Annotated in this window: 43 protein-coding genes (1 of these 43 running past the window's edge); 17 read left to right on the forward strand and 26 right to left on the reverse strand. The window is 63.8% G+C overall.

Annotation, left to right across the window (positions count from 1 at the left end):
- The first annotated feature begins 96 nt into the window (after positions 1-96).
- The gene (locus MU516_RS03395) at positions 97-510 is read left to right on the forward strand and encodes a winged helix DNA-binding protein (RefSeq protein WP_260276244.1); all 414 of its coding nucleotides are present in this window, start codon (positions 97-99) and stop codon (positions 508-510) included.
- Positions 511-601: 91 nt separating this feature from the next.
- Here MU516_RS03395 and MU516_RS03400 read toward each other — a convergent pair whose 3' ends face one another.
- The 9 genes from MU516_RS03400 to MU516_RS03440 form a co-directional block, all read right to left on the reverse strand.
- Positions 602-1,030 (reverse strand): VOC family protein, encoded by a 429-nt coding sequence (locus MU516_RS03400; RefSeq protein WP_260276245.1) that lies wholly within the window; start codon positions 1,028-1,030, stop codon positions 602-604.
- Between the two features lie 122 nt (positions 1,031-1,152).
- Positions 1,153-2,181 (reverse strand): DUF2927 domain-containing protein, encoded by a 1,029-nt coding sequence (locus tag MU516_RS03405; RefSeq protein ID WP_260275795.1) that lies wholly within the window; start codon positions 2,179-2,181, stop codon positions 1,153-1,155.
- Positions 2,178-3,362 carry a toxic anion resistance protein gene (locus tag MU516_RS03410; RefSeq protein ID WP_260275796.1) on the reverse strand — a complete coding sequence of 395 codons (1,185 nt, stop codon included), beginning with the start codon at positions 3,360-3,362 and terminating at the stop codon, positions 2,178-2,180. The genes MU516_RS03405 and MU516_RS03410 overlap by 4 nt, the downstream gene beginning before the upstream one ends.
- A gap of 166 nt (positions 3,363-3,528) precedes the next feature.
- Positions 3,529-5,715, reverse strand: a complete 2,187-nt coding sequence (locus MU516_RS03415) for a 3-hydroxyacyl-CoA dehydrogenase NAD-binding domain-containing protein (RefSeq protein ID WP_260275797.1) — start codon at positions 5,713-5,715, stop codon at positions 3,529-3,531.
- Positions 5,716-5,726: 11 nt separating this feature from the next.
- Positions 5,727-6,938, reverse strand: a complete 1,212-nt coding sequence (locus MU516_RS03420) for an acetyl-CoA C-acetyltransferase (protein ID WP_260275798.1) — start codon at positions 6,936-6,938, stop codon at positions 5,727-5,729.
- Positions 6,935-7,576, reverse strand: a complete 642-nt coding sequence (locus MU516_RS03425; RefSeq protein WP_260275799.1) for a glutathione S-transferase family protein — start codon at positions 7,574-7,576, stop codon at positions 6,935-6,937. Before MU516_RS03425 ends, MU516_RS03420 begins: the two co-directional genes overlap by 4 nt.
- 272 nt (positions 7,577-7,848) lie before the next feature.
- Positions 7,849-9,624 (reverse strand): acyl-CoA dehydrogenase C-terminal domain-containing protein, encoded by a 1,776-nt coding sequence (locus MU516_RS03430; protein WP_260275800.1) that lies wholly within the window; start codon positions 9,622-9,624, stop codon positions 7,849-7,851.
- Between the two features lie 4 nt (positions 9,625-9,628).
- Complete coding sequence (locus MU516_RS03435) at positions 9,629-10,030, reverse strand: MerR family transcriptional regulator (RefSeq protein WP_260275801.1); 402 nt, start codon at positions 10,028-10,030, stop codon at positions 9,629-9,631.
- A 115-nt stretch (positions 10,031-10,145) separates the two neighbouring features.
- Entirely contained in the window at positions 10,146-10,526 is a 381-nt protein-coding gene (locus tag MU516_RS03440; protein ID WP_260275802.1) for a MerR family transcriptional regulator, read from the reverse strand.
- 151 nt (positions 10,527-10,677) lie between these two features.
- Here MU516_RS03440 and MU516_RS03445 point away from each other — a divergent pair, with 151 nt between their 5' ends.
- The 3 genes from MU516_RS03445 to MU516_RS03455 are packed head-to-tail and all read left to right on the forward strand — an operon-like array spanning position 10,678 to position 12,963.
- Positions 10,678-11,118, forward strand: a complete 441-nt coding sequence (locus tag MU516_RS03445) for a PaaI family thioesterase (RefSeq protein WP_260275803.1) — start codon at positions 10,678-10,680, stop codon at positions 11,116-11,118.
- Positions 11,119-11,123: 5 nt separating this feature from the next.
- Positions 11,124-11,621 (forward strand): PaaI family thioesterase, encoded by a 498-nt coding sequence (locus tag MU516_RS03450; RefSeq protein ID WP_209056386.1) that lies wholly within the window; start codon positions 11,124-11,126, stop codon positions 11,619-11,621.
- Between the two features lie 10 nt (positions 11,622-11,631).
- Positions 11,632-12,963 (forward strand): MATE family efflux transporter, encoded by a 1,332-nt coding sequence (locus MU516_RS03455; RefSeq protein WP_260275804.1) that lies wholly within the window; start codon positions 11,632-11,634, stop codon positions 12,961-12,963.
- Here MU516_RS03455 and MU516_RS03460 read toward each other — a convergent pair.
- The 12 genes from MU516_RS03460 to gatB form a co-directional block, all read right to left on the reverse strand.
- Positions 12,960-13,466 carry a GNAT family N-acetyltransferase gene (locus MU516_RS03460; protein ID WP_260275805.1) on the reverse strand — a complete coding sequence of 169 codons (507 nt, stop codon included), beginning with the start codon at positions 13,464-13,466 and terminating at the stop codon, positions 12,960-12,962. The genes MU516_RS03455 and MU516_RS03460 overlap by 4 nt on opposite strands.
- 210 nt (positions 13,467-13,676) lie before the next feature.
- A complete protein-coding gene (gene nadC, locus MU516_RS03465) occupies positions 13,677-14,531 on the reverse strand; it encodes a carboxylating nicotinate-nucleotide diphosphorylase (RefSeq protein WP_260275806.1) in 855 nt (284 codons plus the stop codon).
- On the reverse strand, positions 14,528-16,087 hold the full coding sequence (locus MU516_RS03470; protein ID WP_260275807.1) for an L-aspartate oxidase: 1,560 nt from the start codon (positions 16,085-16,087) through the stop codon (positions 14,528-14,530). Before MU516_RS03470 ends, nadC begins: the two co-directional genes overlap by 4 nt.
- A gap of 13 nt (positions 16,088-16,100) precedes the next feature.
- Positions 16,101-17,153 carry a quinolinate synthase NadA gene (gene nadA, locus MU516_RS03475; RefSeq protein ID WP_260275808.1) on the reverse strand — a complete coding sequence of 351 codons (1,053 nt, stop codon included), beginning with the start codon at positions 17,151-17,153 and terminating at the stop codon, positions 16,101-16,103.
- 132 nt (positions 17,154-17,285) lie between these two features.
- Entirely contained in the window at positions 17,286-18,395 is a 1,110-nt protein-coding gene (opgC, locus tag MU516_RS03480) for an OpgC domain-containing protein (RefSeq protein WP_260275809.1), read from the reverse strand.
- A 30-nt stretch (positions 18,396-18,425) separates the two neighbouring features.
- Complete coding sequence (gene mdoH / locus MU516_RS03485; RefSeq protein WP_260275810.1) at positions 18,426-20,516, reverse strand: glucans biosynthesis glucosyltransferase MdoH; 2,091 nt, start codon at positions 20,514-20,516, stop codon at positions 18,426-18,428.
- Complete coding sequence (locus MU516_RS03490) at positions 20,513-22,081, reverse strand: OpgD/OpgG family glucan biosynthesis protein (protein ID WP_260275811.1); 1,569 nt, start codon at positions 22,079-22,081, stop codon at positions 20,513-20,515. Before MU516_RS03490 ends, mdoH begins: the two co-directional genes overlap by 4 nt.
- Before the next feature lie 144 nt (positions 22,082-22,225).
- Positions 22,226-24,472, reverse strand: coding sequence for a phosphoenolpyruvate--protein phosphotransferase (gene ptsP, locus MU516_RS03495; protein WP_260275812.1), 2,247 nt, complete (start codon positions 24,470-24,472; stop codon positions 22,226-22,228).
- A 66-nt stretch (positions 24,473-24,538) separates the two neighbouring features.
- Complete coding sequence (locus MU516_RS03500) at positions 24,539-25,795, reverse strand: aspartate kinase (RefSeq protein ID WP_260275813.1); 1,257 nt, start codon at positions 25,793-25,795, stop codon at positions 24,539-24,541.
- 118 nt (positions 25,796-25,913) lie between these two features.
- Entirely contained in the window at positions 25,914-26,339 is a 426-nt protein-coding gene (locus MU516_RS03505; RefSeq protein ID WP_260275814.1) for a DUF1178 family protein, read from the reverse strand.
- A 38-nt stretch (positions 26,340-26,377) separates the two neighbouring features.
- Entirely contained in the window at positions 26,378-27,580 is a 1,203-nt protein-coding gene (locus MU516_RS03510; RefSeq protein ID WP_260275815.1) for a 3-deoxy-D-manno-octulosonic acid transferase, read from the reverse strand.
- A gap of 15 nt (positions 27,581-27,595) precedes the next feature.
- Positions 27,596-29,110, reverse strand: a complete 1,515-nt coding sequence (gatB, locus tag MU516_RS03515) for an Asp-tRNA(Asn)/Glu-tRNA(Gln) amidotransferase subunit GatB (RefSeq protein ID WP_260275816.1) — start codon at positions 29,108-29,110, stop codon at positions 27,596-27,598.
- 318 nt (positions 29,111-29,428) lie between these two features.
- On the opposite strand from gatB, the gene MU516_RS03520 reads away from it, so the two are divergent.
- On the forward strand, positions 29,429-30,058 hold the full coding sequence (locus MU516_RS03520) for a transglycosylase SLT domain-containing protein (RefSeq protein ID WP_260275817.1): 630 nt from the start codon (positions 29,429-29,431) through the stop codon (positions 30,056-30,058).
- 425 nt (positions 30,059-30,483) lie between these two features.
- A complete protein-coding gene (locus MU516_RS03525) occupies positions 30,484-31,161 on the forward strand; it encodes a sugar transferase (protein WP_260276246.1) in 678 nt (225 codons plus the stop codon).
- Positions 31,162-31,343: 182 nt separating this feature from the next.
- On the opposite strand, the gene MU516_RS03530 is transcribed toward MU516_RS03525, so the two are convergent.
- Both MU516_RS03530 and MU516_RS03535 read right to left on the reverse strand, forming a co-directional pair.
- Positions 31,344-32,573, reverse strand: a complete 1,230-nt coding sequence (locus tag MU516_RS03530; protein WP_260275818.1) for a GumC family protein — start codon at positions 32,571-32,573, stop codon at positions 31,344-31,346.
- The gene (locus MU516_RS03535) at positions 32,573-33,397 is read right to left on the reverse strand and encodes a P-loop NTPase family protein (RefSeq protein WP_260275819.1); all 825 of its coding nucleotides are present in this window, start codon (positions 33,395-33,397) and stop codon (positions 32,573-32,575) included. The genes MU516_RS03530 and MU516_RS03535 overlap by 1 nt, the downstream gene beginning before the upstream one ends.
- A gap of 197 nt (positions 33,398-33,594) precedes the next feature.
- Here MU516_RS03535 and MU516_RS03540 point away from each other — a divergent pair, with 197 nt between their 5' ends.
- Entirely contained in the window at positions 33,595-34,599 is a 1,005-nt protein-coding gene (locus tag MU516_RS03540) for a glycosyltransferase family 2 protein (RefSeq protein WP_260275820.1), read from the forward strand.
- Between the two features lie 3 nt (positions 34,600-34,602).
- Here the strand turns inward: MU516_RS03540 and MU516_RS03545 are convergent, their stop codons facing one another.
- Positions 34,603-35,358, reverse strand: a complete 756-nt coding sequence (locus MU516_RS03545) for a WecB/TagA/CpsF family glycosyltransferase (protein ID WP_260275821.1) — start codon at positions 35,356-35,358, stop codon at positions 34,603-34,605.
- 164 nt (positions 35,359-35,522) lie between these two features.
- Between MU516_RS03545 and MU516_RS03550 the strand changes: the two genes are divergently transcribed.
- The 10 genes from MU516_RS03550 (at position 35,523) to MU516_RS03595 (ending at position 56,957) form a co-directional block, all read left to right on the forward strand.
- Entirely contained in the window at positions 35,523-36,968 is a 1,446-nt protein-coding gene (locus MU516_RS03550; RefSeq protein WP_260275822.1) for a hypothetical protein, read from the forward strand.
- A gap of 356 nt (positions 36,969-37,324) precedes the next feature.
- Positions 37,325-43,723, forward strand: a complete 6,399-nt coding sequence (locus MU516_RS03555; RefSeq protein WP_260275823.1) for a type I polyketide synthase — start codon at positions 37,325-37,327, stop codon at positions 43,721-43,723.
- Between the two features lie 3 nt (positions 43,724-43,726).
- Positions 43,727-44,725 carry a glycosyltransferase family 2 protein gene (locus tag MU516_RS03560; protein WP_260275824.1) on the forward strand — a complete coding sequence of 333 codons (999 nt, stop codon included), beginning with the start codon at positions 43,727-43,729 and terminating at the stop codon, positions 44,723-44,725.
- Positions 44,722-49,287: a MupA/Atu3671 family FMN-dependent luciferase-like monooxygenase gene (locus MU516_RS03565; protein WP_260275825.1), complete on the forward strand. Its 4,566-nt coding sequence runs from the start codon at positions 44,722-44,724 to the stop codon at positions 49,285-49,287. The genes MU516_RS03560 and MU516_RS03565 overlap by 4 nt, the downstream gene beginning before the upstream one ends.
- A gap of 3 nt (positions 49,288-49,290) precedes the next feature.
- Positions 49,291-49,950: a 4'-phosphopantetheinyl transferase family protein gene (locus tag MU516_RS03570; protein WP_260275826.1), complete on the forward strand. Its 660-nt coding sequence runs from the start codon at positions 49,291-49,293 to the stop codon at positions 49,948-49,950.
- A 24-nt stretch (positions 49,951-49,974) separates the two neighbouring features.
- Positions 49,975-50,949 carry a hypothetical protein gene (locus MU516_RS03575; RefSeq protein WP_260275827.1) on the forward strand — a complete coding sequence of 325 codons (975 nt, stop codon included), beginning with the start codon at positions 49,975-49,977 and terminating at the stop codon, positions 50,947-50,949.
- On the forward strand, positions 50,946-53,471 hold the full coding sequence (locus MU516_RS03580) for a hypothetical protein (protein WP_260275828.1): 2,526 nt from the start codon (positions 50,946-50,948) through the stop codon (positions 53,469-53,471). Before MU516_RS03575 ends, MU516_RS03580 begins: the two co-directional genes overlap by 4 nt.
- Positions 53,468-54,313: a glycosyltransferase family 2 protein gene (locus MU516_RS03585; RefSeq protein WP_260275829.1), complete on the forward strand. Its 846-nt coding sequence runs from the start codon at positions 53,468-53,470 to the stop codon at positions 54,311-54,313. The genes MU516_RS03580 and MU516_RS03585 overlap by 4 nt, the downstream gene beginning before the upstream one ends.
- A 95-nt stretch (positions 54,314-54,408) precedes the next feature.
- On the forward strand, positions 54,409-55,620 hold the full coding sequence (locus MU516_RS03590) for a glycosyltransferase family 4 protein (protein WP_260275830.1): 1,212 nt from the start codon (positions 54,409-54,411) through the stop codon (positions 55,618-55,620).
- Positions 55,617-56,957, forward strand: coding sequence for an oligosaccharide flippase family protein (locus tag MU516_RS03595; RefSeq protein ID WP_260275831.1), 1,341 nt, complete (start codon positions 55,617-55,619; stop codon positions 56,955-56,957). The genes MU516_RS03590 and MU516_RS03595 overlap by 4 nt, the downstream gene beginning before the upstream one ends.
- Before the next feature lie 33 nt (positions 56,958-56,990).
- On the opposite strand, the gene MU516_RS03600 is transcribed toward MU516_RS03595, so the two are convergent.
- Both MU516_RS03600 and MU516_RS03605 read right to left on the reverse strand, forming a co-directional pair.
- The gene (locus MU516_RS03600; protein ID WP_260275832.1) at positions 56,991-57,317 is read right to left on the reverse strand and encodes a DUF1330 domain-containing protein; all 327 of its coding nucleotides are present in this window, start codon (positions 57,315-57,317) and stop codon (positions 56,991-56,993) included.
- Positions 57,318-57,463: 146 nt separating this feature from the next.
- Positions 57,464-57,671, reverse strand: partial view of a Hint domain-containing protein gene (locus MU516_RS03605; protein ID WP_260275833.1) — the 3' end only. 941 nt of this gene lie beyond the right edge of the window; 208 of the gene's 1,149 nt are visible here — the last part of the coding sequence; its start codon lies off the right edge, out of view; its stop codon occupies positions 57,464-57,466.

Below are 57,671 nucleotides of genomic sequence, written 5' to 3' on the forward strand. Positions count from 1 at the left end.
CCACAATTTGAACGCGGCAACGCCACAAAACCCGCGATCAGCGAGATCGAGGACAGCACCGAAGCCTATCTGGAATCGCTGCAGTTGCTGGAGCGTATGCATCGGCTGATGCTGGATTTGGTGAAGGACGAATTCGAACGCCTCGGACGAAACGACCTGACACCCGTTCAGGCACTGATCCTGTACAATCTTGGCGAATCCGAAGTGTCGGCGGGCGAACTGAGATCGCGTGGAATGTATCAGGGGTCAAATGTCAGCTATAACCTGAAGAAGTTGGTCACGATGGGATATGTCCATCACGAACGCTGCGACATGGATCGCCGCTCGGTTCGTGTCAGGCTGACCGATGAAGGGCTCGACGTGCGGCTGCTGGTGCATGGTCTCTTCCTGCGCCATGCCGAGGGGCTGGCGATGTCGGGCGTGTTGGACGATCCGCCCCTGGAACAGGTCAACCTGCAGAACCGCCGGATCGAACGTTTCTGGTCCGAACAGATCCGCTATATCTATTAGGCGGTACAGTTCTCGGCCACACGCGGGACATGGCGTTGTGAGGGCGCCGTGCCCCGCGAATGCCGCAGCCGTTCCCGACTGCGACCAAGTCTTACCAGTGGCCGGTGTTTTCCATGCTGGCCCAAGGTTCTTGCGGTGGCAGGCTCTCACCTTCTTGCAGCAGCTCGATCGAGATATTGTCGGGGCTGCGAACGAATGCCATGTGCCCGTCGCGCGGCGGGCGGTTGATCGTGACGCCGGCGTCGTGAAGCTTTTGACACATCTCGTAGATGTTTTCGACACGATAGGCGAGATGCCCGAAATGGCGGCTGTCCGAGGGCAGGCCTTCATCGCCGTCCCAGTTATAGGTCAGTTCGACGGGGCATTCATGCTGATCCGGTGGCGCCATGAACACCAGGCTGAACCGCCCCTTGTCGTTGTCGATGCGGCGGGTCTCTTCAAGCCCCAGCAGGCGAAAGAATTCCATCGTCTTTTCCAGATCCTTGACCCGGACCATGGTGTGCAGATAGCGGATGCTCACGTCGATCTCCTTGTTGATGTCGGCGCGCGGCGAGGGCCGCCCGATCCTTGCGATCAGTTCTGGCACGATGCCAGCCGCCTGACAAACGGATCGCCGAGGTCGAAGGTTCCTGTCTCTGCAGGTCAGGGTGTTCCGACAAGCTCTTGCGCGATCCTGCGGATGATCGGCGCGGCCTCTGCCTCAGTCATTCCGGGGCGCAGGCGCGGATCGTAAAGGATCCGCAGCAGCAACTCGTCATGTCGGGTCAGCAGGGCGAACTCCTCGTCATCGTTGAAGATCGAGGGGCGTGCGTCAGGGCTGTCATTGGCCAGACCCATGCCCTGTGCCAGTTCCTCGTGGATGCAGGAACTGCGCAACAATGGCGGCAGTTCGGCACGGATCAGCGCGACCGCGCGCACATAGACGGCGCCGTCGCCGCGAGAGTACGCGAAGACCGAACAGAAATTGCGCGGATCCAGATCGCGCAACGCCGCCGCGTCGCGTGCCGGCAGGTCGGGCATCAGCCGCAGCAGCATCGGCATGACGGCAGCGCGCTCATCCTCGTTCAAGACCAGAACCAGGAAATTGCCCTTGCTTTGGACGGTTTCGACGGGGTGTCCGCTGGCACCCCGCAGCCGTGTGGCGAACGAGGCGATCTCGGCGCGATACAGGCGTCGCGCAGCGGTATCGGCGGTATCGCCGAATTCGACCTGCATCCTGACAGGAACCTGCCAACGGCGCAGCGGGGCGCTGTGTGCGTTCTGGACCAGCTGGTCACCATCACGGCTGTATTCGTCGCGAAGAGCGATCTCGATGAAGTCGCGGGCCAGCCGGTCAGCGTCAATCGGTGCGTCCATGGGAACCCGGTCACGGCGCAGCCGGCCGGCGGCACGAAGCCGCGCCTCGATCTCCTGGTATTCGGCCTGCCTCTGGTCGCTGGCCCGGCTGACATTGGCTTGTGCGCTTGCCGCGGTGGCGTTCAGGGCGCGATTTCTTTCGGCGCGGGCCTTGCGCAGTTCCGCCTGGCTGGGGCCCTGGGATTCGGGCTGTGGCAGCGCCGGGCGCGGCACGGGCGGCACTCCCGCGACATCGGGCGTCGAATTGCACGCGGCCAGAAGCAGCATCAGTCCGGCGCCCAGCCATGCCGGGCGATAAGGCGCCGCCAAGCTCATGGTTTGCCGATCCGCTCCGACGGGGCGGCCTGCCGGCGCGCGGTGGCCGAGGCCAGCGCATCGCGCAACTCGCTTTCCATCTTGGTCAGGTCTTCTTCGGCGGCGGCCCGGCGCGCGCGACCTTCATCGGCGATACGCAGACTGTCCTCGATCGTCGCGATCAGTTCGGCATTGGCGGTTTTGACTGCGTCGATGTCGAAGACGCCGCGTTCGGTCTCGGTCCGGATCTGGGCATTGGCCTGACGGAGATTTTCCGCATTCCGGGTCAGCAGGTCGTTTGTCAGGTCGCCGGCTTCCTTGACGGCGCGTGCGGCCTCGGCGCTGCGCTGGATGGTGACGGCCTGCGCAAGCTGAGTTTCCCAAAGCGGGACGGTATTGACCAGGGTCGAGTTGATCTTGGTGACCAGCGACTTGTCGTTCTCCTGGACCAGACGGATCGAAGGCAGCGACTGCATTGTCACCTGCCGAGTCAGTTTCAGGTCGTGCACACGCCGTTCCAGATCGTCGCGGGCCGCGCGCAGATCGCGCAGTTCCTGCGCCTGCATCACCTGATCTGGCTCGCCTGCCGAGTGGACCGCCGCTTCGGTGGCGGGGATCACCTCGCTGTCCAGTTCATGCAGCTTCGCCTCGCCCGCCGCGATGTAAAGGGCAAGTTCGTCATAGAACCCAAGCGTCCGGTCATACAGCATGTCCAGCGCCTTGATGTCCTTCAGCAGGCGCTGTTCATGCGTTTCAAGATCTGACGTCACGCGATCTATCTGGGTCTGGACCTTCTCGTAGTTGGCGACGAACTTGGCGAAGGGCGCGGACCGCCCAAGCAGTTTCTCCCACCAGCTTCTTCCGCGGCGCATGTCCAGTTCCGAACTGGAAAATCCCCGGATCGTCGTCACGATCTCGCGCAGGCTTTCCCCGGCGGGACCGACATCCTTGCTTTTGACATCAGCCAGCATCTTCTGGCTGATCTCCTGCAACTCCGACTGAGCGCGGGTGCCGAAGCGAACGATCGAGCCGGTGTCGCCGATGTCGATCTCGGCCATGCGGCGCCGGATCTCGTCACTGGTTGGGGCATCGGCCTTATCCAGCGTGACCGGATCCTGACCTGGCTCGGGTAGCACGACCGAGGTCACGTCCTCGATATCCTTCAACGTGGCTTCGGCGCGGCGGCGGGTATCTTCGGTCATGGACGCAGTCCTTTTGCTAAGCATCTGTCGGCGAAGGCCGGACGCATGTTGCGCTGCAGCATATGCTGATTTCGGGACGGATCAACGGTCGAGGGGGACGAAACCTCGCCCCCCTTGCAACCTCGCCACAGCCCGTCACCCTGTCGCCAGAGCAGGGGCCGGTCGATCACGCGGCGCGCGCGCCGGACCCGAACCTTCCGTAGAAGCTGTCCCCGCTGTCGGCCATGTCGCGCAACAGCCTGGGCGCTGCGAAGCGGTTTCCATGGCGTTCGGTCAGTCCGTCGCAGATTTCGACCGCACGGGCGGCGCCCAGCATGTCCAGCCAGCCGAAGGGTCCACCCGACCAGGGCGCAAAGCCCCAGCCCAGGATCGCCCCGACATCGCCTTCGCGGATGTCTTCCAGCACGCCGGATTCCAGTGCGCGCACGGCCTCCAGCGTCTGGGCGAACATCAGCCGGTGCTGCACCTCGGTCAGATCAGGCTGGTCGTCCGCGTGCGGATAGCGGGTCTCCAGCTCGCTCCACAGACCCTGACGCTTGCCCTTCTCGTCATAGTCGTAGAAGCCGGCATTCGCCTTGCGGCCCATGCGGCCTGCATCGGCCATGGCAAAGATCACCTCATCGACGGCATCGTCAGGATAGGCGTCGCCCATCGCGGCGCGGGTTGCCTTGGCGATCTTCACACCCAGGTCGATGCTGGTCTCATCGACCAGTTGCAGCGGCCCCAGCGGCATTCCCATCATCTTTGCGGCGTTTTCGATCAGGGTCGGGTTCACGCCCTCGCCGACCATGCGGATGCCTTCGTTGATATAGGGGATGATGCAGCGGTTGGCGTAGAAGAACCGTTCATCATTGACCACGATCGGCGTCTTGCGGATCTGGCGCACGAAATCCAGCGCCTTGGCGACGGCGCGGGGACCAGTCGCCTTGCCCTTGATGATCTCGACCAGCAGCATCTTGTCCACCGGGCTGAAGAAATGGATGCCGATGAACTGTTCCGGGCGGCTGCTGGCACCTGCCAGATCAGTGATCGGCAGAGTCGATGTGTTGGTGGCGAAGATCGCATCCTCGGGGATCACGGCCTCGGCCTTCTTCGTGACCTCGGCCTTGACGGACGGATCCTCGAACACGGCCTCGACGATCAGGTCGCAGCCTTTCAGGACGTCGTAATCCGTCGTTGCGGTGATCCGGGCCAGCACCTCGGCCTTCTTTTCCTCGGTCGATTTCTTGCGGCTGATCGCCTTGTCCAGCAGGCCTTCCGAATAGGATTTGCCCTTTTCGGCGCTGTCCTGCTTTGCATCGATCAGCACGACCTCGATGCCTGCCATCGCGCTGACATAGGCGATGCCCGCGCCCATCATGCCCGCGCCAAGGATGCCGACCTTCCTGACGGTCTGGTCGGGCGCTTCAGGGCGGTTCGCGCCTTTTTCCAGCGCCTCCTTGTTGATGAACAGGCTGCGGATCATCGCGCTGCTGCTGGGGTTCATCATCACATTGGTGAACCAGCGCGCCTCGATCTTCAGCGCCTGGTCAAAGGGCACCAAGGCCCCCTCATAGACAGCCGAAAGCAGCGCCTTGGCCGCCGGATAGACGCCCATGGTCTTGCCATGCACCATCGCGGATGCACCAACGAAAGTCATGAAGCCTGCGGGATGGAACGGCTCGCCCCCCGGCATCTTGTAGCCCTTGGCATCCCAGGGCTTGACGATGTCGGCGTCCGATGCGTTCAGCACCCACTCCTTGGCGGCGGCGACCGGATCGTCCGCCACCTCGTCGATCAGCCCGGCGGCCTTTGCCTTCTTCGGGTCCGACAGCTTGCCTTCCAGCAGGAAGGGGGCCGCTGCCATCGCGCCCAGCTTGCGGGTCAGGCGGGTCGTGCCGCCGGCGCCAGGAAAGATGCCGACCATGATTTCGGGCAGGCCGATCTTGGCCTTGGCGTTGTCGGCCGCAAAGATGCGATGTGTTGCCAGCGGCAGTTCCAGCCCGATGCCAAGCGCGGTGCCGGGCAGGGCGGCCGCGATGGGCTTGCCGCCTTTCTTGGTCTTGGGGTCCATGCCTGCCAGTTCGATCTTGCGCAGCAGGTGATGCAGGCTCATCACGCCGTCAAAGACGCCCTGCGCGCCTCCATTGTCACGCATCCCGGCGATGACATTCAGGTCCATCCCGGCGGCGAAATCCTTCTTGGCCGACGTGATGACGATGCCCTTGACCGCGTCATCGGCCAGCGCGTCGTCGATCAGTTCGCTGAGGGTGTTCGCGCCCTCCATCGACAGAACGTTCATGGATTTTCCCTGAACGTCCCAGGTGATGATCGCGGCGCCGTCGGCGCCTTTTTCCATCGTGAAATCGGTCATGGTCTGATCCCTCACACGCGTTCGATGATGGTGGCCGCGCCCATGCCGGACGCGATGCACAGGGTCGCCAGACCCACATTCTTGTCCTGGCGCTCCAGCTCATCCAGCAGGGTGCCGATGATGATCGCGCCGGTCGCGCCAAGCGGGTGGCCCATGGCGATGGCACCGCCATTGACGTTCACCCTGGCCGGATCGACCTGGAAAGCCTGCATGAAACGCAGCACGACCGAGGCAAACGCCTCGTTCACCTCGAACAGGTCGATATCGCCGATGGACATGCCGCTGTCCTTCAGGATCTTCTCGGTCACGGGGACCGGACCGGTCAGCATGATCGTGGGATCGGTGCCGATCTTGGCGGTGGCGCGGATGCGGGCACGCGGTTTCAGTCCGTGGGCCTTGCCGAATTCCTCGTTACCGATCAGCACGGCCGCCGCACCGTCCACGATGCCCGACGAATTCCCGGCGTGGTGGATATGTTCGATATGGTCCAGATGCGGATATTTCAGCATCGCCACTTTGTCGAAACCGGGCATCATTTCGCCCATTTCCTTGAAGGCGGGCTTCAGCTTGGCAAGGTCGTCGATCGTGGTGCCGGGGCGCATGTATTCGTCACGGTCGAGGATGGTCAGACCGTTCTGATCCAGAACCGGGACGATCGACTGGTCAAACCGGCCTTCCTGCCATGCCTGCGCGGCGCGGCGCTGGCTTTCCAGCGCCAGTGCGTCGGCCTGATCGCGATCAAAGCCGTATTCGGTCGCGATGATGTCGGCGCTGATGCCCTGCGGTACGAAGTAGGACTTCATCGCAAGACTGGGATCGACCGCGATGGCCGCCCCGTCGCTGCCCATTGCAACGCGGCCCATCATCTCGACGCCGCCGGCGATATAGGCCTGACCCGCGCCGCCCCGGATCTGGTTCGCGGCCAGGTTCACGGCCTCCATGCCGCTGGCGCAGAAGCGATTGATCGACAGGCCGGGGATGCGTTCGTCCAGATCCGAGGCCAGCACCGCGCTGCGGGCAAGGCAGCCGCCCTGTTCCTTGACCTGGGTAACGTTGCCCCAGATCACGTCCTCGACCGCATGGCCCTCCAGCCCGTTGCGTTCCTTCACGGCGTTCAGCAGGCGCGCGGACAGCGCCAGCGAGGTGACCTCGTGCAGGCTGCCATCGGGGCGGCCCTTGCCGCGCGGCGTGCGGGCGGCGTCATAGATGAATGCGTCGGTCATATGTCCTCCTTGGGCGCCCGGTCGGATGGATTGCCGGGCATCAGGTCATAGGGGTGTTTCCAGCCGGGCAGGGCGGCGATTCCGTCCAGCCAGCGGTCGATATGGTGCCATTCCTTGCGGTCGAAGCCGAAGGGTTCGGGGTAATACAGATAGCCGCAGCAGGCGAAGTCGGCGATTGTCGGTGCATCGTCGGCGATCCAGTCGCGCCCGGCCAGATGATCGTCCAGGATCTTGTAGGCCGATTTCACCCGGCCCTGCAGATAGTCGATGCCGCCCTGTGGACGCTTTTCCGGCGGCAGGAAGTTCATCAGAAAGCGCAGCGGTCCCGCCTGCGCGGACAGCTTGTGGTTGTCGAACATCAGCCAGCGCAGCGTTTCGTTCCGATCGCGACCAAGGAATTTCCCGGTCCGCTCGGCGATGTGCAACTGGATCACGGCGGATTGGCTCAGCGTCAGATCACCCTCGCGGAAGACCGGCACTTCGCCCATTTCGTTCAGCGCCCGAAACGCGGCACCGCGCGCCTCGCCATTGAAGAAATCGACATAGACGGGCGACCAGTCGTAGCCCGCCAACTGCATCGTCAGCGCCGCCTTGTAGGCATTGCCGGATTCGCCAAAACACCAGAGTTGAGCGGTCATATCTCCTCCTTGCCGCGGGGGGCTTTGCGCCCGCCGCACCCCTCGCGGGGTATTTCCGCAAAGAAGAAGATGGGGGTTAGCCTTTCTTCAACCTTGCATTGCTGGAACGGCTTCCGCGGTACAGGCTGAGTAGCCAGTGGCCGCCAAGGGAGAAGTCGTCCCGGTTCCGGGGCCGTCAACGTCCGCCCCGCCGCAGCATGCGAGCGGCCGGGAGGCATTCGTGCTTCCTTTTTGCACAAATACCCATTCCGACCTTCTCATACCGCTGCGTGTCAGAACAGGTCCGCGTCCAGCGCCATGACGGGTTCGCCACCGGACTGAATGCGGGCCAGATGAGTCGACGTGATCGGCAACTGACGCTTCATGTAATAGCGTCCCGTGGTCAGCTTGGTCTGCAGGAAAGAAGCATCGCCCTGGCCGGCATCCAGCGCGGACTGCGCGGCAGCGGCCATGCGCGCCCACATGAAGCCAAGCGCGACATGCCCGAACAGATGCATGAAGTCATAGGATCCGGACAACGCGTCGTCGGGGTTCTTCATGCCGCGTTCAGTGAAGTACATCGCGGCAGATTGAAGATCCTTCGAGGCCGATTTCAGCGGCGCGATGAAATCGTCGGCCAGCATCTGGTTGTCAGCATGCTGCTTGCAGAACGTCTTGACACGTTCGAAGAACGCCATGATGTGCTGACCGCCATCCTGCGGCAACTTGCGCGCAACCAGGTCAAGCGCCTGCACGCCGTTGGCACCCTCGTAGATCATCGCGATCCTGGCATCCCGAACGAACTGGCTCATGCCATGTTCCTCGATATAGCCGTGTCCGCCGAAGACCTGTTGGGCCTGCACGGCCGCGTCGAAACCACGGTCGGTCAGAAAGCCTTTCGCCACCGGCGTCAGCAGCGACACGAGGCCTTCGGCCTCGGCATCGCCGTTCTGGCCGCGATCGATCAGATGCGCACACCACAGAACCAATGCGCGCGCGCCTTCGACGAAGGATTTCTGGTCCATCAGGCTGCGGCGGATATCGGGATGCACGATCAGCGGATCGGCGGCGCCTTCGGGATTCTGCACGCCCGTCGCCGCGCGGCCCTGCAACCGGTCCTTGGCATAGGCGACCGCGTTCTGATAGGCGGCCTCGGCGCAGGCATAGCCCTGCAAGGCGACGCCAAGACGCGCCTCGTTCATCATCGTGAACATCGCCCGCATGCCCTTGTGCAGATCACCCAGAAGCCAGCCTTTCGCGCCGTCGTAGTTCATGACGCAGGTGGCGTTGCCGTGGATACCCATCTTTTCTTCAAGGCTGCCGACGCTGACTGCGTTGCGTTCGCCCAGCGAACCGTCTTCATTCACCAGGAATTTCGGAACGATGAACAGCGAGATGCCCTTGGTGCCTTCGCCGCCGCCGGGCGCCTTGGCCAGCACAAGATGGATGACATTTTCTGACAGGTCGTGGTCGCCGGCCGAAATGAAGATCTTCTGACCCGAGATCAGATAGCTGCCGTCGTCCTGCGGTTCTGCCCTGCTGCGCAACAGACCCAGATCGGTGCCGCAATGCGGCTCGGTCAGGTTCATCGTGCCAGTCCATTCGCCGCTGACGATCTGCGGCAGATATTGCTGCTTCTGGGCCTCGGTACCATGGGCGTGGATCGCCGAATAGGCGCCATGGGCGAGGCCCGGATACATCGCGAACGCCATGTTGGCGGACGAGAACATTTCGCTGACGGCCTGTCCCATCACCACCGGCAGGCCCTGGCCGCCAAATTCGGTGTCACAGTCCAAGGCGGTCCAGCCGCCCTCCTTCAGCGCGTCATATGCGGCCTTAAAACCCTCGGGCGTACGCACGATGCCGTTTTCAAGACTGCAGCCCTGCCGGTCGCCAGAGACGTTGATCGGGGCCATCACTTCGGCCGCCAGCTTGCCCGCTGCATCCAGGATCGCTTCGGTGAAATCGGGATCCAGATCCTCGTGGCCCGGCAGCTTGGCATGCTGCAGTTGCAGCAAGTCTTGCAGCACGAATTGCAGGTCGCGAACGGGGGGGGTGTATGAAGGCATGCTGTTATCCTGTCTTCGTGTCGTCTTGGGCCGTGGCAAGGCGTTGCTCGGCGTCTGCGATATGCTGTTTCAGTTCGTCGATGGCCTCACGCAGTTCGGCGTATTGGCGTTCCATGTCCGCCAGCCGTTCGCGGCCGACCGAAAGGGTCGCGGCGATCTGGGTGCGGTTGCAGCCGCCCGGTTCGTAGATTTCAAGAAGCTGGCGCATCTGTTCCAGGCTGAACCCGAACCGCTTTCCGCGCAGGATCAGAATCAACCGGGCGCGGTCGCGGCGATCATATAGCCGGTGCTGACCGCGGCGTTCGGGAAAGATCAATTCCCGTGCCTCGTAGAAACGCAGTGTGCGCGGCGTGACATCGAACGCATCGCACATTTCGCGTATCGTCATCAGGTCGTCGTTTGGCATGAAACGTGACGCCTCCTTCGCGGGCTTCTGCCGATCCTCAGAGACGATATAGGGGCTGCTTGACGCGAACGTAAGCGGGACGCTGCGTCACGGCTTCGCGAGGTGGCGCCGGCGCCTAATCGGCGCCGTCCACCTGATCGCTGGTCTTGTCCCGCAGCGATTTCAGATCGTCGCGCGCATTTTGCAATTCGGCGATCTGTTCATCCAGCAGCTTCAACTGGCGATCGGCCAGCGCAAGCCAAACCTCGTGCTGTTCACGGCTGCCCTTCTGTTCATAGATCAACAGCCACTGGCGGATTTCCTCGAGCGAGAAGCCAAAGCGGCGTCCGCGCAGAATCAGTGTCATTCGCGCAACTTCTCGGGCGCCGTAAAGGCGTGACCTGCCTTCACGGCGCGGGCTGATAAGCTCGATATACTCGTAATACCGCAATGTCCGGGGCGTAACGTCGAAACGCGCGCACATGTCTTTGAAGCTGATCTCACGCTCGTCCGGCATCCGATATCTCCGTGACGGTTCATCCGTCAGACAAGCTAGCCCCTTGCCGGATGCTTCTCAACCTTTGCGCGCGTCAGAGTCGATCGGGGTTGAGAACATACGGTTCGGACGGCTAAGCCTGTGCAGGAACCGCAAGGAGGCGCCGAAGCCGATGGATGACAGGGACACGCAGGACGATGAAAACCGGATAAGGATTGCGCAGCAGTTCATCGGCGCGATCCCGCATGCCCGCGCGCTGGGGATGCAGGTCGATGACCTGGGACCGGGACGCGCCACGATCAGCATGCCTTGGGCTGAGCATCTTGTCGGCGATCCAAGGCGAGGCGTCGTGCACGGCGGCGTGGTATCGGCGCTGATGGATACCTGCTGCGGCGCCGCGGTGATGATGCATCCCGCAACGCCGCGCTCGACCGCGACGATCGATCTGCGCATCGACTATATGCGTGCCGCCGAGCCCGGACAGCGGATCACCGCAAAGGCAGAATGCTATCACATGACGCGCAGCGTGGCCTTTCTGCGCGCCGTCGCGGTGGACGAGGACGACCAGAACCCGGTCGCGACCGCAACCGGAACCTTCACGGCCGAGAGGTAAGCGCCATGGATCGCAACGAACCCCTGGAGCAGATCAAGTCCCGGCGCGATTCGGCGCTGAAAGCGCTTGTTTCCGGCGTGCCTTACATGAACTGGCTGGGGATCATGTTCGACCGTCGCGGTGACGAACTGACCGCGGTGCTGCCTTTCGACCAGAAACTGATCGGCAACCCTGCATTGCCGGCATTGCACGGTGGGGTGACAGCCGCATTCCTGGAAATGACAGCGATCATCGAACTGTCCTGGACCGCGATGTGGGAAGATCTGGAATCCGGACGTATCGCGCCGGATGCTGCCGTGCCTGACAGCTTGCCACGCCTGCCCAAGACGATCGATTTCACCGTCGACTACCTGCGCAGCGGTCTGCCGCGTGACGCCTATGCGCGGGCCCGTGTCGTGCGGTCCGGGCGGCGCTATGCCAGCGTCCATGTCGAGGCATGGCAGGACAACCGCGCCCGACTGTTCGCGCAGGCGACAGGACATTTCCTGATGCCGCAGGGATAGGCCGCGACCGATGAAGACCCAGATCGGCCCGCTGACCCATCGGCGGGTTCTTAACATCGCCTTGCCCATTGTCCTGTCGAACGCGACCGTACCGCTTCTGGGTCTGGTTGATACCGGCGTGGTGGGGCAGTTGGGCCGGGCCGAGCCGATCGGCGCGGTCGGCATCGGCGCGGTGATCCTGACGTCGATTTTCTGGATCTTCGGTTTCCTGCGCATGGGCACGTCCGGGCTTGTGGCACAAAGCCACGGCGCGGGCGATGAGGCTCAGGTCGGTGCCCATCTGCTGCGCGCGCTGACCATCGCGGGATCTGTCGGGCTGATGATCGTCGCGCTGCAGATACCCTTGTTCTGGGCTGCCTTTCGCATCGCACCCGCCAGCGCCGAGGTCGAGATGCTGGCGCGCGACTATCTTCAGATCCGCATCTGGGGGGCACCGGCTACCATCGGCCTATATGCGATCACGGGGTGGCTGATCGCGGTGGAACGGACCCGTTCGGTCCTGGCACTGCAGTTGTTGCAGAACGGACTGAATGTCGCGCTGGACATCTGGTTCGTGCTGGGACTTGGGCTGGGCGTCGCTGGTGTGGCTTGGGCCACGCTGATCGCCGAATGTTCCGGGCTGGCACTGGGGCTGTGGATGGCGCGCCATGTCTTGCGTTCCGCCTTGGCCGCGGCGCGCAACCTGGCAACGTTGTTCGCCCGGGATCAGCTGAACCGTTTCATGCGCATCAATGTCGACATCATGATCCGTTCGGTTCTGCTGCAGGCAAGTTTCACGACGTTCCTGTTCCTTGGTGCGGCGGAAGGTGATGTCACGCTGGCGGCAAATCAGGTGCTGGTACAGTTCCTGTCGATCACGGCCTTCGCACTGGATGGCTTTGCCTTCGCGGCGGAATCCCTCGTGGGCCAAGCGGTCGGCGCGCGGCGCCCCGAACATGTTCGCCGGTCCGCGATCCTGACATCGCAATGGGGGCTGGGCGGTGCGCTGGCCTTGGGGGTTCTTTTCTGGTTCGGCGGCGGGGCCATCGTCGATCTGCTGACCAGCGCCCCCGAGGTGCGTGCCGAGGCGCGTCAATATCTGGTCTGGCTTGGCTTTGCACCGCTGATTGGCGTGGCCGGCTGGATGTTCGACGGGATCTTCATCGGCGCAACCCTGACGCGAGAGCTGCGGATCGCGATGTTGCAGGCAGTCGCCGTCTATGTGGCCGCGGTCATCGTCCTGCCGCCGGTGATGGGCAATCACGGTCTATGGGCCGCCTTGATGATCCTGAATGTCGCGCGTGGCCTGACGATGGCACGGCTTTATCCGCGGGCCGAGGCGGCGGCGCGACCGGCGGGCTAGCGCGTCCGCGCCTCGCCTGCATGCGGCGTCGGTCCGGCGGGCAGGCTGACCACCCCTTCCAGCAGGCCGGGCTCGACGATGGTCGTCGCGCCAAGATCGCGCGCCAGCGCCCGCATGCCCAGATTGTCGGGCACATGAAAGATGTGGATCGTGCCGATGCCCGTGCGGCGCGCGATCAGCACCATCGCAAGGCTCAGCAGCTTGCCGATGCCTGCGTGTTGATAGGCGCGCTCGACCGAAACGGACAGTTCGGCCTCTTTGCCCTGTTTGTCCGGAATCAGCTCTGCCAAACCCCGCAGCGTGCCGTCGACAAATGCACCAAAGACCCAGACGTGCCGCCAGTCGAGGTTCCGGGAATAGGCAAGGATCGCGTCGTCGCTGAGCGCGGTGTTAAATCGCGCGCGTCTGTCCTGCGCTGTCAGGCGCAGCAGATGGGCGGCGTGCAGCGCATGATCGCGCGCGGCAAGTCCCCGCAGCCTGACATTGCCGCGATTCACCGCCATCAGTGGCCTGGCAGGATTTCGGTGCCGTGCTGCCGACATGTCTGGCCTCCGTCAGGTCGCCACGGGTAGGGCAGGGCGAACGCAATGCCCGAACTGCTACGCCGCTGTCGCGGCATCTACCGGTATGTTGGGCGCGCGACATGCGTTCGCCAGCACGGGCGGTTCATTTTTCTGTGATCCTCGTGGGCGGAATCTGCGTGCCCCGTCTGGTCAGAAATCCAGTCCCAGATCCAGCGTCGGCGCCGAATGGGTCAGCGCGCCGCAGGAAATATAGTCCACGCCGGTCGCTGCAACTTCGGCGATCCGACCCAGCCGCATGTTTCCCGACGCCTCAAGAACGACGCGGCCCTGCGCCATGGCAACAGCTTGGCGCAGTGTCGCCGTGTCCATGTTGTCCAGCAGAACGACATCGGCGCCGCCTTCGTCCAGCACCTCGGACAGCTGCTCCAGCCGGTCCACCTCGATCTCGACCCGCATCATGTGCGATGCGTGGGCCTTGCAGGCTTGCAGGACCGGTCGAATGCCGCCCGCCGCGGCGATGTGATTGTCCTTGATCAGGATCGCATCGGACAGCGAAAAACGGTGTGCGAAGCCGCCGCCATGCAGCACCGCCTGTTTCTCGACCATCCGCAATCCGGGTGTCGTCTTGCGGGTGCATGTGACGCGTGCGGCGGTGTCCTGGGTTCGGGCCACGAAGGCGGCCGTCATCGTGGCAATGCCGCACAGACGTCCGGCAAAGTTCAGCGCAACCCGTTCGGCGGACAGGATAGATGCCGCATCGCCTTCGATCTCGGCCAGCACGTCGCCGGTCTGAAAGGCCATCCCGTCGGCCCGCAGGATGCGCACATCAAGCGTCGGATCGATCAGGTGGAACGCGATCCGGGCAAGGTCCATCCCCGAGGCGACCCCGGCCTCGCGTGACCGGATGCGCGCACAATAGCGTGTGCCGGCGGGGATCACGATGCGGGTCGTGATGTCGCCATTTGTGCCCAGATCCTCGATCAGCGCGGCACGGACCAGCGGTTCAAGGATCATCGGGGGCAGGGGGGAGGTGGCGTTCGTCATATCATCTCCGTGGCAATCGCATCGCGGATGGCCATCGCGTCTGCCAGCGTCAGGTGGCTGCGCGTGGGGGTGGGGGAGGCATCGGGAAAATCGCAGCGGTAATGTGCGCCCCGGCTTTCCCTGCGCTGCAGCGCGGCCGCGCAGATCAGCGTCGCCGTGGCTGTCATGTTCAGAAGGTTGTCGGAATCCGGCTGCAGCGACGCGATCGTCGCGATTTCGGTCAGTGCCCGTCGCAGGCCCGCCTCGTCACGCACGACGCCAGCCCCGTCGGTCATCGCGCGCCTCAGTCGCGTGACCAGATCGGCGTCGGGCAGTTCCCCGGCAGGCAGGTCGGGCAGCGCAACAGTGGCGGGATCCGCCGTCATCCTGATCGTCTTCTGGATGTTGGCAGCGCAGATCCGCGCATAGACCAAAGCCTCCAGCAACCCGTTCGAGGCCAGCCTGTTCGCGCCGTGCAGCCCGGTCGAGGACGCCTCGCCGCAGGCCCAAAGCCCGTCAAGGCTGGCGCGGCCGGTGCTGTCCACGGCGATTCCGCCCATGTGGTAATGGGCGGCAGCAGCCACGGGGATCGCCCGGGTCGTCGGATCGATACCGTTTCGCAGACAGGCGCCGGCGACCGCTGGAAATTCGGTGAGGATGCGCGTGCCCAGACAGGCGCGTGTGTCCAGAACCGGTCGCAGCCCGGCCTGCGCCTGCGCATAGATCGCGCGCGCGACGATGTCGCGGGGCGCAAGTTCGGCGTCAGGGTGCAGCGCCTGCATGAAACGGTCGCCCTGCCGGTTTCGCAACTGCGCGCCTTCGCCCCGCAGCGCCTCGGTCGCCAGCGGTGCGGGGTCTTCGCCGCAGTCGATCGCAGTCGGGTGGAACTGCACGAATTCGGCATCCGCGATGATCGCGCCTGCGCGGGCCGCCATGCCGATCACCTGTCCGCAGATGCGCGGCGGGTTGGTCGTGACCGCGAACAGACCGCCCGAGCCGCCACCCGCCAGCAGGACTGCCGGCGCCAGGATCTGGACGGAATGCGAACCATGGGTGCGCGCAATCTGCACCCCCGTCACGCGGCTGCCGGTGGTCACCAGCCCGGTCGCCATGGCGCCTTCCAGCACCTGCACCGACGGTGTGTCGCGGACGGCGGAAACCAGGGCGCGCATGATTTCCGCCCCGGCCTGGTCGCCCTTGACCCGCACCACGCGGGCGAAACTGTGCGCCGCCTCGCGCGACAGGACATAGCCGCCCTCGGGTGTGCGATCAAAAGGCGTGCCGAAGGAGGTCAGGTCAAGGATGTGGGCGCGCGCCTCGTCGGTGACCAGTTCCGCGATGTCGGGATCGACGGTGCCGGCTCCGGCACTTACGGTGTCGCGCGCATGCGATCGGGCACTGTCCGCAGGGTCCATCGCCGCGGCGACCCCGCCCTGAGCCCAGGCTGAGCTGGCACCCTGTCCAAGCGGATCGGGTGAGATCATCAACACCGGACGCGGGGCAAGCTTCAGCGCCGCATACAGCGCACCCAGTCCGGCACCGACGATCACGACACGGTCGGTGGCGATCTGCCTCATGCGCGGGCGATCCTCAGGCCGCCAGCTGGCGCGACAGATCGATCATGCGCTGAACCGCGACACGCGCGCGGTCGGCAATGTCGGGTGCGACCTCGACCGCGCCGGTCATCGTGTGCAGCGACCACAGCACCTTCTCGAGCGTGATCTTTTTCATATAGGGACACATGTTGCACGGCCCCAGAAACTCGACCTCGGGATGCGCGTCCGAGATATTCGCGGCCATCGAGCATTCGGTGACCAGCATTGCCTGTCCGGGACGTTCGCGGCCGACCCAGTCCAGGATTCCGGCGGTCGAGCCCGCAAAATCCGCCTCGGCCAGCACATCTGGGGGGCATTCGGGGTGGGCGATGATCTTCAGATCGGGGTGCCAGCCACGAAAATCGCGCAGATCCTGTGCGGTGAATTTTTCGTGCACGATGCAGCGTCCATCCCACCACACGATGTTCTTCTGCGGCACCTGTTTCGCGACGTTCTGGGCCAGATACTTGTCCGGTGTCATGATCACCGTCTCACCCTCCATCGCCGCGACGATCTGGGCCGCATTAGCCGAGGTGCAGCAGATGTCCGAGGCTGCCTTCACCTCGGCCGTGGTGTTTACGTAGCTGACGACGGGTGCCCCGGGATACTGGGCGCGCATTTCCGCGATGCCCGCAGCGGTGATGCTTTCGGCCAGCGAACAACCGGCCTCCATGTCGGGCATCAGTACGGTCTTGGCCGGGTTCAGGATCTTCGAGGTTTCGGCCATGAAATGCACGCCGCATTGCACGATCACGTCGGCCTCGACCCGCGTGGCCTCGATGGCCAGCGCAAGGCTGTCGCCCACCACATCCGAGATTCCGTGATAGATCTGCGGCGTCATGTAGTTATGCGCCAGAACCACGGCGTTGCGTTCACGTTTCAGATCGTTGATTGCCTTCACATAGGGCGCTGCGATGGCCCAGTCCGGCAACGGCACGACGCGTTCCATGCGGGCATGGATATCGGACATGCTCTCGGCAAGCTCAAGCGAGGGCTGAAGATCGTAATGCGTCTCAAGCTCTGCCCGGATGGTCGTCAGATCCAGCAATGTCCTCTCCTCCTGCGGCGGTCGTCGGGCCGTGGCACGGGCGTTGCACCCGTGACCGCGCCTGTTACCGAAAAGCTGACCTAGGGGCAATGTTGAACTGCCCCGTCCGGCGCGGCTTGCGGTCCAGAGATGCTATTTGCCGCGCTTCTGCCACGGCGCCCCCCATTGCAGCCAGATCGCCGCCAGCCACCACAGCGCAAGGATTGCCCAAAGATCGACGACAAGCTTGCGCAGGAATCCCTGGTCAGGCGGGTTCATCTGGAACGCATCACCGATCACGGACAGCATGACGCAGGCGATGAAGGACCACAGGCCGCCCCTGCCGATCTGTTGAAGACCGACTCCGGCCCGGGTCGAGGCCAGCCGTTCCATGATGCCGGCCAACGGCACGGCGACCAGCCAGCTGGCGGCAAGGATGGCCAGAAAACGGGTGCCGTCCAGCGGCCATTTGTCGATGCTGCCATAGACTAGCTTCAGCGCGTTGCGCAGCGGCAGCGCGGGTTCACCGAATTTCGAGGCGATGACGATGGTCGCGCCAAAGGCAAACATCGCCCAGGCGACGATTGTGATCAGCCTCGCGTGCGGCATCAGGACCGGCATGAAGCGTTGCCGGAACAGACCCATCGCCACGCCGGAATAGAACAGCATTTGCCATCCGAACGGATTGAACAGCAGCCCGCCATCGCGATGGTTGGGCACCAGCGAGTTCAGGATCGGGGCAAACCACCAAAGCGCCACCGAGCCCGCAGCGAAGCTGAACGGAAATCTCAGCAGGATCGGCACCAGAAGCGGCGCAGATGCGATCAGGACTACATAGACCGCCAGCACGTCCAGCAGGTTGGGCTGCAGCCACATCGTCGCCAGAACGCCCAGATAGCCCCACGGATTCTCGATCACCCATTCGGCATACTGGTTCCAGATCGCGGTATGCTTCATGCCGGCCTCAAGCAATCCGGCCGAAAGCAGTGCCATGACGATCCCGCCCACAACCAGCGCGCGCCAGACCTCGAAGGCGCGGCGGGCAAAGCGCCAGCGCGCGGCGGGGCGCCCGTCCTTGCGCTCGACCCCGAGCCAGACCAGACCGACGAGAAAGCCCGACAACAGAACGAACAACTCGGCAGCGTCGAAGATCGAAAAATTGGCCAGCGTGAACCCGCGAAGCGTGGACACCGGCATGTGGTCCAGCATGATGCAGACCAGCGCATAGCCGCGCAGCATGTCGAGGGCGATCAGGCGTTTCATGAGGCTCGATATCTTATGGACTGTCGCTGCTCAAGCGGGCAGGCGGCTCCAGCGTTGCAGCAACGCTGCGTCCGAGACAAGCGCCTCGGTCTCGGCGCGGTTCAGAAAGCTCAGGGCCTCGGTCCGGGTGGTGGCGTGGTCTATCTTGGCTTCGGCTGTGATCAGGTCCAGACGGCGCGACTGCGGCAGGTCCGTGTCCGGTTCCAGCAGTGCGCAATGGCTGGCCAGCGCTGCGGGATCGTCGCCCAGGTGCAGGATCGCGCTGTCTTCGGGCAGCGGCCGGGGCAGGGCGCGGGTCGCCGATGACGCCTCGGACAACAGCGGGGGGACGCTGCGTTCCTCTGGCGTGACAAGAAGGCCGCGCATCCTTGCCCAACGCCCGAAGACGGGGCTGGCCGAAAAGCGCGAGGTGAACGGCGACAGGATCAGCCCGGCAAGGATCGGCGACAGCCAGATCAGCTGCGGCGGCGAAAACTGCGCAAGCACGATCAGCGTGCCAAGGCCCAACAGCACATGCACCCAGTGCCGCGCGATCACGACACCCCAGCCGGGCATTGATCCGGCACGGGTCTGGGCATTCCAGCCGCTGTCCCGGCCGCGCAGGATCTCGAAAATCTGGCGGGTCTGGATCAGCATCTGGACCGGGGCGATCAGGGCCGACAACAGGATTTCGAACAGCGAACTGGCAAAGATCCTTACGGGGCCGCCCGAGGCGCGCGCCAGAGGCCGCATCCAGGCGCGAAACGTCGCGATCAGCTTGGGAAGCAGCAGCAGCGCCATCGCCCCGATGAACAGCCACAGCATCCTGCGGGCGTCGAAGACTGGCCATTCGGGGAACAACTGATATGCGTTCGGGAAATATTCGGGCGTGGACAGCAGCACGGTCGCCGACAGCACAAGCCCGACAAGGATCAACGCAAGCCAGATCGGGCTCATCAGGAAGCCCATGATGCCGACGGCGAAATGCACGCGGCTGATGGCGCGTGCGCCTTTCATGCCGAACAGCCGCGAATGCTGAAGATTGCCCTGCGCCCAACGGCGTTCGCGCGCCGCCATGTCCAGAAGGGTCGGCGGACAGCCTTCGAAACTGCCGCGCAGATCATGATCCAGCCGCACCTTCCAACCGGCACGGCACAAGGCCGCCGCCTCGACGAAATCATGGCTGAGGATGGTGCCGCCGAAAGGGGGACTGCCGGGCAGGCGCGGCAGGCCGCAGCATTCCGCGAACGCACCGACGCGGATCATCGCGTTGTGCCCCCAGTAATTGCCGGTATTGCCCGACCAGGCGGCGACGCCGCGGGCGATCATCGGGCCATAGACACGACCGGCGAACTGGGTCAGCCGCGCAAAGATGGTCTCGCCGCCGATCAGCACCGGCATGGTCTGGATCAGCGCCAGATCCGGATCGGCATTCATGCGGGCCGACATCTGGCGGATCGTGTTGCCGGTCATCACGCTGTCGGCGTCCAACACCACCATCTGGTCATAACGCCCGCCCCAGCGACGGACAAATTCGGCCACGTTGCCGGATTTTCTGTCTTCGTTGGTCTGCCTGCGCCGATACCAGATCGGAACCGGCGATACGCTACGCGCGGCGTCGATTGCCAGTGTCTCGTTCACGGCGACGGACGGGTCGCGACTGTCGGACAGCACGAAGATCTCGGCGCGTTCGGCCATGCCCTCTTGCGCCAGTTCATCGGCAAGCGCGGTCAGCAGGCCGATGCTTTTCGCGGCGTCTTCATGATAAATGGGCATGATCACCGCAACACGTGCCGTGTTGGGCTCCTCCGGCGTTCGCAGGCGAGGGGCCAGAAGTCCGGCAATCAGCCCGCAGAACGAGAACCCCACCCAGGCGAAGGTCGGAACGAACAGCACCAGCAGCGCCCACTGCATCGGTGTCGGCTTGTCGCCGAATGTCTGCAGCATCTGGGAAAAGCCGATCACGGCCAGCGCGGCAGTTCCGCCAAAGGCGATCAGGCGCGCCAGCCAGACGCGCCAGTCCTCGCGCTGCCGGGTGCGCGGTGCGGGATGCGGGGCGCCGAAATCCTGAACTGGCATCTCCACCGGGGACTCGGGCGGGGTCGCCGCCGATGGCCGGGTGATCGCGACTGAGATGCTCATGCGGTCCAGCGTGCAAGCCAGCTTTCGCTAAGCGCGACGCCGTTCTTGTCGGTCAGCAATGCCTGAAGTTCGGCCTCTTCTGCGTCGCCCGGTTCGAATTCGAAGGCAAGGCGCAGAACATGCTGGTCGGGCAAGGGCTTGAGATAGGCATGGACGATCTTGCCCGCCGAGGTGGTGACTTTGGATTCGGGCATGTCGTCATCAAACAGCGACAGGTCGAAATCGACGATGAAGCTGCGGGTCGTTTCGACATTGATCGACCGGCCCGAACGCACCTGCCGAACCTTGGCCAGCGGCACATCATTGGGCGGCAGAGGCGCAAAGCTGAGGCGATAGCGGAATTCGTGCCTCTGGTCCTTGGCCAGCGGTTCCTTGGGCAGCCAGTAGCTGACGACGTTGTCGTTGAACTCGTTCTCGACAGGAATTTCGATCAGCCGGACTTCGCCTTCGCCCCAGTCCCCCTCTGGCTGGATCCACGCAGACGGACGCTGATGATACATCGCCTCGGCGTCTTGGTAGTCGATAAAGTCGCGATTGCGCTGGATCAGCCCGAAACCGTGCGGATTGTTGTCCATGAAGGACGAAATCTGCAACGCCTTGTGCGAGGCCAGCGTCCGCCAAAGGGCCTGACCGGCGCCGGTATGCATCTGCAATCCGTCGCTGTCATGCACTGCCGGGCGATAGTCATCGACCGTCCTGCGACTGGCCGGGCTGAACCAGAACATCGAAGTCAGCGGCGCGATGCCGGTATTTTGCAGATCGATGCGCGGGAAGATCGCGACGCGGGTGCGGATCATGGTCACGGCGCCGGGATTAACGTCGAACTGGAACGCGGCAGTCAGCGACTTGCTGTCCAGCACGGCATGGATGCGAACCCATTCGGACGTCGCCTCCGGCTCGTGGATCCAGAAATCCGTGAACAGGGGGAACTCCTCGCCGTCGGGACTGCCGGTCTTGATGGCAAGCCCGCGCGCAGACAGGCCGTAAAGCGTGCCGCGTGCAACGGCGCGGAAATAGCTGGCGCCCTGAAAGACCAGGAATTCGTCCATGGTACCGGGCCGGTTCAGCACCGTGCGCAGACGGAAACCCGACCATCCCATCTCGCCCTTGGTTTCCAGATCGGCGCCGTCTGGAAACTGCGAGGGATCGAATTCCAGCAGATGCGGATCGAAAGCAAGTGTCTGGGGCTGACCGTCGCGGACGATGCTGATATTCACCGGCTCGTAGAAGATCGCGCCGGGCGGCAACAGATCCATGCTGAAGCGGCCCTTGCCCCCAAGCGGATCTGCGTCACGGCGAAAACGTATGCCGCGATACCGATCATAGTTCAGATCGGCAAAGCTGCCGACCTGTTCGGCGACAGGTTGAGTATAAACGCGCTTTGCGCGCTCCGCCGCCAATTGGGCGACCTCTTCAAAGCCGAATACGGTCGGCGCGGATGTCGGCGCCTCGTTCTCGGGAGCGTTGGCACTGTCGGCTGCGGATTGCGCGTTCACAGGCGTTGCGGCCAGCGAACCGCCGGCGGCCAGAGCTGTGGCGGCATTGAGAAATTGACGACGCTTCATATCACGAGATTTGCTTGGAAAACCCGAGCACTATATCTGTCTCGCCGCAACGCGGCAAGCCAGATCGCAACCGACAAATGATGTCCTCAGGTTGCATCAGGCCAATAAAGTGGATGTTGCTGGGCGCTTTTCTGCCGATGCCGGTCACTGTTGCGCCAGCCATTCGGTCACCGGCCTGCGCAGATTGGTCACGCCACTGTCCTGCGCCTCATCAATCACCTTGCGCAGATCGGCGATAGAAACGCGCCGGACCAGGTGCTTGACCGGCCCGATCGATGCCGGCCGCATCGACAGACGGCGAATTCCCAGCGCGGCAAAGGTTAGCGCCTCGACGGGGCGCCCCGCGTCCTCGCCGCAGAAGGACAGCGGCACCCGTGCTTCCTCGCAGCGAGTCACGATCTGCCGCAGCAGCGCCAGGAATGACGCATTCATCGTATCGTAACGCCGCCGCACGCGCTCGTTCTCGCGGTCCGCGGCGAAGAAGAACTGCTTCAGGTCGTTCCCGCCGATCGACACGAAATCGCACATCTCGAAGAACTTTCGGGGTGCGAAGGCCATCGAGGGCGTTTCCAGCATTGCGCCAACACGGATATCGGTAGGCATCGGATGGCCAAGCCGTTGTTCGCGCGACAGTTGCTGCATCAGGATGCGATAGGCGTCCTCGTATTCGCTCATGTCGGCTATGAATGGGAACATCACATGCAGGGGCCGGCCCACTGCGGCGCGGATCAGCGCCTGCAACTGCATGCGCAGCACCCCTCGTTTGTCCAGCCCGACCCGGATCGCGCGCCAGCCCATGGCAGGATTCGGTTCGTCCTGGGGCTTCATATAGGGCAGCACCTTGTCCGATCCGATGTCCAGTGTCCGGAACATGACCGGCTTGCCCATCGCGCGGTCCATGACGTGCCGATAAAGATCCGCCAGTTCGCCCCGGCGCGGAACATGGTTGCGGGTCAGGAACTGCAATTCGGTCCGGAACAACCCCACGCCTTCGGCGCCCGAGCCTTCCAGCGACGGCAGATCGGCCATCAGCCCCGCGTTCATGAACAGCTGGATCGTGGTTCCGCAGGTGCCGGTGGCCGGCAAGGACCGCAGATCCGCATAGCGATTCTGTGCCTCGGCCTGCATCGCCATCTTGTCGCGAAACGCCGTGGCGACGGATTCCTCGGGGCGTAGATGAACGACCCCCTGATCGCCATCGACCAGGATGGGGTCGCCATTCAGGGCCTCGGTGGTGATCCGGTCCGCGTGGATGACCAGCGGAATGGCCAGAGCACGCGCGACGATGGCGGCGTGGCTGCCGACCGAACCTTCTTCCAGGACGACACCTTTCAGGCGGCGACCGTATTCCAGCAGTTCCGCCGGGCCTATGTTCCGGGCGATCAGTATCGGATCCTCCGGCATCTCGGCGCCGGTGTCGATGCCCTGACCGGTCAGGATCCTCAGCAGCCGGTTCGACAGATCATCCAGATCGTGCAGGCGGTCGCGCAGATAGGGATCGGCGGCCATTTCCAGCCGGGCCCGCGCGGCGGACTGTTCCTTCTCGACCGCGGCCTCGGCGGACAGGCCGAGCCGGATATCCTCTTCCATGCGCTTCAGCCAGCCGCGAGAATGGGCGAACATCCGATAGGTTTCCAGAACGGCGGCGTGTTCGCCTTCGCCGTCCATGTCCGCTGCGGCCATCATCGAATCGACCTTGGTCCGCAACTGTTCGACACCCTCGTGCAGCCGCACCAGTTCGCGGTCAGGATCGTCGCCGACCGGATCCGAAACGACGACGCGCGGTTCATGCAGCCAGACGCGTCCCTCTGCGACACCTTCCTGACCGGTGGTGCCGCGCAGCATCAGCGGGAAACGATGTGCCAAAGGCAGGCTGTCGGACTGGCTGCCCTGAAACGCGCCAAGCTCGGTCATTTCGGCCAGCACCATGGCGACAACCTCGAGCCCGTAGACCTCATCCTCGCTGAACTGCCGTGCATCCGAACACTGAACCACCAAGACGCCAAGCTTTTCCCCGACGCGCTGAATTGGGACGCCAAGGAAGCTGGGGAAGATCTCTTCCCCTGTCTCGGGCATGAACCGGAAACCGGGTTCGGACGGCGCGTCGGCGGTGTTCACGTGACGGCCGGTGCGCGCAACGCGACCGACCAGACCTTCACCCAGACGCAATCGGGTCTGATGGACGGCCTCGGCCCGCAGCCCCTCGGTCGCGCACAGCTCCAGCGTCTGGGGATCGCGGAAAAGATAGATCGAACAGACCTGCGAGCCCATCGAATCGGCGATGTGATGGGTGATCTGATCCAGCCGATCCTGACCGCCGCCGGGTGCGGCCAGAATCTCCTTCAGCCGCCGAAGCAGCTTGCGTGAATCGCTGTCCTTGCGGTCTTGCATCGCGTGCCTGCCTTTGCTGTCGCGATGGCCCCGCGGGCCTGTTCCGGATCTTCCGTCCGGCTTTGATCAGGCCGCTTCGAGGCCGAAGGCATCATGCAGTGCCTGAACTGCAAGTTCCATATACTTGCGATCGATCAGCACCGAAATCTTGATCTCGCTGGTTGCGATGACCTTGATGTTGATATTTTCGTCGGCAAGTGCCTTGAACATCCGCGCTGCGACACCGGCCGCGCTGCGCATCCCGATGCCCACGACGCTGACCTTCGCCACTTCGGTATCCACGATCAGTTCGTCATAGGCGATGGTGCCGGCGGCACGCGCCTCTTCCATGGCGCGCTTGGCGCGCTCGACTTGATTGATCGGCACCGAGAACGTCATGTCGGTCACCGATCCCTGGTGATGCTCGAAGTTCTTTTCCGAGATGTTCTGAACGATCATGTCCACGTTCACGCCCGCCTCGGCCAGCGGGGCAAAGATGCCCGCCGAGATGCCGGGCCGGTCTTCCACGGTCACCAGGGTGATCTTGGCCTCTTCCCGCGAAGAGGCGACGCCGTTGACGACTTTCGATTCCATGATTTCATCCTCATCGCAGATCAGCGTTCCGGAATTCTCGTCGGTATCCTCGAACGAGGATAGCACGCGCAGCCTGACCTTGTAGCGCATTGCAAGCTCGACCGAGCGGGTCTGCAGGACCTTGGCGCCAAGACTGGCCAGTTCCAGCATTTCCTCGAACGCGATTTTCTGAAGCTTGCGCGCCTTCGAGGTGATGCGCGGATCGGTGGTGTAGACGCCGTCCACATCGGTATAGATGTCGCAGCGTTCGGCGCCGAAGGCTGCGGCAAAGGCCACGGCGGTCGTGTCCGATCCACCGCGCCCCAGCGTCGTGATGCGCCCATCAGGCGCCAGACCCTGGAAACCTGCCACGACCGCGACCTTGAAGCCTTCCGAGAATTTCTGGTCCAGATTGTCGCGCGGAATATCGACAAAGCGCGCGGCGGAATGGGCGGCGGTGGTGTTGATCGGCACCTGCCAGCCCTGCCAGCTGCGCGCCGGAACCCCCATCTCCTGCAGGGTCAGGGCCATCAGCCCTGCGGTCACGTTCTCGCCCGAACTGACCACGGCATCGTATTCGCGGGCGTCGAACAGGGGTGAGGTCTTTTCGACCCAACCGACCAATTCATTGGTCTTGCCCGACATCGCGCTGACGATCACGATGACGTCGTATCCGCGATCGACCTCGCGTTGCACCTTCTTGGCGGCATTCTTGATCCGGTCCAGATCGGCCACGGACGTTCCGCCGAATTTCATCACCAGAAGCGGCATCGCGGGCCTCCAGCCTCAGGGGTCATCATCGGCGGGGCTTGTATGGGGGGCGTGCAGAAAGGGCAAGGGGCGATCAAAGATATGCGCGGGCAAGATGGGCCCGCACCGGCGCGTCGTCTCAGTTGGACTTCCGGCGCGGAATGAAGGGCAGGGGGGCGATGGGCACGCCTTCCTCGACCAGCTTTCGTGCCTCGGCCGGGCGCGCTTCGCCGTGGATCGAGCGGTGTTCGCTGCGGCCTTCGTGCATCGCGCGCGCCTCGTCGGCGAAGCGCAGGCCGACATAGTCCGAGTTCGCTTCGACATGCGCATGCAACTTGGCAAGCGCGGCCTCGGCCTCGTTGCCCGGTTTCGGGGCCAAGGGGCGTTCGCGGCCGGCGCCGTCCTTTGACACCGACGGGGCCATCAGCAGTTTTTCGACCTGTCCCGATCCGCATTGCGCGCACACGACCTGGCCTGCGGCCCGCATCTGCTCGAACCCGTCGGACGAGCGGAACCAGCCGTCGAAGACATGGCCTTCCTTGCAGCGCAGATCATAACGGATCATGTAACTTCTCCGAACATCGTCCTGAGTATATCGGGGCCTCAGCGAGAATTCGCAAGATCGCGCAGATGGGCGATCAGCGGCGCCGGATCGCCTGCGCGCGCCGTCAGCAGCGCCCGCGCCGCTGATCCCATCCTCCGCGCCTGCATCGCGTCACCGGCAAGCCCGGACAGCGCGGCACCAAGACCGGCGGCTTCGACAGATCGTGCGGCACCCGCATCCTCCAGCGTGGCGTAGGCGTCGGAAAAATTCGAGACATAGGGTCCGTGCAGGATCGCGCAGCGATGGGCCGCCGGTTCCCATGGTGTGTGACCGCCCTTGTCGACCAGCGAGCCTGCCACAAGACAGATCGCCGCCTGACGATACCATCGGTCCATCTCTCCCAGCGTGTCTGCCAGCAGCACGGGTGCGTCGATCAGATCCTGCCCAAGGGTTTCAGACCGGCGGATGACCGGCAGGCCACGTTCGGTGATCAGTCCGGCGACCTCGTCGGCACGCGCGGGATGACGGATGGCGAGGATCAGGCGCAGACCCGGATGAAGACGCCGTGCCGCCAGCCAGCCGTCCAGAATCGCCGCTTCTTCGCCCTCATGCGTCGATGCGGCCAGCACGGTCCGGTCACGCGCGGCGTCGTCGGGCGGCGGGACAACACGGGCAGGGGTCAGCAGCTTCAGGTCCAGCGCGGGCAGCAGCGCCCGTTCGGGCAGGCCAAGTTCCCGCAGCCGGGTTTCGCTGCCGCCGTCTTGCGCGGACAGGGCCGAGATACGTCCCAGCATCGGGCCGATGACGCCCGGCAGCCGTGACCATAATCCCGCCGAGCGTTGCGACATCCGCGCCCCGATCACGGCCTGGCTGACGCCGCGCTCAGCCAGCAGGCGCGACCGCAACGGCCAGAACTCGCTTTCGACGGTCAGTTGCAGGCGGGGCTGCACGGCGTCAAGAAACCGTGTCAGTGCGCCCGGCATATCCAGCGGGGCCAGCCGTGCGGTCAGCCCCCAAGCGGAGACCATGTCGCGTCCGGTCGGTGAATTGGCCGTCACGATCACGCGGGTTCCACGGGCCAGCGCCTCGATTACAGGGCCGGCAGAGGTCAATTCGCCGACCGATGCCCCGTGGACCCAGATATCGGCCCTGCCAGGCAGAGCGTCCGTCAGCAGCCTTTGCCGCAGATCCTGCGATCCGCCAAGCCGCGCCCGCACGCGCAGCGCGGTTTCGGCAAGGCGTGAGGTGACCGCATAGATCATCCGCGCGTTCGCGGCCTATCGGGACAGTTTTTCGGCGACCAGTTTGTTCACCGCCGCCGGATTGGCCTTGCCGCCGGTAGCCTTCAGAACCTGGCCCACGAACCAGCCAGCCAGCTTCGGATTGGCCTTCGCCTTTTCGACCTGCGCCGGATTGGCGGCGATGATCTCGTCCACGGCCGCCTCGATCGCGCCCATGTCGGTCACCTGCTTCATGCCGCGCACCTCGACGATTTCCGCCGGATCGCCGCCTTCGGTCCACAATATCTCGAACAGATCCTTCGCGATCTTGCCCGAAATGTCGCCCTTGGCGATCAGGTCGATCACGCCGCCCAACTGTGCGGCTGAAATCGGCGAGGTCTCGACGCCGAGTCCCTCCTTGTTCAGGCGCCCGAACAATTCGTTGATCACCCAGTTGGCGGCCATCTTGCCGTCCCGCCCCTGCGCCACGGCCTCGAAATAGTTCGCGTTTTCGACATCTGCGGTCAGAACACCCGCGTCATATTCCGACAGGCCCATATCCTTCACGAAGCGGGCCTTCTTTTCGTCCGGCAGTTCGGGCATGTCTGCTTCGATCGCATCGACCCATGCCTGCTCGATCTCTAGCGGCAGCAGGTCGGGATCGGGGAAATATCGGTAATCATGCGCCTCTTCTTTGCTGCGCATCGACCGGGTTTCGCCCTTGTCGGGATCGTAGAGACGGGTTTCCTGGACAATGCTGCCGCCGTCTTCCAGAATGGCGATCTGACGTCGCGCCTCGTATTCGATGGCGGCCTGAATGAACCGCATCGAGTTCATGTTCTTGATCTCGCAGCGCGTGCCGAGATGGCTGAAATCCTGGGTCTGCTGGTATTTTTCATAGGCGCCCGGCGGGCAGACGCTGACATTGACGTCGGCGCGCAGGTTGCCGTTCTGCATGTTGCCGTCGCAGGTGCCCAGATAGCGCATGATCTGGCGCAGCTTTGCGACATAGGCGGCGGCCTCTTCGGGGCCACGGATGTCGGGGCGGCTGACGATTTCCATCAGCGCGACGCCGGTGCGGTTCAGGTCCACGAAGGACATGTTCGGATCCATGTCGTGGATCGACTTTCCCGCGTCCTGTTCCATGTGGATGCGTTCGATCCTGACACGGCGTGCGACACCGGGCGCCATGTCCACGATCACCTCACCCTCGCCGACGATCGGATGATACAGCTGGCTGATCTGGTAACCCTGCGGCAGGTCCGGATAGAAGTAATTCTTGCGGTCGAAGGCGCTGCGCAGGTTGATCGCGGCCTTCAATCCCAGCCCGGTGCGCACCGCCTGGGCCACGCAGAATTCGTTGATTACGGGCAGCATGCCGGGCATGGCTGCATCGACGAAGGCGACATTGCTGTTCGGCTCGGCCCCGAATTCGGTCGAGGCGCCAGAGAAAAGCTTGGCCTTCGAGGCAACCTGCGCATGCACTTCCAGGCCGATGACCAGTTCCCAGTCGCCCTTGGCGCCGGCGATCGTCTTTGGTTCCGGTGATGTGAAGGTGAGGTGATCAAGCATCCAGGTGCCTCGCATGCGAAATTGCGGTGTGGCAGCGGTTCTAGGCCAGCCCGCAACCATTGTCACGGGTCGCGGTCACCCGCCGCGTGGTTTCGGTCCGGTTCGGTGGACCGAGCCGGTTCAACGAAGGTCGATGCCGGAGATGAGAGCCGAATTGCGCAAAGTTGAACACAGATCCGGGAAAAACGTCCGGATCGGCGGATTTTCGTCGCTACAGACATTGCTGGTGGCGTGATCTTGCCGAAGCAAATGCGCCAAGCTTGCGCCGCACGCCACCAAGGCTAACGAGAACCCACAACAGTCAATTCCGAGAGTCGCATGCGCGCCGCCATCCTGTCCTTCGCCGCCCTTCTTGCTCTGGCAGGGTGCCAGTCGGAGATCGAGCCCAAGACCAAAGCGCGGATCCAGGCCGAGGCACAGCAGATGCAGCTTGCGTCGCGTCCGCCGATGCGCTGGGGCGCGCGCAATGGTTCGGACGAATGGACACGGGCCACGCTGGCGGCACTGGATCGCGACGGGGTCACCATCCTGTCGAACGTGCCGCATGACATCCAGACCTACTGCCCCAACTATGCCGAACTTGGGCACACTGGTCGCAAGGCCTTCTGGGCCGGGCTGCTGTCGGCGCTGGCAAAGCACGAAAGCACCTATAATCCGCAAGCCAGCGGTGGTGGCGGCAGATGGCTGGGGCTGATGCAGATCGCGCCGGCAACTTGGCGGCATTATGATTGTAGCGGTAACATTACCAGTGGGGCCGACAACATGGCCTGCGCGGTCCGCATCATGTCGCGTCAGGTGGGCCGCGACAACGCCGTGGTTCGCGATGGCAGTGGCGGCTGGCGTGGTGTGGCACGCGACTGGGCGCCGATGCGCAGCGCATCGAAGCGTGCGGACATCGCCGCATGGACCAGTAGCCAAAGCTACTGCACCGCCGATACCGCCAGCTGAACCCAGCCTTCTCCGGTTTCTTCGCCAGCATCCTCACCCTCCCGGCACCTAGAGGTGCCGGAGTCCGGCGGCCTGAGTGAACCCAACTTTCGAATCGAGATTCGATGAAAAACGCCACGAGTGAAATTCCGCCGAGGCGGTAGTACCGTAAAGGTTGAATTCCAAAATGTTTCAGCACCCATTTGGTGCGCTGCGGCATTTTACCTGTCCCAAAAGGCAGGTCCGTTTCCGGTTTATTAAAGTTTTAACGATGGGCGGAAACGTGCCGAGATGTTATCTTCACCTCGTTAAAAGGCATCTCCTCCTCGATGCAAAAAAGGCGCCAAGCGCAGTGGTTTTGGCGAGGGGCCTTCGACAGTCCACAGTGCCGTAAGTGGCAGTTGTCGTCGGAGGGCAGGATGCCGTGTGTCAATAGTGTGGGCGATATGTCGATGGATAATCAAATAGTTGCCGGTGTTTCAGTTGCAGGCGTAAAGTCCTCCAGACAGCCAAAGCCGTGGTTTTACCGAACGTTTCTCAAGCGTCCGCTTGATATTCTTCTGGTCGTCATGGCTGCGCCGTTTATCGTTCCGATTGTGTTTGTTCTGGCTTTTCTCGTTATGCGGGATGGCGGCAATCCGTTCTACTCGCAATTGCGGATCGGGCGAAGCGGACGTCTTTATCGGATGTGGAAACTGCGCAGTATGGTTGTCGATGCCGATCAGCGGCTTTCTGCCTATCTGGATGAAAACCCCGAGGCCAAACGCGAATGGGATGAGACTCAGAAACTTCGCCACGATCCTCGGGTGACCCGCTTCGGTCGGCTTCTGCGTCGCAGTTCAATGGATGAGCTGCCGCAGTTGTGGAACGTTCTGAAAGGCGACATGAGCCTGATCGGACCGCGACCCATGATGCCCGAACAGCAAGAGATGTATGACGGCACCGGTTACTACGGCCTGCGTCCGGGTATCACCGGCTTCTGGCAGACCACGGGGCGCAACGCCACGTCGTTCGCGGACCGTGCATGGTATGATGATCGCTACGAGCGCGATCTGTCCCTGTCGGGGGATGTCGCGATCCTTTTCCGGACCTTCGGGGTGGTGATGCGCGCGACGGGTTGCTGATCGCAAGTGCGCTTCGACCATCCTTGACGTGAATGAAAGACCGGCCGCCTCTATCAGAGGCGGCCGGTCTTTTTATGTCGAGGTCCCGTTGGTGCTTGGCTTTCCCGTTCAACGCGCCATGTACGCGCGCAGGCGGATCGTCAGCACATAGCAGTTGCGCGGACGCGGCCGAGCAGAGGCACTCAGCCGCTGCGCTTCTCGCGGATTTCGGGGATCGTCACCACCGGGCGCAGGCCTGTCCCACGCTCCATCTGTCCGGCAGATCTCAGTACCGGTTTCAGCATCTCCAGTAGAACCGCGATGGCCAATGCCAGCATCATTGATCCGGCCAGGCCGAAAACCATGATCTTCTTGCGGCCCGAGGAAAGTGGATAGTCGGGCTGGACAGCCTGTTCCAGCAGGATGAACTGTTCGCCTTCCTGTTCGACATTCAGGCGCTGCGCGGTTTCGGCTGCAGCGCGGCGCGCGCTCATTTCGGCCTGCTGTTCACGCAGATTGACAAGGCGGCGTTCGAACGCCTGCATCTGGGCCTCGGCATTGACGCTGCGCCGACCCGAAGCACGGATCTCTGTCATCCGATCCTGCAGTTGTTGCTCGCGCGTGCTCAGAACCTGGATCCGGCTTTCGATCTCTCGCGCCTGACGCTGTTCGATCGTGCTCAGCGTGCCGCGAGAGACAAGCTCTTCGTAGGCGCTGCGCGTCTCCAGCAGTTCACCGGATATCTCGTTCAGTTCGCCATCGATCGTTCGCATCTCGTCGGGACGATTGTCCAGAACGGTGGTCGGCAGAACGTCCAGATGCTCGTTGCGGAACGACGCCATCTCATCCTCGACAGCATTGATCTGCGCCGCGATTCGAGCCTCTTCACGGCTATAGAATTGCAACGTTTCCAAGGTCCGCTCGGTCTGGGTATTGGCATTCAGGTCAAGAACACTGCGCGCCATTTCGTTCGCCATATCGGCGGCCAGTTCCGGCGTGGACATGGTTGCGGTCACGCGAAGGACGCCGGGCCACTGATCGCTGTTGCCGTAATATTGGCCGCTGGTGATCGGTTCGATCCGGAAAGCGCGGCGCACGGCTTCGACCTGGATCGCCTCTGTCATCTGCGGCGTGTCGGAAAACAGATCGAACTTGTCGATCAGCGTCTGGATGTTTTCCCGAACCATCAGTCGCGCCTGAACCAGCTGAAGCCAGTAACCGGCAGGAATGCCGCCGCCGGTGCCGGCACGCGGCCCCTCGGACAGGGATCTAGGTGTCTCGATCTGCAGGATCGCTGACGCTTGATAGCTGTGGGGTTGACTGATCGCCACCTGATAGCTGACCGCAGCACCGGCCAGTATGGTGGTGCCCATGATCCAGCGGCGCCGCCACAGCATGGATACGATATCGCCGATTGAACCCAGACTACCCATTACACTTGTTCCTTGTCTCGACCGCCGAAAAATCGGTCGCGAATGCCCTGAATGATCTCGAAGACCGATCGTCTGACTTCGCCCCGGTTCAGCACGACCGCGACCAGCCGGGTACGGCCGGTCAACAGATCCTCGGCCTCGCGGACCTGCTGGCTGGTGTTCCGTGTGCCGTCCGCCACCAGCACGACCCCATCCAACTGGGGCAGGAAGGACAACAGGTCGTCGCGACCCAGGACCGGTGGCAGGTCATAGATTTCCAATGTCGGCAGAAACTGCTGGCGCATCTCGCGCAACGCATGTGCGGTGGCCGGCTCTTGCAACATCTCGGCGCTGCTTTCGACGTTTTTCGAATTCAGAAGCAGCGCCAGATTATTGCCGAACAGTCGCAGATGGCCCGACACCGGCGCCCCGCCGGTCAGGACGTCCGACAATGGGGCGGGAGGGTTCGCGCCGAACATCCGCGCAAGACCGGGACGCCGCAGGTTCATGTCGGCAAGCACAACGCGGGAACTGGGGCGCCGCGCCATTGCCAACGCCAAGTTCGCAGCAATGAAGGAAGTGCCCGAGCCACGCGTTGGCGCGGTGACGCCAAGGCGCAAGATCCCGTGTTCCTCGATCGTGTCCGCCATCAGCGTGCGCAGCAGGTCGAATCGGCGGGTGATGTCGTTGTCGCTGCTTTCCGCATACAGCCTGTGACGACGCATCGTCGCGGGATCCGAGTTCAAGGCGCGCAATCCGGTCCAGGCCGGCGCACTGTCCAAGGCTGTCAGGCCGATATTGTTCTGGCTGCCGCTGCGATCGAGGCGCAGTCGTGCAACCTTCACAGGCGCCTGCGCAATCGCAGGCGCCTTGTCATGCGCTTGTTGCGGCGTCTCAGAGCTCATTACTCACAACCCAATCGTGACCATGCAAATTAGTCTGGCCGATACATGGCCTGCCTAACAGATGCATTGTCGGAATCAATTTATACAATAGAACAAGTCTGGTGGTTTTATCCGGATGTCTGCAAGGTAGGCGGTTGATGGACAGGAAACAAGCTCAGGACGAGAATGGCGTGGTGGATGCCGTCGCGATAGGCCGCAATGAAGGATCGCGGCTGGTCGAATGCCTGGCCTCTCTGCGGCGCGCGGGCGTCCGCAGGATTGTCTATGTGGACAGCGGTTCGACCGATGGCAGCGTTGTTGCGGCCGAGGCGGCTGGTGCCCTGGTCGTCGCGCTGGACATGACCCGGCCCTTCACGGCCGCACGGGCAAGAAATGCAGGGTTTGCCGCGCTTCTGGAGCAGGAAACACCGCCGGATTACGTGCATTTCATCGACGGTGATTGCGTGCTGCAACCCGACTGGCTGCCGCTGGCGCAGGCCTATCTGCACGATCACCCCCAGACCGTTGTTGTCTGCGGCCGCAGGCGCGAACGTCATCCGCAGGGATCGGTCTTCAACAGGTTGTGTGACGATGAATGGGATACGCCGGTGGGGGACGCGCTGGCATGCGGCGGCGATGCATTGATGCGCCGAACGGCGCTGCAGCAGGTCGGAGGGTATCGCGAAGACCTGATCGCCGGGGAAGAGCCCGAATTGTGCCTGCGGCTTCGCAAGGCCGGTGGAACGATCCGGCGTCTGGATGCCGAGATGACGCTGCACGACGCGGCGATGACCAGGTTTTCCCAATGGTGGCGCAGGACGCGCCGCGCCGGGCATGCCTTTGCGGAAGGGGCCGCGCTGCATGGTGGATCAGATGAGCGCCACTGGGTTGCGGAAACGCGACGGGCGATCCTGTGGGGTGCTGCGCTGCCGTTGCTGATCCTGATCATCTTCGCGCTGTCGCCGGGACTCGCACTGCTGCTGCTTCTGGCCTATCCGGCGCAGATCCTGCGACTGGCCGCGCGGCGCGGCATCTCTGCCCGCGCCTCGTGGGAAGCCGCGACCTTCATGGTGCTGGGAAAATTCGCCGAGGCGCAGGGCATCCTGTCCTATTGGCTGAACCGTGTCCGCGGACGGCGTGGCGGCCTGATCGAGTACAAATAGCGTCTAGCTTTGTGGCCTCTGGCGAATCGCCCGGACGGCCTCGACCGGAAGGATCGCCGCGCATTTCGCATAGCGCGGAACAAGGCGGCGCGGGGCGGACAGCATCCGCCAGACCCATTCCATCGCGATCCTGCGCACCCACGTGGGCGCGCGTTGCTGGTTTCCCGCCAGAAAATCCAGTCCCGCTCCGACCGAAGCAAATCCGATCCGTGGCTGAGCCTGCCGGCCACGCGCGGCAAGTCGTTCCTGCTTGGGTGCCCCCAGCGCCACGAAACAAAGCCGGGCGCCACTGTCTGCGACCCGCTGCAGGATGTCGTCGGCGACCTGTGAGTCGGGATCGAACCCCATCGGGGGCGCAATTCGCGCCACGATGCGCGCGCCCGGAATTTCGCGACCGATATGCTGCGCGGCCGCCTCCAACGCAGCCTCGGTCGTGCCAAGCAGTGCGATTGGCACATCCTCGGCAGCGGCAAGCCGGGACAGGGGAAGAACCAGATCGGATCCGGGCACCAGCGACACCGGTCGGCCCGCCAGGCGCGACAGCCAGACGATCGGATTCCCGTCGGCGACCACCAGATCCTGGGCGGCATAGGCGTGACGGAACGACGGCTCCAGGCGCAGCTTCACCAGATGGTCAAGGTTCACCGTCGCAAGCGCGAAACCTTCATTTTCGCGGAAACGGCGTGTGACCTCGGCCATCAGTGCCGTCTGGTCCGGCATGTTCACGCGAATGGTGTGGTCGCCATAGCAGAAATTCATTGTCCAGACCGTCCGATGGCGCTGCAGCGTCGAAAACCTGTCGCTTTCTACAGGTTATCTGGCAGTTTTGACGGCGAGAGGCAATTGGCGACGCTTTGTATCGGTCACGGCTTGTGCTATTTGTGCCGGGTTACAGAGTTTGCCCGGTTACGACACACAGCGATATGCCCAACAGTCTTGCCATTCTGATGATGACCAGCTGGCCGTTTGTCACGCTGATCATGTATCTGCGGATGCCGGTGCGGTCGGCCGTGATCTGGTCGATTCTTGCGGGCTATATGCTGTTGCCGGCCGCGATGTCGCTGGATCTGCCGGGGCTGCCGGGGCTTGGCAAGCAGACGATTCCCTCTCTCTTCGGCTATATCTACGCCAGCTTCATGCTGGGCCGGATGATCCCGCTGTTCCCGCAAAGTACCGCGGGACGGGTATTCGTCGGATTTCTTCTGGCCGGACCGTTCCTGACCGTCCTGACCAACGGCGACCCGATCCACCTGAGTGGCAGAACGCTGCCTGGACTGCGCCTCTATGATGCCGCGTCGATGGCCGTGGGGCAGCTTGGATTCCTGTTCACCTGGTCGCTGGGCCGCGAATTCCTGCGTGATTCTGCGGCGCTGCGGCAACTGGCCTACGCGTTGGTTATCGCGTTCCTGTGGTATTCGCTGCCGATGCTTTACGAGGTGCGGATGTCGCCTCAGCTGCATATCCGCATCTATGGTTTCTTCCAGCACGATTTCGCGCAGATGATGCGGCAGGGCGGTTTCAGACCGATCGTGTTTCTGGAACACGGCTTGTGGATCGCGGTTCTGACCGCGATGTCGGCGATGCTGGCGGTCGTGATTGGTCGCGACGCGCCGCCCGAACGGCGATCCCGCTGGTACGGTGCCGCTGCCTATCTGATGGTGGTGCTTGTCCTCAGCAAAAGCCTTGCGGCACTGTTGTATGCCGCACTGCTGATCCCCGTCCTGATGTTTCTCGACGGGCGGCGGATTGCGCAGGTGGCCATGCTGCTTGGTGTACTTGTGCTCAGCTATCCGGTGGTCAGGACGCTGGATGTCTTTCCGACTGACCAGTTGCTGGAACTGGCGAGCCGTGCGTCGGTCGAGCGTGCGCAATCGCTGCAGTTCCGCTTTGACAACGAGGATGCCTTGCTGGCGCGGGCGATGGAACGGCCGCTGTTTGGCTGGGGCGGGTGGGAACGCAGCTTCATCCACGATCCCGCCACGGGCGAGACGATCTCGACCACTGACGGGCTCTGGGTAATCGCGATGGGCTATTCGGGGTTCACCGGGTTCATTGCCCAGTTCGGCCTGTTGGCCCTGCCGATCTTCATGCTTGGATCGGCCTATCGCGCCATCGGTCGTGAGGTTCCGGTCTTTGCCGCGGGGTTCGCGGTCGTGCTGGCGGTGAATCTGATTGACCTGTTGCCCAACGCGACCATCTCACCGGTGACCTGGCTGTTTTCGGGTGCGATGCTGGGCTGCCTTGAAAGCCTGCGCCGCGGTGCCGAGGATCAGTCCGATCAGCAAGTCGCGATCCCCAATCCGGCGGCACGACAATCCTTTGCGGGACTGGTCGGGCGGCCTGCGGCGGGTCCGCGTACCCTGCTGTGAACAGGGTCGCCCAGGCCGCGTTAACCGTCGGCAGGGCTTCCTGTCGGCTTGACCCGGCTTTCGTGCTAAGGTGCCAGGCGGGAAGGGCCGCCAATCCCGGAACCTGTCCAAAGCGGCAGGTTCAATCGCGGCGGTTTGCGTTTTAGCTGTTATGTCTGTGTGTGAATGTTGAATTGGTGCAAAATCATGATGGCAAGGGCGTATTCTGCCCCGGGATCCCGGTATCTGGCAAAGATGCCGCGTTTTATTATGCGCGGTCATGCTGCAAAACATGCATCAGTATTTGAACGGCGGGTGTCGATTCGATTTTCGACCGCTGCCGGATCACAGGAAAAAGTGACGAAATGGACGGTGTGATGACTGGCCGGAATAGCTCTGTGGACGTTCCCGAAGGTGCAATTGCGATTGTGGGCATGTCGGCACACCTGCCGGGGGCGCCGGACGTGGCGACATACTGGACCAATCTGCGCGATGGCATCGAATCCATCCGTCATCTGACGGTCGAAGAGTTGACCGCGAACGGTGAAAGTCCGGCCCGGATGCGGCAGAAGAACTATGTCCCGTCGGCGTCGGTGCTGCAGGATTTCGAAAAGTTCGATGCCGAGTTCTTTGGCCTGTCGCCCAAGGAAGCCGCGATCATGGACCCCCAGCATCGCCAGTTCCTGGAGTGCGCTTGGGAGGCGCTGGAGAATGCCGGTCACACGCCCGAGGGCTTTGACGGTCCGATCGGCGTTTATGCCGGGTGCGGGATGGGCAGCTATTTCTATTTCAATGTCTGCTCGAACCCGGATCTGGTCAGGAACACCGGCATGTTCCTGTTGCGCCACACGGGGAACGACAAGGATTTCCTGTCCACGCGCGTCAGCCACATCTTCGATCTGAAAGGGCCCAGCCTGTCGATCCAGACGGCCTGTTCCACATCCCTGGTCGCGGTCCATCAGGCGGCGCAGTCGCTGCTGAATGGTGAATGCGACATGGCGCTGGCCGGTGGCGTGACCATCGAATTGCCGCATGCGCGTGGCTATCTGTTCGAAGAGGGCGAGATCCTGTCCCCGGATGGGCATTGCCACGCCTTTGACCATCGCGCGCAAGGCACGGTGTTCGGATCGGGTGCGGGCTGCGTGGTGCTGCGCCGGCTTGAGGATGCGATTGCAGATGGCGATCATATCTGGGCCGTGGTGCGCGGCACCGCCATCAACAACGACGGTGCGGCCAAGGCCGGCTATCTTGCCCCGTCGGTCGAGGGTCAGTCGCGTGCGATTGCCGAGGCGCACGGCATCGCCGGCGTGACCGCCGACACGATCGGATATGTCGAATGCCATGGCACCGGCACCTATCTGGGCGACCCGATCGAGGTCGCGGCGTTGACCCAGGCCTTCGAGGAAACTACGCAGCAGCGCGGCTTCTGCGGCATCGGCAGCGTCAAGACCAATATCGGGCATACCGATACGGCGGCGGGTGTCGCCAGCCTGATCAAGGTCAGCATGGCACTGCATCACGGCCAGATCCCGCCCTCGCTGGGATACGAGGCACCCAACCCCGCCATCGATTTCGAGAATTCCCCGTTCAGGGTCAACGCGACGCTGAACGATTTCCCGCGCCTGAACGGCGCGCCGCGTCGCGCGGGGGTCAACAGCCTTGGCGTCGGGGGCACCAATGCCCATGCCGTCGTGGAAGAGGCCCCACAGCGCGCCGCGTCCGAGGACAGCGACTGGCCATTCCAGCTGCTGGTCCTGTCTGCCCGCAGCAAATCGGCCCTTGATCAGGCCAGCAGGAATCTGGCCGCGCATCTGCGCGCCCATCCCGAACAGGATCTGGCCGATGTGGCCTGGACGCTGAAGCAGGGCCGTCGCGCCTTTGAACATCGCCGCGTCCTGGTTGCGGGCAGCCATGCCGAGGCTGCCGAAAAGCTGGAAGAAGCCGATCCACGCAAGGTCTTCACCCATCAGGAACTGCCCGAACAGCCCGAGACGGTGTTCATGTTTCCCGGCGGCGGTGCACAGTTCGCAGGCATGGCGCGCGATCTCTACGAGACCGAACCGGTCTTCCGCGAATGGATGGACAAGGGGCTGGATCATCTGGCGCCGAAACTGGACTTTGATTTGCGGGCGCTGTGGTTGCCACAGGCCGATGACGCCGAGGCGGCGACCGAACGGCTGAAGACCCCTTCGGTCCAGTTGCCCCTGATCATGATTACCGAATACGCGCTGGCGCAGCTGTGGATGGATTGGGGCGTTCAGCCCGCCGCGTTGATTGGGCACTCGATGGGCGAAAATACGGCCGCCTGCCTGGCTGGCGTGATGTCGTTCGAGGATTGCATCGGGCTGGTGCATCTACGCGGCCAGTTGTTCGACACGATCGCACCCGGCGGGATGCTGTCGGTGCCGCTGTCGCGGGACGGGCTCCAGGCCTATTGGGCCGACGATCTGGACATGGCGTCGGTCAACGCGCCCGATCTTTGCGTTGTTTCGGGCCCACAAGCCGCGTTGGACGCGCTGGAAGCGCGGCTGGTGACGGACGAGATCGAGGCGCAGCGTATCCAGATCGACATCGCCGCCCACAGCCGAATGCTGGAACCGATCCTGATGCGGTTCGGCGACTATCTGCGGGCGATCACGCTGTCCGCCCCGCGGCTTCCGGTGATCTCGAACCGGACCGGCAAGCCGTTGACCGACGCCGAAGCGACCAGCCCCGATTACTGGGTCGCCCATCTTCGCAACACGGTCAATTTCGCCGATGGCATTTCGCACCTGATGGATCGCAAATGCCGTGTCTATGTCGAGATGGGGCCGGGGCGCGCCCTGTCCTCGCTGGCGCAGGCCAATGGCGTTCCGGCCAATCAGGTCGTCCCCGCCTTGCGTCATCCGCAGCAGGATGTCCCCGACGATGAATTCTTCATCGCGACCGTCGGCCGCCTTTGGGCGCTGGGGGTCAAGGTCGACTGGACCCCGATCTGGGGCGAGGCGCGGCGCGTTCGTGTGCCGCTGCCGACCTATCCGTTCCAGCGCGCCAGCTATTTCATCGAGCCGGGCCGCGCGGGGGCCCCGGTCGAGGAAGAGATGATCCAGCGGGTCGAGGGGATCGAGAACTGGGGCTGGCAGCCGCATTGGCGCCCTCGTGCCGCCGAGACCGAGATCGAGGCTGACGAACTGGATCAGGCGCCACAGCGCACATGGCTGGTCTTCGCGGACGAAGCCGGGCTGGCCGGACGCGCCATACGACGGCTTCGCGACGCCGGTCAGAAGGTCATCGAGGTTCGTGCGGGCGATGTCTACGCCAGCGCCGGAGAAGACGCCTACACGATCTCGCCCGAACGCGGGCGCGAGGATTACGACCGCCTGATCCACGATCTGGTCGCGGCGGGGCTGGCGCCCCAGCGGATCGCGCATTTCTGGCTTGTCACGGCGGGCGAGAGGTTCCGTCCGGGATCAAGTTTCTTCCATCGCAATCAGGAGCAGGGGTTCTACAGCCTGATGTTCCTGGCTCAGGCGATCGCCGAGGAAAACCTGCCACGTCCAATCCATCTGCTGGCCGTGACGAACGGTGCCGTGCAGGTGCGCGGCGAGACATTGCCCTATCCCGAGAAGGCGACGGTCGCCGGGCCGCTGCGGGTCATGCCGCGCGAATTGCCGGGCGTCACCTGCTCGGCCCTGGATCTGACGCTGCCCGAGGGGCGCCGCAACGATGCAGAATGGGATTCGCTGACGGATCATGTGCTGGAAGAAATGCTTGCCGATCCCGCGAATCTGTCGGCCGCGCTGCGCGGCGACCGACGCTATGAGATGGGCTGGCGGCATCTGAAACTGGCCGAGGCTGCCGGCGACCTGCCGCAGGGTGCGGTGGTGATGCTGACCGGCGGTTATGGCGGGATCGGTTTGACCGTGGCCGAACGGCTTGCGTCCGACCGTGGCGCAAGGATCGCGTTGGTCGGGCGCCGCGCGCTGCCCGATCGCGACCAGTGGGACCGCATCCTGCGCAGCGCCGCACCGAACGACGTCATCGCGACGCGAATTCGCGGTGTTCAGGCGCTGGAGAGCGCCGGGGCCGAGGTGATTTGCCTGACCGCCGATGTCTGCAATCTTCAGGACATGCAGTCCGCGCGCGACGAGACGGTCAGGCGTTTCGGGCGCATCGACGCCGTGATCCATGGCGCTGGCGTCGTGGATGACGCGCCGATCCTTGCCAAGACGCCAGGCAGCGTGGAAAATGTCTTCGCACCCAAGGTCCACGGCACCGAGGTGCTGGACAAAGTCTTTCCCGACGGTTCGGTCGGGCGGATCGTGGTGTTCAGTTCGACATCGACGGCCATCGCCCCGATCGGGCAGATCGACTATGTCGCTGCGAACGAGTTCCTGAATGCCTGGGCAAAGTCGCGCGCTGGCGGGAAGACCACCGTGACGGCGATCAACTGGGGTATATGGTCGGGCGTCGGCATGGCTGCCGAGGCGCTGGCCGAACCAGAGCCCGCGCCTGTGACAGAGGCTGGCACGCCGCTGCTGGATAAGGCGACGTTCGACGCCGATGGCACCCGGATCTTCACGGCCGAGTTCACGACCCGGCAATGGCTTCTGGACGGTCACCGGACCAGGGACGGACAGGCGCTGGTTCCCGGCACGGGATATCTGGACCTGATCGCCGAGGCGCTGCGTGCCAATGGCGAGCAGGGCGGGTTCGAGATCCGCGATCTGTATTTCTTTCGTCCGCTGGCGGTCGATGATGGCGCGACCCGCAGGATGCGCCTGTCGCTGGCCCGCAATGACGAAGGCTACGCGGTCCAGATCCGCAGCGATGCCATCTCGGACGGACGCGAGGGATACGAGCTGAACGCACAGGCCCAGATCGGCTTTGGCATTGAATCCGCACAAGAAATTGATCTAAAAGAAATTTCAGCGCGTTGTTCAGGTGATGTCGAGGTTGATCCTAGGGGTCTTGTCAGCCCGCAAGAGGCACATCTGCGCTTTGGGCCGCGCTGGCGGGTTCTGCGTCGCCGCGCCTATGGCGAGGGCGAGGGCCTGGCTGAACTGGCGCTGCCCGACGCGTACAGGGCCGAGCCTGCTCAGGGCTATCCGATCCATCCGGCGCTGATGGATCTGGCGACCGGTTGGGCCATGGGTCTGATCGAGGGGTATCAGGCGAACCATCTTTGGGTGCCGGTCAGCTATGGCTCGGTTCGGGTGCATGCGCTGCTGACGGCCGAAATTCGCAGTTGGGTGCGCAATGCAGGCGACAATCGCAGCGGCAATCCGTTCGCGCGCTTCGATGTCACGCTGACGGATCCCGACGGCAAGGTTCTGATCGAGATTTCCGGCTTTACGATCCATCGCCTTGAGGGTGCTTTTGATTTCTCTGCCTCCAGCGGAAAGCGGGATGTGATCTTTCCCGATCAGCGTCAGTCTGATCGGAAGCTATCCCAAGCCGAGGAACGTCTGCAGCACAACCTGTCCCAGGGCATTCGTCCGCAGGAAGGCGCCGAAGGTTTTGTCCGGGCGCTTGCGACCGGCAAGGCGCAAGTTGTGGTCTCTTCGATGCCATTGCCGCAGCTGATCGAACAGGCCGGTCAGGGCGCCGAGGAAATCGAGGAACGTCAGGGCTTTGAGCGCCCACAGCTTGACAGCGACTATGTCGAGCCGCGCAACGGCATCGAGCGCACCCTGGTCGGATTCTGGCAGGAACTGTTGGGCGTCGGACAGGTCGGGGTCGAGGATAGTTTCTTCGATCTGGGGGGGCATTCTCTGATCGCCGTCCGGCTGTTTGCGATGATCCGCAAGACCTATTCCGTTGATTTTCCGATCTCTGTCCTATTCGAGGCGCCGACGATTGCAGCCTGTGCCGCGATGATCGAGGATCGGATCGGACCTCAGGACGGCGAGACGACCGATGCGCCGAAGAAGGCGCCGTCGCGCCGCTTTACGCATCTGGTGCCGATGCATCAGGGCGAGGGTGGGCCAAAGCGGCCATTCTTCCTTGTCGCCGGCATGTTCGGCAATGTGCTGAACCTTCGGCATCTGGCACAGCTTCTGGGTGGCGACCGGCCGTTCTACGGGCTGCAGGCGCGGGGGTTGTTCGGCGAAGATAAGCCGCACGATAATTTCGTAGATGCAGCAAGGGATTATGTTTCAGAATTGAAGCAGATTCAAGCTGAAGGCCCCTATCTTCTTGGCGGGTTCTCGGGCGGTGGGCTGATCGCGTGGGAAATGGCCCGTCAGCTTGAGGCCGAGGGTGAGGAGGTCGCGTTGACGGTGCTGTTGGATACACCACTGCCGATGCGCCCGTGGCTGAGCCGTCAGGACAAGGCGCTGATCAAGCTGGCCGAACTGCGCCGCAAGGGGCCGGGCTATCTGGCTGAATGGATGAAAGCGCGCGCCGACTGGAAGCGGCAGCAGGCGGAACGTGCGAATGCTGCACCCGAGGCCGAGAACCAGTTCCACAACACCGCCATCGAGGCGGCATTCCGTGCCGCGCTGCCGAATTACGACATGCAGCGGCGCGACGGTCGCGTGGTGCTGTTCCGTCCGCCGCTGGACCTGCACTGGCAGGTTTCGGGCGGGCGCTGGGTCAGCGCGGCCAAGGAATATGTCTTCCCCGACAATGACCTGACCCGCTTCGCGCCGGAATTGCAGGTAATCGAGGTTCCGGGCGATCACGACAGCATGGTCTTGGAACCCAATGTTCGGGTGATGGCGGCACGCATGCGCGAGGTGATTGCCGAGGCCGAGGCCGGGATCGCGCCACGCCTGGCGCAGGCGGCGGAGTAGATCATGGCCAGCGTTCTAACTGTCATTCTGAACTGGCGCACGCCCGATATGACTCTCCGTTCGGCCGAGGCGGCGATCCTGGCGATGGAGGGGATCGAGGGCGGCATCGTGATCGTCGACAACGACAGCGGCGACGGCTCGGAGGAGCGGCTGCGAGCGGCGGTCGCTGATCGCGGTTGGGCTCGCGTCCGGGTCATCCAGTCGGGCCACAACGGCGGCTTCGGTGCGGGCAACAATGTGGGGATCCGCGCCGGACTGCAGGACGGCGCGCGACCGGACCATGTCTACCTTCTGAATTCGGACGCCTTTCCGGCGAAGGACGCGATCCGCGTGTTGCTGGATCACATGCAGTCACATCCCGAAACGGGAATGGCGGGCAGCTATATCCACGGCACAGACGACGCGCCGCATGTGACCTGTTTCCGATTTCCCTCGGTGGCGTCCGAGTTCGAGGGGGGCGCGCAGACCGGGCCGATCAGCCGGATCCTGCGTCACGCGATCATCCCTCAACCGATTCCCGATGGGACCACGCGGATGGATTGGGTCGCGGGCGCCAGCCTGATGATGCGGCAGGACATGCTGGACCGGGTCGGTGCGTTCGACGAGGAATATTTCCTGTATTTCGAGGAAACCGATCTGTGTCTGCGTGCCGCACGGGCAGGGTGGCACACCGATTACGTGCCTGCCAGCCGCGTCGCTCATATCGGGTCGGTCTCGACGGGAATGAAGGAATGGGGGCGCACGCCCGGCTACTGGTTCGACAGCCGCTGGCGCTATTTCCGCAAGAATCACGGGTTGGGGACGGCAATCGCTGCGACGCTGGCGCAGACCGCCGGGTTGATGATCAACCGGCTGCGGGTCGCGCTTGGCAGTTCCCGCCGCACGGGCGGTCAGCGCTTCATGCGCGACCTGCTGGCCCACGACATACGCGCGCTGACGACGGGTATCCGGCCCGCCGTCCATCATCCTGACGAAGCTTCCGTCACCGAGAGGACGACATGACGCAATCAGCCCTTTTCATCGGCAACGAATCCTTGCTGATCCAGTGCGCCACCCAGTGGCGCGACCGCGGGCATTCGGTCAGCGCAATCCTGACCCGCGACCCGGCCATCCGCGACTGGGCCGAGGCGCAGGGCATTCGCGTGGCGGCCCAGGCGGACACCCGCGAGCCAGGCGACCTGAAGTATGACTGGCTGTTCAGCGTCGCCAACCTGTCGCTGGTGCCGGATGCGCTGCTGACCCGCGCGGCCAAGGGCGCGATCAATTTTCACGACGGCCCGCTGCCGCGCCGGGCCGGGCTGAACACCCCCGCCTGGGCGATCCTTCAGGGCGACACGCAGCATGGCATAACCTGGCACCTGATCGAGGGGGATATCGACGAGGGTGACATCCTTGAACAGCGGCTGTTCGACATCGCCCCCGACGATACCACGCTAACACTGAATACCCGCGCGTTCGAGGCCGCCATCGAAAGTTTTGGCGCGGTGATCGGGCAGGTCGAAAACGGTCTGAACCGGCAGAAACAGGATCTGTCGCAGCGCGGCTATCACGCCCGCGCAGACAGGCCTGAAGCTGCGGCCCGGCTGGATTTCAGCGGATCGCGCGAGGCGGCGTCGCGGCTGATCCGGGGGTTGGATCACGGCGACTATGCCAACCCGCTTGCCCTGGCCAAGTTCGAGGACGAGGGCCGGGTGATTGCCGTCGCGCATGTCGAGTCGGCCGAAGGCTATGGCGCGCCGGGTACCGTTATCGCAGCCTGCGCGCAGGGCGCGACGGTGATGTTCGCCGATGGCGCGTTGCGACTGAACGGTCTGACCGCGCTGGACGGGGCCGAGTTCGATCCGGCCCGCCTGCAAGGCAAGGTTCTGGCAACCTCTGGCGATATGTCGAGCCTGACACAGGCGATGGCGGCGGTCGTTGCCGGAGAGGGATACTGGCGAAAGGCGCTGAAATCCCTTGCGGCGGCGGCTGTTCCCTTGGCGAACGGGGCGGACGGCAAGGCGGATTGGCAGTCCCTGCCGGTCGAGGGCAGCGCCGGCGATCTTCTGGCGGCGACGGCCATGCTGGCGACGACGCTGTCGGGCGGCGAAGCGGTCGATTTGGCCCTGCACGATCCGGCCGCGCCGCGGGCGCCCGGATATCTGTCTGACTGGGTGCCGCTGCGCGCCCATGCCGATCCCGAAATCACGACCGACGATCTGCGCCAACGGATGAGTGCGGCGCTGGAGCGAGCGCGCCAGTATCCCGCCTTCGCGCTGGATCTGCCTCTGCGCGACCCGGCGATCGACACGCCGCAGCGCCCGCAGATCGGCGTTGCGGCGGCGGGCGAATCGCCTGTTCCGGGCACCGTGATCTCGGTGGCGCCGGAGAACGGTCACCTGCATTACGATGCCTCGCGGATTGACGCGGCGTCGGCGCGCCTGCTTGCCGCGCGCCTGGCGCATTTGACGGCGGCAATCGGGCAGGGCCGGCGCGTGGGCGATGTGGCTCCGATGCCCGATGCCGAACGCGATCAGGTGGTGAATGGCTGGAACGACACCGCGACCGACTTTCCCGACATCTGCATCCACCATGCGTTCGAGGCCCAGGTGGCGCGCGCGCCGGGCGCGGTCGCGCTGACGGTCGAGAACCGCAGCCTGACCTATGCCGAACTGAACGAACGCGCCAACCGCGCGGCGCATGTGCTGCGCGGGATGGGGGTGAAGCCCGGCACGCTGGTCGGTATCTATACCGGACGCAGCGAAAGCCTGCTGATCGGTACCTTGGCGATCATGAAGGCGGGGGGCGCCTACGTGCCGCTGGACCCCGCTTATCCGGCCGACCGGATCGCGCTGTATATCGAGGACAGCGGCTGTCCGGTGATCGTGACCGAGGCTGCGCTGTCGCAGAACCTGCCCTCGCACGGCGCGCAGCTTCTGGTGCTGGATCAGGACAGTCGGCTTCCCGAGGCGGAAACAGGCAATCCGGACAGTGGCGTGACGACCTCTGATCTGGCCTATCTGATCTATACGTCGGGTTCGACAGGCCGGCCGAAAGGCGTGATGCTGGAACATCGCAATGTCGCGAATTTCTTCACCGGGATGGATGACCGCATCCAGCACGACCCGGCTGGCGTCTGGCTGGCCGTCACGTCGCTGTCCTTCGACATCTCGGTGCTGGAACTGTTCTGGACGCTGGCGCGCGGTTTTCAGATCGTGCTGATGGGCGATGCCGAACGCGCGCTGGTGTCGGGCGGCGCATCGGTCAGCGACAAGAAGATGGACTTCAGCCTGTTCTACTGGGGCAATGACGACGGCATCGGGCGCGAGAAATATCAATTGCTGCTGGACGGCGCCAGGTTTGCTGACCAGCACGGATTCTGCGCGGTCTGGACGCCGGAACGCCATTTCCACGCCTTCGGCGGCCCATACCCGAACCCGTCGGTGACCGGCGCGGCGGTTGCCGCCGTGACACGCAATCTGGAGGTTCGGGCCGGATCCTGTGTCGCGCCGCTGCATCATCCGATCCGCATCGCCGAGGAATGGGCGGTGATCGACAACCTGACCAATGGCCGGACCGGGCTGGCCATCGCATCGGGCTGGCATCCCGAGGACTTTGTCCTGCGCCCCGAGAACTCTCCGCCGGAAAACAAGCCGGCGATGTATAAGTCCATCGACATCCTGCGCCGTCTGTGGCGCGGCGAGAAGGTCGCCTTCCCGATGGCGGGTGGCAAGATGGTCGATGTCCTGACCCAGCCGCGTCCGGTGTCGGACGAAATCAATATCTGGGTGACGACGGCGGGCAATCCGCAGACGTGGAAAGAGGCCGGCGAGATGGGCGCCCATGTGCTGACCCACCTGCTTGGCCAGTCGATCGAAGAGGTCGGCGACAAGATCAAGATCTATCACAAGGCGCTGCGCGACAGCGGCCGCGATCCGTCCAAGTATCGCGTCACGCTGATGTTGCACAGTTATCTGGCCAAGGATCGCGAGACCGCGCGCGAGGTCGCGCGCCAGCCGATGAAGGATTACCTTGCCTCGGCCGCCGCGCTGGTCAAGCAATATGCTTGGGCCTTTCCAGCCTTCAAGAAGCCGCAGGGCGTCAACAACCCGATGCAGATCGACCTCGGCAGCCTCAGCGATGAGGAGAATGAGGCCATTCTGGACTTCGCGTTCCACCGCTATTTCGAGGATTCGGGCCTGTTCGGCACGATTGATGAGCTGCTGCCGCGCGTCGAACAGCTGAAAGAGATCGGCGTGACCGAGATCGCGGCGCTGATCGACTACGGCATCCCGCGCGAGCAGGTTCTGGAAGGTCTGAAGCCGCTGGCCGAATTGCTGGCGCGCGCAAATGCGGGCACCGCCCCCGCGCATGACGACTTCTCGATCGCGGCGCAGATTCGACGTCACGAAGTGTCCCATCTGCAATGCACGCCCTCGATGGCGCGGATGATCGCGATGAACGATGACGCGCGCGCGGCGCTGGCCAGGGTCCGGCACCTGATGATCGGCGGCGAGGCACTGTCCGGGTCACTGGTTGCCGATCTGAACCAGGCTAGCCATGCGGGTATCGAGAACATGTATGGCCCGACCGAGACGACGATCTGGTCCACGACCGCGACTGCTGACGCCGCCGAACCGATTGCCAGCATCGGCACGCCCATCGCCAACACCCAGGTTTATGTGCTGGACGAGGCGATGCAGCCGCTGCCGGTCGGTGCGCCGGGTGAATTGTGGATCGGCGGCGCGGGGGTGGCGCGCGGCTATTGGCAGCGCGATGATCTGACTGACGAGCGTTTCAAGCCCAATCCTTTCCACGCGGGCCGCATGTACCGGACCGGCGATCTGGTCCGCTGGAAGGCCGATGGAAGATTGGAGTTCCTCGGACGCGCCGATCATCAGGTGAAGATGCGCGGTTACCGGATCGAGTTGGGCGAAATCGAGGCTGTCGCCGAAGGTTTTGCCGGTGTCCGTCAGGCGGTGGTCATGGCGCGCGAGGACCAGCCCGGCGACATGCGGCTGGTCGCTTATGTCACCGGCGACAGCTGGCTGGCGACCGATGCGCTGAGGGATCATCTGGCGCATGTCCTGCCGGCGCATATGGTGCCCGCCCATGTCGTGAAACTGCCGGAATTCCCGCTGACGCCGAACCGCAAGGTGGACCGCAAGGCACTGCCCGCCCCGGCCGATGCCACGGCGCCCGTGAACCAGGCTTACGTGGCGCCCGAGGTCGGCGTGCAGGCGACGATCGCGCAGGTCTGGTCGCGCATCCTCAACCGGCAGCAGATCGGCGCGAAGGACAATTTCTTTGCGCTTGGCGGCCATTCGCTGCTGGCCGTGCAGGCGCATCGAGAGATCAAGCAGGCGCTGGGTGGCGGGGTGAAGCTGTCGATCACCGACATCTTCCAGTTCCCGACACTTGAGGCGCTTGCCGGGCATCTGGGCGAGGGAGAGGCCGCGAATAGCGCCACCGAACCCGCCGCGGGGCCTTCGGGCGATGCGGGAACCCCCGAAGATCGCGCAGCGGCACGGGCCAAGGCGATGTCGGATCGACGCGCGCTGCGGGCCGGGCGGCGGCAGGGCTAGGCCATGACCAGGCTGGCGCGCGTCATCGCGGGGCTTTTTCCCCACGGCGTCGGGACGGCGGCCGTGACAATCGGTGCCGCGCCGCAGCCGTGGCCGGACGAACTGCGCGCTGTCGAAAACGCCGTGCCGCATCGCAGGCTTGAATTTGCGGCAGGCCGGGCCGCGGCCCGCGCGGCGATGCGCGCCGCAGGGCTTGCCGAGGCTGCGATACCGATGGATGACGACCGCGCGCCTATCTGGCCGTCGGGCATGATCGGCAGTATCACCCATGCCGAAAACGTCGCGCTGGCTGCTGTCGCCTCACTGGATATGGTCGCGAGTCTTGGCCTTGATGCGGAACCGGACGCGCCTCTGCCCGACGATGTGCTGTCTGAGATCTGCGACGGCGAGGAATGCGCCTGGATTGCCGGTCAGGCGCAGCCGTTGCGATGGGCGAGGCTGATCTTCGTCGCGAAAGAAGCGGCGTTCAAGTGCCAGTATCCCGCCAGCAAGACGATCTTCGGCTTCGACGGGATGCGGATCGGGGTCGATGTGGAACGCGGCGCGCTGACGGCGGTGTTTCGGCGGGCCATCCCGCCGTTTTCCGAAGCCGAGGTGTTGCATGGACGCTTCGCCCGTTCGGCGGGTCTGGTCGTCGCTGGCTTCGTCCGGCAGCATGACTAGGATATATCTGTAATCGGGGAAGACATGAATCGCAGGGTGGGGTTGATCGGTGGACTTGCGGCGCTTGGCCTTGCCGGGCTGGGTGCTGCCGGACTGTTCATTCGACGCCGCAACACCGACGTTCCGCAGCCGTTGCCCCAGATGCCGGCAGATGCATTCGCGGATGCACATGCGCCCTTGACCCCGCCCCAGGGATCGCTGCGCGTCTTTCATCTGGGCCACAGTCTGGTCGGTCGCGACATGCCGGCCATGCTGGCGCAGTTGGCGCCTGCGGGACATGCCTACGCCTCCCAACTGGGGTGGGGGGCCACTTTGCGGTCGCATTGGCTGGGGCCTGACGAAGTGCCCGGATTCGCCGAAGAGAACGCCCATCCCGCACATCGCCCCGCACGCGAGGCAATCCAAAGCGGTGATCATGACGCGGTGATCCTGACCGAGATGGTCGAACTGCGCGATGCGATCAAGTGGCATGGCAGCAGCAATTATCTTGCCGAATGGGCGCGTTTCGCGCAGCAGGCACGGCCCGATGTGCGGGTCTATCTTTACGAGACATGGCACCGGCTGGACGACAAGGAAGGCTGGCTGGATCGCATCGCGGACGATGCCGGCCCGCTGTGGCAGGATGAACTGATGCGGCGCGCGATGGGGGCAGAAGGCGTGGGCCCGATCTATCGGCTGCCCGGAGGTCCGGCGCTGGCGGCGGTCGTGCGCGCTGCCGAGGCGGGCGAACTGCCGGGCGTGGATAGTCGCGAGGCCCTGTTTGCGCGGACGCCTGACGGCTCTGTCGATCAGATCCATCTGGGCGATCTTGGAAACTACGTGATTGCTCTGACCCATTATGCCGTCCTGTATCAACGCAGCCCAGAGGGACTGCCTGCGCAGCTTGATCGCGCTGATGGCAGCGCGGCGCTGGCATTCGACGCGGAGAATGCGACACGGGTTCAACGGATTGTCTGGCAGGTCGTCGCGTCCGATCCGCTGACCGGGATCGCGTCGTGATCGGTTGCGCTATTCTGACGGACATCCTGTTCATCGGAATGGGATTGTTCGGGGCAGACATGCCACAGATGATCGCCTCGGCGGGGCGTATGAACGGCGCTGAAACGACGGTGGAAGCGCGCCAAGCGCCCGAAGCGCCGCTTGCGTATCACTGGGTCAACGCTGCCGCCGGACCGGGTGTCGATCCCCGGGCGGTGCTTTCGACAGGCGGCATAGATCAGTTGGTCATGACCGAGGCGTTGCCCCTGACGGAAAGCCTCGTCCGGCACGACAGCATCGAATATGCGACCGATTTCTGCGATCTGGCGGTTCGCAGGAACCCGCAGGCCGAATGCTTGCTGTATGAAAGCTGGCCGCCTCTGGATGGTCGCGACCCTAAGGGCTGGCGCGAAGAGGTGGCCGCTGCGGCGCCGCTGTGGCAGGCGATTGTGCAAGCGTTGAACGATCAGGGCTTTGCTGACGGGGATCACCCGCCCGCGAGGTTGATCCCACTGGCGCGGGGTTTACTGGCACTGGACGGCGCCATCGCCGCAGGTCAGGTGCCGGGGCTTGTCAGCATCACCCAGATCTTCGCCGAGGATGGACGTCGGCTGAACGGGCGCGGCAGCTATTTCGCAGCAATGCTGTTTCACGCAGCCCTCAGCGGCGATGACCCACAGGGTCTGCCAGTCTGGCTGGGGCGCAACCGTCCGGCAACCCTGGAAGATGCGGTGACCGAGCCGATGGCGGGTGCGATGCAACGCATTGCCCTGCGGGTGGTGCAGGACAGGATGGCTGCCGCGTCGGTGGATCGCGTCATGTGGCGTCAGGCAAAGGCGCTGGTGGACAGCACGATCTCGGATGACCGCGGGTTCGTGTCTTGGCAGGGCCCCACCGACTCGTATCTGTCCGGGGTTGAGCGCGAGGGCATCGCCTTCAACCTGACAGGCATATCGGACTGGTCGGCGAATCTGCCGTTTCTGGATGTCTTCAAGAACGCTCGTCCATGGATCGGGCATCTGCCCGGGCAGTGGGGCGGCTTCGACGCGCCGAAATTGCGCGAGGCCGGCTATCTTGATGAACATGGCTGGCCCAAGCGGATACCGGACGAGGTCACGCATCTGACCACCCTGATCCTCAGCGATCTGGACAGCGGGATGATCTCGGCCGCCGGGCGGTATGTCCTGCGCTATCGCGGCGTGGGACGGATCGAGTTGGAAGGCAGGTTGGCGCGGAATATCAGCTACGAAGAAGGGCGCATCGCTTTTGACTATCTGCCGGGACGCGGATCGGTGCTTATCCATCTGCGCCGCACCGATCCCGAAGATCCGATCCGCGATATCAGCGTGGTGCGTCAGGACCGCCTCGCCCTAGCCGACGCAGGCCAGATCTTCAATCCCGACTTTCTGGCGCGATTGCGTGGGGCTGAATTGCTGCGGTTCATGGACTGGATGCGGACGAACAATTCCACGATGACCAGCCCCGACCAGATCCCGGCGCGCGAGGATTATATCTGGAGCACCGACCGGGGCGTCCCGCCCGAGGTCATGGTTGCGCTGGCCAACGAGTTGGACGCCGACCCGTGGTTCACGATCCCGCACTTGGCCAGCGATGATCTGGTGCGGCAATATGCGCGACGGGTTCGGGACAATCTGGCGCCCGGCCGCCGCGCTTGGGTCGAGTTCTCGAACGAGATCTGGAACTGGTCGTTCGATCAGCGGGCTTGGGCGGACCGCAAGGCGGCCGAGCTTTGGGGTGTCGAGGACGCGGGCATGCAATATGGCGCATTCCGGGCGGCGCAGGTTGTCGATATCTGGACCGAGGAATTCGCCCCTTCGGCCAGCGCCCGTCTGGTTCGTGTCGTGGGCACATTCACCGGCTGGACAGGCACCGAAGACGCCATGCTGAACGCGCCGGCCTGGAAGGCGGCCGACCCGGAAGGCTGGGAACCGCTGTCCGAACACTTTGATGCCTACGCGATCACCGGCTATTTCCATGCCAATCTCGAGAATCCCGAGCGCATGGAAATGCTTCGATCGTTGCTGGAGGTCAGCCACGACGATGCCGTGCGCCGCGCCGGGCTGCAGGGTCTTGTCGGCGCGGACCTCGAGGCATTCATCCGTGCGCATCGCTTCGATCTTGCGATCGACCGCATGATCGCGGAATTGCGCGACGGCGCGATCAGCGGAGATCCGGAAGGCTCGGTCAGGTGGGTGATCGACAACCTGTTCCGCCATCACAGGCGCGCGGCCGCAAGATTTGGCCTGGACCTTGTCATGTATGAAGGCGGCAGCCATGTCGTGGCCACGGGACCGGCCGCTGACGACGAGGAACTGACCGAGTTCCTGATCGCGCTGAACTATTCACCCGGCATGGGCGATCTTTATCTTGACCTGATCGAAGGCTGGCAACGCTTCAGCGATCAGCCATTCAATTTCTACACCGCGATCGGCGGCCCCAGCCAATACGGCAGCTGGGGCGTTTTGCGTCATCTTGACGACGAAAACCCGCGCTGGGACGCTGTTTCGGAGTCTTATCCATGACCCATCCGCCCGCGCTCAGCGTTATTCTGCCGGCCAGCAACGAAGAGGCGTATCTGTCAGCATGTCTTGCGGCTTTGCTGAAAGGCGATCCAGTCCCCGGTGGCGCCGAGGTGATCGTGGTCGCTAATGGATGTCGCGACAGGACCGCGGATATCGCCCGCGGCTTCTCCGAGACAGCCCGCGCGGCAGGCTGGACCCTGATCGTGATCGAACTTGAGAAGGGCGACAAGATCGGTGCGCTGAACGCGGGTGATCAGGCCGCGCAGGCGGATCTGCGCGCCTATCTGGATGCCGATGTGGTCGTCAGCCCGTCCTTGATGGGCGACCTGACGCGGGCGCTTTGCGCGGCATCGGGTGCGGCCTACGCCAGCGGAACGGCGATCATTCCGCGTGCCGCCAGCCCGGTCACGCGCGCCTATGCCCGGCTGTGGCAGCGGCTGCCCTTTGCGCGCAGCGAGGCGCCGGGATATGGCCTGTTCGCGGTGAACCGGGCCGGACGGGCGCGCTGGGGCGCGTTTCCGCGGATCATTTCGGACGACACCTTCGTGCGTCTGCAATTCGCGCCCGACGAACGGATCGGGCTTCCTGCGACCTATAGCTGGCCGATGGTCGAGGGGTGGTCGCGTCTGGTGCGCGTGCGACGTCGTCAGGACGCGGGTGTCAGGGAAATCGCCGCACGCTGGCCGGATCTCTTGCGCAACGAAGGCAAGGCGGCACTTGGTGCCGGAGGGGCCGCGCGGCTGGCCCTGCGTGATCCGGTCGGATTCGCTGTCTATGCAGCCGTTTCGGTGGCGGTCAGGATGGAACGCGGACCGGCAGCCGGGTGGACGCGGGGACGATGAGATTGTCCAGAAGTGCAGGCATGTGGCGCTTTCGCGGGCAGGCAAAATCCGCTAGGCCGAAACCGCCGCCTGTTGCGGCATGAGGTAGTATCGTCGTGCGTCTCGGTTACTTGTTGAATACCTATCCCCAGCCCAGTGTTACCTTTGTCCGTCGCGAGATTCACGCGTTGGAACGGCGCGGCATTTCGGTCCACCGTTTCGCCATGCGAAGTGATCGTGATGCACTGGTCGATCCCGCCGATCTTCAGGAATACGACCGCACCGAACTGGTGTTGCAGGCTGGGGCGGGGCGGCTGCTGCGGGATCTGCTGGGCATGATGGTCGCCCGCCCCGCCGGATTTGTCCGCGCGCTGGCATCGGCGTGGCAGATGGGCGGCCGGTCGGCACAGGGCAGGTTGCGCCACCTGATCTACCTGGCCGAGGCGGCACATGTCGCCCGTCGGGCCGAGGTGTTGGGGCTTGACCATCTGCACGCGCATTTCGGGACCAATTCAGCCGCGGTTGCGGCGCTGGTGCGCGATCTGGGTGGACCGGGCTACAGCTTCACCGTTCACGGCCCGGAGGAATTCGACAGTCCGCTGGCGCTGAGCCTTGGCCGCAAGGTGACGGGATCGGAATTCACGGTCGCGATCTCGGCGCATGGGCGCAGTCAGCTTTGCCGCTGGGCAGACTATGCCGACTGGCCCCGGATTCGGGTGGTTCATTGCGGGATCGAACCTGCGCGCTTTCCCCAGCCGGCCGCGATGCCGGGCGGCGGCACGCTGCGGCTGGTCAATATCGGACGGTTCGCCGAACAGAAGGGCCAGTTGCTGCTGCCCGAGGCGTTGGCGATGGCGCGTGCGCGCGGCGTGGATGTTCACCTGACGCTGGTCGGCGACGGTCCGATGCGACCGCAGATCGAAGCCGCGATCGCGGCGCACGGGGTTGGCGACGAGGTCACCCTGACCGGCTGGCTTGACGAGGCGGGGGTGCGCCGCGTTCTGGCAGAAAGCCACGCGCTGATCCTGCCCAGCTTTGCCGAAGGCCTGCCAATGGTGGTGATGGAGGCGATGGCCGCCGGTCGTCCCGTGATCGCCACCTATATCGCCGGGAACCCCGAACTTGTCATACCGGGTGAAACTGGATGGCTGGTTGCTGCGGGTGACACAGAGGCGTTGGCAAAAGGCATCATCGACGCGGCCGGGACGTCGGGCGAACATCTGCATCGGATGGGGCAGGCGGGGCGCGCCCGTGTCCTGCAACGCCATGACATTGACCGCGAGGCCGAAAAGCTGGCTCGCCTGATCGAGGAAGCAACCCGCCGATGAAACGCGTTTTCAGCTTTATGTCCGGCACCAGCATTACCCAGCGGGTGCTGCGCGGATCGGCGATTTCGGGAATGGGCTATTTCTTCAGCCAGGGTATCCGGCTGGCCAGCAACCTGATCCTGACACGTCTGTTGTTCCCGGATGCATTCGGCCTGATGGCGTTGGTCACGATGTTCGTTCTGGGCGTCGTGATGATGACCGATGTCGGACTGACGCCCTCGATCATGCAAAGCAAACGTGGCGACGATCCGAAATTCCTGAACACCGCCTGGTCGGTCAAGATGCTGCTGCACAGCTTCTATTTCGTGGTCATCTGCGCGCTGGCATGGCCCGCCGCGCAGTTCTATGACGCGCCGCAATTGGTGCAGCTGATGCCCGCCGTGGGCGCCAGCCTTCTGATCGGCGGGCTGGTATCGCCAAACATCGAACACGCACAGCGCCATATCAGGCTGGGCACGGTCACATTGATCGACCTTGCCAGTCAGGCGGCGTCGGTCGGTTCGATGGTGATCTTCGCGCTGCTGACCCGGTCGATCTGGGCGCTGGTCTTCGGGCAGTTCGTGGCGGCTGGCGTAAAGGCGGTGCTGACCCGCTATTACCTGAAGGGGCCGACCACCGGTTTCGGCTGGGACAAGGAGGCCGTGCATGAACTGATCCATTTCGGCAAATGGATCACCCTCAGTTCGGCAGGCGGGTTCGTTCTGTCGCAGGGAGACAAGGCGGTTCTGGGCAAGTATCTGAGCCTTGAACAGCTTGGCGTCTACAACATCGGCTTCTTTCTGGCGTCCTTTCCGATGGCGCTGGCCGAGAACATCACCGGTCGCACGATCATTCCGGTCTATCGCGACAGTCCTCCTCATGAATCGCCGCAGAATTTCGCAACCGTCCGCCGGATGCGCATGGGGCTGTCGGCCATCGTCCTGTCGATGATCGCGGTCATGGCGGTCGGCGGGCCGTGGATCATCGAACTGCTCTACGACATCCGCTATCAGGGCGCGGGGCCGATCGTGTCGCTGATCGCCAGCGCGCAGGTGCCAGTTGTGCTGGGCATGACCTATCCGCAGGCGGCGCTGGCGGCCGGGGATTCCCGCAGTCCGTCGCTGCTGCAGATGCTGCGGGCCGGGGTCCAGATCGGCGCCTTCCTGATCGGCGCCGAACTGGGCGGGCTGACCGGCGCGATCATCGGGCAGATGATCGCCGGTTGGGTTCTGCACCTGTTCATCATCCGGATCGCCATCAAGCATCGGGTCTGGGATCCGCTGCACGATGCCATCTTCGCGATCTTCGGGGCACTGATCACCTTCGTGGGCATGTCCCACATGCTGATGACGGGCTGAACCGGGCCCGTCCGCCGCATCAATCGCGGCGGGTCAGCCCTTCGGCAGATAGGGAATTCCGCCTGCCAGGTCGGTGTCGTCGATGACATGGAAATTGCTGACGCTGCCCTTCTGGCGCCCCTCGGCGAAGGGGGCGTATTCGGGATCGTTGGCGAATGCCGATACCGCCTCGCGCGAAGGGAACTCGATCAGCGCGATCAGGGTGCTGTTCAGGGGCGTGCCTTCGATGGTTTCGATATTGCCACTGCGCGACAGATAACGGCCGCCATGCTTGGCCGCGATGTCATGGACCCGGGCGGCATATCCGGGCACCCACGCATCGTCGGTCACCGTAACCTCTGCAATCAGATAGACAGGCATCGTGCATCCTCCCTCGTGCTGAAACGATCCTGCCGACACAGTAGCCCGTCGGCGGTATCCGGCAAACCCGGTCATTCGTCTGGTGTGACGCGAGATCGAACAGGCTCCGGCGTCGGTCAGAATGCCCCTTTGGGATCTGCCCGGTGCTAGATCGCCTCAACCAGGTGACGTGCGTGCCGGGCGTGCCGCTGCGCAAGGTCGCGCCCTTCGCGACCGCTCAGCAGGCGCCGCGCGCCGATGGCCTGGAAACCCGGCTGTGACATTTGCGGAAACAGCGCGAGAATCTCGTTGCGCGCGTCGGGCCCTACGGATTCCATCGCTTGCGGGCCAACGAACAGGCTTTCGCTCCAGGCG

The sequence above is a fragment of the Paracoccus maritimus genome, from assembly GCF_025195095.1.
Classification (GTDB): Bacteria; Pseudomonadota; Alphaproteobacteria; order Rhodobacterales; family Rhodobacteraceae; genus Paracoccus; species Paracoccus maritimus.

What these genes read in the sequence shown, in the direction of transcription:
- MU516_RS03545 (WP_260275821.1), bottom strand. Translation starts at nt 35,358, where the DNA reads ATGAATTTCTGCTATGGCGACCACACCATTCGCGTGAACATGCCGGAC.
- MU516_RS03570 (WP_260275826.1), top strand. Translation starts at nt 49,291, where the DNA reads ATGACCAGGCTGGCGCGCGTCATCGCGGGGCTTTTTCCCCACGGCGTC.
- MU516_RS03460 (WP_260275805.1), bottom strand. Translation starts at nt 13,466, where the DNA reads ATGGCGGTGAATCGCGGCAATGTCAGGCTGCGGGGACTTGCCGCGCGC.
- MU516_RS03585 (WP_260275829.1), top strand. Translation starts at nt 53,468, where the DNA reads ATGACCCATCCGCCCGCGCTCAGCGTTATTCTGCCGGCCAGCAACGAA.
- ptsP (WP_260275812.1), bottom strand. Translation starts at nt 24,472, where the DNA reads ATGCAAGACCGCAAGGACAGCGATTCACGCAAGCTGCTTCGGCGGCTG.
- MU516_RS03510 (WP_260275815.1), bottom strand. Translation starts at nt 27,580, where the DNA reads ATGATCTATGCGGTCACCTCACGCCTTGCCGAAACCGCGCTGCGCGTG.
- MU516_RS03550 (WP_260275822.1), top strand. Translation starts at nt 35,523, where the DNA reads ATGCCCAACAGTCTTGCCATTCTGATGATGACCAGCTGGCCGTTTGTC.
- MU516_RS03470 (WP_260275807.1), bottom strand. Translation starts at nt 16,087, where the DNA reads ATGAGGCAGATCGCCACCGACCGTGTCGTGATCGTCGGTGCCGGACTG.
- MU516_RS03440 (WP_260275802.1), bottom strand. Translation starts at nt 10,526, where the DNA reads ATGCCGGACGAGCGTGAGATCAGCTTCAAAGACATGTGCGCGCGTTTC.
- MU516_RS03410 (WP_260275796.1), bottom strand. Translation starts at nt 3,362, where the DNA reads ATGACCGAAGATACCCGCCGCCGCGCCGAAGCCACGTTGAAGGATATC.
- MU516_RS03555 (WP_260275823.1), top strand. Translation starts at nt 37,325, where the DNA reads ATGACTGGCCGGAATAGCTCTGTGGACGTTCCCGAAGGTGCAATTGCG.
- MU516_RS03595 (WP_260275831.1), top strand. Translation starts at nt 55,617, where the DNA reads ATGAAACGCGTTTTCAGCTTTATGTCCGGCACCAGCATTACCCAGCGG.
- MU516_RS03445 (WP_260275803.1), top strand. Translation starts at nt 10,678, where the DNA reads ATGGATGACAGGGACACGCAGGACGATGAAAACCGGATAAGGATTGCG.
- MU516_RS03455 (WP_260275804.1), top strand. Translation starts at nt 11,632, where the DNA reads ATGAAGACCCAGATCGGCCCGCTGACCCATCGGCGGGTTCTTAACATC.
- MU516_RS03450 (WP_209056386.1), top strand. Translation starts at nt 11,124, where the DNA reads ATGGATCGCAACGAACCCCTGGAGCAGATCAAGTCCCGGCGCGATTCG.
- MU516_RS03395 (WP_260276244.1), top strand. Translation starts at nt 97, where the DNA reads ATGCATCGGCTGATGCTGGATTTGGTGAAGGACGAATTCGAACGCCTC.
- MU516_RS03415 (WP_260275797.1), bottom strand. Translation starts at nt 5,715, where the DNA reads ATGACCGATTTCACGATGGAAAAAGGCGCCGACGGCGCCGCGATCATC.
- MU516_RS03420 (WP_260275798.1), bottom strand. Translation starts at nt 6,938, where the DNA reads ATGACCGACGCATTCATCTATGACGCCGCCCGCACGCCGCGCGGCAAG.
- MU516_RS03565 (WP_260275825.1), top strand. Translation starts at nt 44,722, where the DNA reads ATGACGCAATCAGCCCTTTTCATCGGCAACGAATCCTTGCTGATCCAG.
- nadC (WP_260275806.1), bottom strand. Translation starts at nt 14,531, where the DNA reads ATGACGAACGCCACCTCCCCCCTGCCCCCGATGATCCTTGAACCGCTG.
- opgC (WP_260275809.1), bottom strand. Translation starts at nt 18,395, where the DNA reads ATGAAACGCCTGATCGCCCTCGACATGCTGCGCGGCTATGCGCTGGTC.
- MU516_RS03525 (WP_260276246.1), top strand. Translation starts at nt 30,484, where the DNA reads ATGTCGATGGATAATCAAATAGTTGCCGGTGTTTCAGTTGCAGGCGTA.
- MU516_RS03600 (WP_260275832.1), bottom strand. Translation starts at nt 57,317, where the DNA reads ATGCCTGTCTATCTGATTGCAGAGGTTACGGTGACCGACGATGCGTGG.
- gatB (WP_260275816.1), bottom strand. Translation starts at nt 29,110, where the DNA reads ATGCTTGATCACCTCACCTTCACATCACCGGAACCAAAGACGATCGCC.
- MU516_RS03430 (WP_260275800.1), bottom strand. Translation starts at nt 9,624, where the DNA reads ATGCCTTCATACACCCCCCCCGTTCGCGACCTGCAATTCGTGCTGCAA.
- MU516_RS03490 (WP_260275811.1), bottom strand. Translation starts at nt 22,081, where the DNA reads ATGAAGCGTCGTCAATTTCTCAATGCCGCCACAGCTCTGGCCGCCGGC.
- MU516_RS03500 (WP_260275813.1), bottom strand. Translation starts at nt 25,795, where the DNA reads ATGCCGCTTCTGGTGATGAAATTCGGCGGAACGTCCGTGGCCGATCTG.
- mdoH (WP_260275810.1), bottom strand. Translation starts at nt 20,516, where the DNA reads ATGAGCATCTCAGTCGCGATCACCCGGCCATCGGCGGCGACCCCGCCC.
- MU516_RS03520 (WP_260275817.1), top strand. Translation starts at nt 29,429, where the DNA reads ATGCGCGCCGCCATCCTGTCCTTCGCCGCCCTTCTTGCTCTGGCAGGG.
- MU516_RS03405 (WP_260275795.1), bottom strand. Translation starts at nt 2,181, where the DNA reads ATGAGCTTGGCGGCGCCTTATCGCCCGGCATGGCTGGGCGCCGGACTG.
- MU516_RS03530 (WP_260275818.1), bottom strand. Translation starts at nt 32,573, where the DNA reads ATGGGTAGTCTGGGTTCAATCGGCGATATCGTATCCATGCTGTGGCGG.
- MU516_RS03425 (WP_260275799.1), bottom strand. Translation starts at nt 7,576, where the DNA reads ATGACCGCTCAACTCTGGTGTTTTGGCGAATCCGGCAATGCCTACAAG.
- MU516_RS03560 (WP_260275824.1), top strand. Translation starts at nt 43,727, where the DNA reads ATGGCCAGCGTTCTAACTGTCATTCTGAACTGGCGCACGCCCGATATG.
- MU516_RS03505 (WP_260275814.1), bottom strand. Translation starts at nt 26,339, where the DNA reads ATGATCCGTTATGATCTGCGCTGCAAGGAAGGCCATGTCTTCGACGGC.
- MU516_RS03540 (WP_260275820.1), top strand. Translation starts at nt 33,595, where the DNA reads ATGGACAGGAAACAAGCTCAGGACGAGAATGGCGTGGTGGATGCCGTC.
- MU516_RS03575 (WP_260275827.1), top strand. Translation starts at nt 49,975, where the DNA reads ATGAATCGCAGGGTGGGGTTGATCGGTGGACTTGCGGCGCTTGGCCTT.
- MU516_RS03435 (WP_260275801.1), bottom strand. Translation starts at nt 10,030, where the DNA reads ATGCCAAACGACGACCTGATGACGATACGCGAAATGTGCGATGCGTTC.